At 69.3% G+C, this 56,922-nt stretch carries 50 protein-coding genes and 1 tRNA gene (2 of these 51 running past the window's edge); 24 read left to right on the forward strand and 27 right to left on the reverse strand.

The features are described from left to right. The 8 genes from WFM69_RS09140 to WFM69_RS09175 form a co-directional block, all read right to left on the reverse strand. On the reverse strand, positions 1-1,828 hold the 5' portion of the coding sequence (locus WFM69_RS09140) for a serine hydrolase (RefSeq protein ID WP_337003833.1). 1,508 nt of this gene lie to the left of the window's left edge; the window shows 1,828 of its 3,336 coding nt (coding positions 1-1,828); its start codon is at positions 1,826-1,828; its stop codon lies beyond the left edge, outside the window. Between the two features lie 19 nt (positions 1,829-1,847). Next, positions 1,848-2,888, reverse strand: a complete 1,041-nt coding sequence (locus WFM69_RS09145; protein ID WP_337003835.1) for an ABC transporter ATP-binding protein — start codon at positions 2,886-2,888, stop codon at positions 1,848-1,850. After that, on the reverse strand, positions 2,885-4,807 hold the full coding sequence (locus WFM69_RS09150) for a dipeptide/oligopeptide/nickel ABC transporter permease/ATP-binding protein (RefSeq protein WP_337003837.1): 1,923 nt from the start codon (positions 4,805-4,807) through the stop codon (positions 2,885-2,887). Before WFM69_RS09150 ends, WFM69_RS09145 begins: the two co-directional genes overlap by 4 nt. After that, complete coding sequence (locus WFM69_RS09155; RefSeq protein WP_337003839.1) at positions 4,804-5,805, reverse strand: ABC transporter permease; 1,002 nt, start codon at positions 5,803-5,805, stop codon at positions 4,804-4,806. Before WFM69_RS09155 ends, WFM69_RS09150 begins: the two co-directional genes overlap by 4 nt. A gap of 33 nt (positions 5,806-5,838) precedes the next feature. Next, a complete protein-coding gene (locus WFM69_RS09160) occupies positions 5,839-7,437 on the reverse strand; it encodes an ABC transporter substrate-binding protein (RefSeq protein ID WP_337003841.1) in 1,599 nt (532 codons plus the stop codon). Positions 7,438-7,542: 105 nt separating this feature from the next. After that, on the reverse strand, positions 7,543-8,466 hold the full coding sequence (locus WFM69_RS09165; RefSeq protein ID WP_337003843.1) for a serine hydrolase: 924 nt from the start codon (positions 8,464-8,466) through the stop codon (positions 7,543-7,545). Continuing rightward, positions 8,463-9,851 carry a serine hydrolase domain-containing protein gene (locus WFM69_RS09170; protein WP_337003845.1) on the reverse strand — a complete coding sequence of 463 codons (1,389 nt, stop codon included), beginning with the start codon at positions 9,849-9,851 and terminating at the stop codon, positions 8,463-8,465. The genes WFM69_RS09165 and WFM69_RS09170 overlap by 4 nt, the downstream gene beginning before the upstream one ends. A gap of 150 nt (positions 9,852-10,001) precedes the next feature. Next, entirely contained in the window at positions 10,002-11,486 is a 1,485-nt protein-coding gene (locus WFM69_RS09175; protein ID WP_337003847.1) for an amidohydrolase family protein, read from the reverse strand. A gap of 179 nt (positions 11,487-11,665) precedes the next feature. Here WFM69_RS09175 and WFM69_RS09180 point away from each other — a divergent pair, with 179 nt between their 5' ends. The 4 genes from WFM69_RS09180 (at position 11,666) to WFM69_RS09195 (ending at position 16,912) form a co-directional block, all read left to right on the forward strand. Then, a complete protein-coding gene (locus WFM69_RS09180) occupies positions 11,666-12,679 on the forward strand; it encodes a LacI family DNA-binding transcriptional regulator (RefSeq protein ID WP_337003849.1) in 1,014 nt (337 codons plus the stop codon). Between the two features lie 135 nt (positions 12,680-12,814). Next, positions 12,815-14,356 carry a multiple monosaccharide ABC transporter ATP-binding protein gene (mmsA, locus tag WFM69_RS09185; RefSeq protein WP_442928412.1) on the forward strand — a complete coding sequence of 514 codons (1,542 nt, stop codon included), beginning with the start codon at positions 12,815-12,817 and terminating at the stop codon, positions 14,354-14,356. Continuing rightward, positions 14,353-15,726 (forward strand): multiple monosaccharide ABC transporter permease, encoded by a 1,374-nt coding sequence (gene mmsB, locus WFM69_RS09190; RefSeq protein ID WP_337003851.1) that lies wholly within the window; start codon positions 14,353-14,355, stop codon positions 15,724-15,726. Before mmsA ends, mmsB begins: the two co-directional genes overlap by 4 nt. Before the next feature lie 70 nt (positions 15,727-15,796). Then, entirely contained in the window at positions 15,797-16,912 is a 1,116-nt protein-coding gene (locus WFM69_RS09195; protein WP_337003853.1) for a sugar-binding protein, read from the forward strand. A 168-nt stretch (positions 16,913-17,080) separates the two neighbouring features. Here WFM69_RS09195 and WFM69_RS09200 read toward each other — a convergent pair whose 3' ends face one another. The 3 genes from WFM69_RS09200 to WFM69_RS09210 form a co-directional block, all read right to left on the reverse strand. After that, complete coding sequence (locus tag WFM69_RS09200) at positions 17,081-18,442, reverse strand: HNH endonuclease signature motif containing protein (RefSeq protein WP_337003855.1); 1,362 nt, start codon at positions 18,440-18,442, stop codon at positions 17,081-17,083. Between the two features lie 113 nt (positions 18,443-18,555). Further along, on the reverse strand, positions 18,556-19,458 hold the full coding sequence (locus WFM69_RS09205) for a spermidine synthase (RefSeq protein WP_337003857.1): 903 nt from the start codon (positions 19,456-19,458) through the stop codon (positions 18,556-18,558). 106 nt (positions 19,459-19,564) lie between these two features. After that, positions 19,565-21,388: a DUF5979 domain-containing protein gene (locus WFM69_RS09210; protein ID WP_337003859.1), complete on the reverse strand. Its 1,824-nt coding sequence runs from the start codon at positions 21,386-21,388 to the stop codon at positions 19,565-19,567. 342 nt (positions 21,389-21,730) lie between these two features. Between WFM69_RS09210 and WFM69_RS09215 the strand changes: the two genes are divergently transcribed. From WFM69_RS09215 to WFM69_RS09235, 5 genes are all read left to right on the forward strand, one after another. Then, positions 21,731-23,554: an ABC-F family ATP-binding cassette domain-containing protein gene (locus tag WFM69_RS09215; RefSeq protein WP_337003861.1), complete on the forward strand. Its 1,824-nt coding sequence runs from the start codon at positions 21,731-21,733 to the stop codon at positions 23,552-23,554. A 40-nt stretch (positions 23,555-23,594) separates the two neighbouring features. Then, complete coding sequence (locus WFM69_RS09220) at positions 23,595-25,358, forward strand: Na+/H+ antiporter (RefSeq protein ID WP_337003864.1); 1,764 nt, start codon at positions 23,595-23,597, stop codon at positions 25,356-25,358. A gap of 102 nt (positions 25,359-25,460) precedes the next feature. Further along, the gene (locus WFM69_RS09225) at positions 25,461-26,372 is read left to right on the forward strand and encodes a MetQ/NlpA family ABC transporter substrate-binding protein (RefSeq protein WP_337003866.1); all 912 of its coding nucleotides are present in this window, start codon (positions 25,461-25,463) and stop codon (positions 26,370-26,372) included. A 24-nt stretch (positions 26,373-26,396) separates the two neighbouring features. After that, positions 26,397-27,440: a methionine ABC transporter ATP-binding protein gene (locus tag WFM69_RS09230; RefSeq protein WP_337003868.1), complete on the forward strand. Its 1,044-nt coding sequence runs from the start codon at positions 26,397-26,399 to the stop codon at positions 27,438-27,440. Continuing rightward, positions 27,440-28,099: a methionine ABC transporter permease gene (locus WFM69_RS09235; RefSeq protein ID WP_337003870.1), complete on the forward strand. Its 660-nt coding sequence runs from the start codon at positions 27,440-27,442 to the stop codon at positions 28,097-28,099. The genes WFM69_RS09230 and WFM69_RS09235 overlap by 1 nt, the downstream gene beginning before the upstream one ends. Position 28,100: 1 nt before the next feature. Here WFM69_RS09235 and WFM69_RS09240 read toward each other — a convergent pair whose 3' ends face one another. Genes WFM69_RS09240 through WFM69_RS09250 form a run of 3 tightly spaced genes read right to left on the reverse strand, consistent with a single transcriptional unit; the run spans position 28,101 to position 30,043 of the window. Beyond that, positions 28,101-29,024 carry a pseudouridine synthase gene (locus WFM69_RS09240; protein WP_337003872.1) on the reverse strand — a complete coding sequence of 308 codons (924 nt, stop codon included), beginning with the start codon at positions 29,022-29,024 and terminating at the stop codon, positions 28,101-28,103. 19 nt (positions 29,025-29,043) lie between these two features. Next, positions 29,044-29,538, reverse strand: a complete 495-nt coding sequence (locus WFM69_RS09245) for a MarR family winged helix-turn-helix transcriptional regulator (RefSeq protein ID WP_337003874.1) — start codon at positions 29,536-29,538, stop codon at positions 29,044-29,046. A gap of 7 nt (positions 29,539-29,545) precedes the next feature. Beyond that, positions 29,546-30,043, reverse strand: a complete 498-nt coding sequence (locus WFM69_RS09250; RefSeq protein ID WP_337003876.1) for a GNAT family N-acetyltransferase — start codon at positions 30,041-30,043, stop codon at positions 29,546-29,548. Between the two features lie 112 nt (positions 30,044-30,155). Between WFM69_RS09250 and WFM69_RS09255 the strand changes: the two genes are divergently transcribed. The 7 genes from WFM69_RS09255 to WFM69_RS09285 all read left to right on the forward strand — a co-directional run bounded on the left by WFM69_RS09255 (position 30,156) and on the right by WFM69_RS09285 (position 36,843). Further along, a tRNA-Gln gene (locus WFM69_RS09255) sits at positions 30,156-30,227 on the forward strand. Position 30,228: 1 nt separating this feature from the next. Continuing rightward, entirely contained in the window at positions 30,229-31,659 is a 1,431-nt protein-coding gene (gene glmU / locus WFM69_RS09260) for a bifunctional UDP-N-acetylglucosamine diphosphorylase/glucosamine-1-phosphate N-acetyltransferase GlmU (RefSeq protein ID WP_337003878.1), read from the forward strand. A 7-nt stretch (positions 31,660-31,666) separates the two neighbouring features. Continuing rightward, positions 31,667-32,701 (forward strand): ribose-phosphate diphosphokinase, encoded by a 1,035-nt coding sequence (locus tag WFM69_RS09265; protein WP_337003880.1) that lies wholly within the window; start codon positions 31,667-31,669, stop codon positions 32,699-32,701. Between the two features lie 93 nt (positions 32,702-32,794). Further along, a complete protein-coding gene (locus tag WFM69_RS09270) occupies positions 32,795-33,268 on the forward strand; it encodes an FMN-binding protein (RefSeq protein WP_337003882.1) in 474 nt (157 codons plus the stop codon). A gap of 14 nt (positions 33,269-33,282) precedes the next feature. Beyond that, a complete protein-coding gene (locus WFM69_RS09275; protein ID WP_337003884.1) occupies positions 33,283-34,164 on the forward strand; it encodes an FAD:protein FMN transferase in 882 nt (293 codons plus the stop codon). Between the two features lie 15 nt (positions 34,165-34,179). Then, positions 34,180-35,754 carry an FAD-dependent oxidoreductase gene (locus tag WFM69_RS09280; RefSeq protein ID WP_337003885.1) on the forward strand — a complete coding sequence of 525 codons (1,575 nt, stop codon included), beginning with the start codon at positions 34,180-34,182 and terminating at the stop codon, positions 35,752-35,754. Positions 35,755-36,009: 255 nt separating this feature from the next. Next, positions 36,010-36,843 carry a DUF559 domain-containing protein gene (locus WFM69_RS09285; RefSeq protein ID WP_337003887.1) on the forward strand — a complete coding sequence of 278 codons (834 nt, stop codon included), beginning with the start codon at positions 36,010-36,012 and terminating at the stop codon, positions 36,841-36,843. Positions 36,844-37,030: 187 nt separating this feature from the next. On the opposite strand, the gene WFM69_RS09290 is transcribed toward WFM69_RS09285, so the two are convergent. The 3 genes from WFM69_RS09290 to WFM69_RS09300 are packed head-to-tail and all read right to left on the reverse strand — an operon-like array spanning position 37,031 to position 40,309. Next, positions 37,031-38,527, reverse strand: coding sequence for a sensor histidine kinase (locus WFM69_RS09290; RefSeq protein WP_337003889.1), 1,497 nt, complete (start codon positions 38,525-38,527; stop codon positions 37,031-37,033). Positions 38,528-38,553: 26 nt separating this feature from the next. After that, positions 38,554-39,285 carry a response regulator transcription factor gene (locus WFM69_RS09295; protein WP_337003891.1) on the reverse strand — a complete coding sequence of 244 codons (732 nt, stop codon included), beginning with the start codon at positions 39,283-39,285 and terminating at the stop codon, positions 38,554-38,556. 4 nt (positions 39,286-39,289) lie between these two features. Beyond that, positions 39,290-40,309: an acetylxylan esterase gene (locus WFM69_RS09300; RefSeq protein WP_337003893.1), complete on the reverse strand. Its 1,020-nt coding sequence runs from the start codon at positions 40,307-40,309 to the stop codon at positions 39,290-39,292. A gap of 150 nt (positions 40,310-40,459) precedes the next feature. Between WFM69_RS09300 and WFM69_RS09305 the strand changes: the two genes are divergently transcribed. Both WFM69_RS09305 and WFM69_RS09310 read left to right on the forward strand, forming a co-directional pair. Further along, positions 40,460-41,932 (forward strand): ABC transporter permease, encoded by a 1,473-nt coding sequence (locus tag WFM69_RS09305; protein ID WP_337003895.1) that lies wholly within the window; start codon positions 40,460-40,462, stop codon positions 41,930-41,932. A 58-nt stretch (positions 41,933-41,990) separates the two neighbouring features. After that, positions 41,991-42,716: an ABC transporter ATP-binding protein gene (locus WFM69_RS09310; RefSeq protein WP_337003898.1), complete on the forward strand. Its 726-nt coding sequence runs from the start codon at positions 41,991-41,993 to the stop codon at positions 42,714-42,716. Between the two features lie 72 nt (positions 42,717-42,788). Here the strand turns inward: WFM69_RS09310 and gndA are convergent, their stop codons facing one another. Continuing rightward, complete coding sequence (gene gndA, locus WFM69_RS09315) at positions 42,789-44,237, reverse strand: NADP-dependent phosphogluconate dehydrogenase (protein WP_337003899.1); 1,449 nt, start codon at positions 44,235-44,237, stop codon at positions 42,789-42,791. A gap of 170 nt (positions 44,238-44,407) precedes the next feature. Here gndA and WFM69_RS09320 point away from each other — a divergent pair, with 170 nt between their 5' ends. Together WFM69_RS09320 and WFM69_RS09325 are read left to right on the forward strand one after the other, a co-directional pair. Continuing rightward, on the forward strand, positions 44,408-45,466 hold the full coding sequence (locus WFM69_RS09320; RefSeq protein WP_337003900.1) for a D-2-hydroxyacid dehydrogenase: 1,059 nt from the start codon (positions 44,408-44,410) through the stop codon (positions 45,464-45,466). A gap of 19 nt (positions 45,467-45,485) precedes the next feature. Next, positions 45,486-45,983 carry a gluconokinase gene (locus WFM69_RS09325; RefSeq protein ID WP_337003902.1) on the forward strand — a complete coding sequence of 166 codons (498 nt, stop codon included), beginning with the start codon at positions 45,486-45,488 and terminating at the stop codon, positions 45,981-45,983. A gap of 19 nt (positions 45,984-46,002) precedes the next feature. Here the strand turns inward: WFM69_RS09325 and WFM69_RS09330 are convergent, their stop codons facing one another. Beyond that, positions 46,003-46,128 (reverse strand): hypothetical protein, encoded by a 126-nt coding sequence (locus WFM69_RS09330; RefSeq protein WP_337003904.1) that lies wholly within the window; start codon positions 46,126-46,128, stop codon positions 46,003-46,005. A gap of 227 nt (positions 46,129-46,355) precedes the next feature. Here WFM69_RS09330 and WFM69_RS09335 point away from each other — a divergent pair, with 227 nt between their 5' ends. Both WFM69_RS09335 and pth read left to right on the forward strand, forming a co-directional pair. After that, positions 46,356-46,973 (forward strand): 50S ribosomal protein L25/general stress protein Ctc, encoded by a 618-nt coding sequence (locus tag WFM69_RS09335; protein WP_337003906.1) that lies wholly within the window; start codon positions 46,356-46,358, stop codon positions 46,971-46,973. A 102-nt stretch (positions 46,974-47,075) separates the two neighbouring features. Next, entirely contained in the window at positions 47,076-47,657 is a 582-nt protein-coding gene (gene pth, locus WFM69_RS09340; RefSeq protein WP_337003908.1) for an aminoacyl-tRNA hydrolase, read from the forward strand. 78 nt (positions 47,658-47,735) lie between these two features. On the opposite strand, the gene WFM69_RS09345 is transcribed toward pth, so the two are convergent. Continuing rightward, positions 47,736-48,473, reverse strand: a complete 738-nt coding sequence (locus WFM69_RS09345; protein ID WP_337003910.1) for a hypothetical protein — start codon at positions 48,471-48,473, stop codon at positions 47,736-47,738. Positions 48,474-48,494: 21 nt separating this feature from the next. Then, positions 48,495-49,499, reverse strand: coding sequence for a tryptophan--tRNA ligase (trpS, locus tag WFM69_RS09350; RefSeq protein ID WP_337003912.1), 1,005 nt, complete (start codon positions 49,497-49,499; stop codon positions 48,495-48,497). Between the two features lie 101 nt (positions 49,500-49,600). On the opposite strand from trpS, the gene WFM69_RS09355 reads away from it, so the two are divergent. Then, entirely contained in the window at positions 49,601-50,290 is a 690-nt protein-coding gene (locus WFM69_RS09355; RefSeq protein ID WP_337003914.1) for a DUF4166 domain-containing protein, read from the forward strand. Here WFM69_RS09355 and WFM69_RS09360 read toward each other — a convergent pair. The 6 genes from WFM69_RS09360 to sdhC form a co-directional block, all read right to left on the reverse strand. Then, complete coding sequence (locus WFM69_RS09360; protein WP_337003916.1) at positions 50,284-51,123, reverse strand: exodeoxyribonuclease III; 840 nt, start codon at positions 51,121-51,123, stop codon at positions 50,284-50,286. The genes WFM69_RS09355 and WFM69_RS09360 overlap by 7 nt on opposite strands. A 10-nt stretch (positions 51,124-51,133) precedes the next feature. Next, positions 51,134-52,345 (reverse strand): YhjD/YihY/BrkB family envelope integrity protein, encoded by a 1,212-nt coding sequence (locus WFM69_RS09365; protein ID WP_337003918.1) that lies wholly within the window; start codon positions 52,343-52,345, stop codon positions 51,134-51,136. A 119-nt stretch (positions 52,346-52,464) separates the two neighbouring features. Then, positions 52,465-53,232: a succinate dehydrogenase iron-sulfur subunit gene (locus WFM69_RS09370; protein WP_337003920.1), complete on the reverse strand. Its 768-nt coding sequence runs from the start codon at positions 53,230-53,232 to the stop codon at positions 52,465-52,467. Positions 53,233-53,234: 2 nt separating this feature from the next. Then, a complete protein-coding gene (gene sdhA / locus WFM69_RS09375) occupies positions 53,235-55,061 on the reverse strand; it encodes a succinate dehydrogenase flavoprotein subunit (RefSeq protein ID WP_337003922.1) in 1,827 nt (608 codons plus the stop codon). Between the two features lie 18 nt (positions 55,062-55,079). Continuing rightward, positions 55,080-55,529: a succinate dehydrogenase hydrophobic membrane anchor subunit gene (locus tag WFM69_RS09380; protein WP_337003924.1), complete on the reverse strand. Its 450-nt coding sequence runs from the start codon at positions 55,527-55,529 to the stop codon at positions 55,080-55,082. Beyond that, a complete protein-coding gene (sdhC, locus tag WFM69_RS09385) occupies positions 55,529-55,963 on the reverse strand; it encodes a succinate dehydrogenase, cytochrome b556 subunit (protein WP_072591539.1) in 435 nt (144 codons plus the stop codon). The genes WFM69_RS09380 and sdhC overlap by 1 nt, the downstream gene beginning before the upstream one ends. 180 nt (positions 55,964-56,143) lie before the next feature. On the opposite strand from sdhC, the gene WFM69_RS09390 reads away from it, so the two are divergent. Beyond that, positions 56,144-56,922: the 5' portion of a mannose-1-phosphate guanylyltransferase gene (locus WFM69_RS09390; RefSeq protein WP_337003926.1), read on the forward strand. The gene runs 337 nt beyond the window's last position; 779 of the gene's 1,116 nt are visible here — the first part of the coding sequence; the start codon lies at positions 56,144-56,146; the stop codon falls past the right edge of the window.

Genomic DNA, 56,922 nt, shown 5'->3' on the forward strand with positions numbered 1-56,922 from the left:
GCACCTCGCGTTCGCGCAGCGCCGCGAACCACTGCTCCGCCTGACCGACCGGGCAGCGGTCGTCGGCGGCGCCATGCAGGATCAGGGTCGGCGTGGTGACGCGGTCGACCTGCGTGAACGGCGACTGCGCGGCCAGGAGCTCCTGATCGCGCCAGGGCAGTCCGCCGTTCTCCGCGCCGGAGATGAAGTGGCCGAGGTCCGAGGTGCCGCCGACCGAGGAGAGATCCGAGACCACACCGCCCGCGACAGCCGCGGCGAAGCGGTCGTCGCGCGACGTCAGGTAGCAGGTCATGTAGCCGCCGTAGCTGTATCCGGTGACCGCGAGGCGGGCGGGATCCGCGATGCCTTCGGCCACGAGCTCGTCGATTGGCTCGAGGAAGTCGTTCCTGTCCTTGACACCCCAGCCGCCGGCGACCGCACGGAAGAACTCCTCGCCGTAGCCGTCGCTGCCCCGGGGGTTGAGCGTCAGGATCGCCCAGCCGCGATGCGCCAGCAGCTGGTGGTAGGGGTGGAACAGATCGGCGGCGCCGTTCCATGCGTTGTGCGGGCCGCCGTGCACGTCGAGCAGGAGGGGGAGCGGGCCCGCCGCGTCGGGGTCGCGGCGCAGCCACCCCGTGACGACCGTGCCGTCGGAGATCGTGAAGCGCCGCTCCACAGCCGGGATCAGGCCGAGGTCGGCGACCTCACCGAAGGAGGTGAGCACCCGCGTGGTGCCGTCGGCGATGTCGACGAGAGCCACGTCCCCGAACGAATCGGGGCTGGCGAGGATGATCGCGGCGGAAGAGCCGACGACCGAAAGGCCGGACACGTTCGCGGTGCCGGTCACGAGTGGTGTCGCGTCCGAGCCGTCGACAGCGATCCGGTGCACGTGCGAGTACCCGTTCTCGCGCAGGCAGAACACCAGGTTCCCTGCGCCGTCGAATTGCGGCATGCCGCCGGGGTAGCCGGGTCCGCCCGGCATCACGTTGCGGTCGAGCGCACCCGTGATGCGGCGCACCTCGCCGCCGTCGGGCGGGAAGAGCAGCAGGTCGGCGTTGCCGATCTCGGTGTCGGTGCGACCGGCGGCGATGAGGTGCGCGCCGTCCGGGGCCCATCCCACGACGGCCGCCTGCACGTCGGCGGGTCCGACCGGCACCGGCGCGCTGTTCGCGTCGGACGCGGAGACCGTGAACACCGTGATCCGCATCGTCAGGTCGGCATCGTCCGCCGCGGCCGAGGAGAAGGCGAGGCGGGTGCCGTCGGGCGACCAGAAGGGATCGGTCGCGTGGGAGCGCCCGCGGGTGAGCGCGGTGACCGTGCCCGATGCCACGTCGACCACGTGCAGCTGCTGCACGAGCGTGCCGAGGTTGCCGGCGCCGTCAGCCTTGTAGCCCAGGCGGTCGGTCGCGGCCGGTGCCGCGCGGCGGGCGAGGATCGTGTCGACCCCGTCGCCGGGCAGAGCCGCGCTGTCGACAGCGGCGGCGAACGCGATGCGCGTGCCGTCGGGGCTCCAGGTCGGCGTGCCGGCGCCCAGCGGGAGCGTCGTCAGCCGGCGGGCCTCGCCGCCGCCCGCAGGGAGCAGCCACACCTGCGCCGGACCGTCCTGCGCGCGCAGGAACGCGAGCTGCGTGCCGTCGGGGCTCCACACCGGGGTGGAGTCTGCCGTGCCCTGCGTGAGCCGAGCCGCCTCGCCGCCCGCGGTGGGCACGTGCCACAGCGCACGCGTGTCGCGGTCGCCGTCGCGGTCGGTCGTGCGCAGGGTGAAGACGACGCGGGTGCCGTCCGGGGAGAGGGCGGGCTGCTCCGGTGACCGGATGGCGAGCAGGTCGTCGACGGTGACGCTTTTCATGAGGGCTCCTATCGGGTGGTCAGTTCACTGTGTCCGCTGCGAGCGGTGAGGATGTTGTGGATGCGGCCGAAAGCAGGATGGTGCTTTGGGGCGTCGGCACAGTCCCGATCGCCGCGTCCGCACCGGTCCCTGCGAAGTGGCAGGCCGCCCCCACCCCGCCCGTCGGGCGCGCCGGCTCCGTCAGCACGCAGATCTGGCGGTCGGGGCGTGCGGCGGGGCCGATGGGGCAGCGCGGGTGGAAGCGGCAGCCGCTCGGCGGAGCGTGCGGGTCTGCGGGCTCCACGTCCACCGGGGCCAGGGGGTCGACCGCCAGCAGGTCGCCGTGCCGGGTGGGCGCCGCCTGCAGCAGATCGCGGGTGTACGGGTGCTGCGGGTCGGCGAGCACCTGCTCGGTGGGTCCGACCTCGACGATCCTGCCGAGGTACATCACGGCGATGTGATCGCTCAGGTATCGCACCACGGACAGGTTGTGCGAGATGAAGAGCATGGTCAGATCGAGCTCGCCACGCAGCTCGCGCACCAGGTTGAGCACGGAGCCCTGCACCGAGACGTCGAGGGCGGAGGTGATCTCGTCGGCCATGACCACCTCGGGGCGGGCGGCCAGGGCCCTTGCCAGGGCGATGCGCTGACGCTGGCCGCCGGAGAGCGCCGCCGGGAGCGACTGGGCGCGATCCGCGTCGAGGCTCACCAGGTCGAGCAGGCGGGCGACTTCGGCGCGCCGGGCGGCGCCGCGGACATCGCGAGGGAGGGCCTCCGCGATCGACTCGCCGATGGTCATGCGCGGGTCGAGCGACGAGAACGGGTCCTGGAACACCATCTGGATCGGACGGCGGCGGCGGAAGGTGCGCACGTCCACGCCGTCCAGCGTGATCGCGCCGTCGCTGATCGGCGCCAGACCGATCGCGGCTCTGGCCAGAGTCGATTTCCCGGACCCGGATTCACCGACGAGGCCGACGACCGAGCCGGAGGGGACCGTGAGGCTGACGTCGTCGACCGCGGTGAGTCCGGAGCGGTGCGAGCCGTAGCGCACGCTGACGTTCTGGAAGCGCAGTTCGCTCATCGCAGCACCTTCTCGTCCTCGTCGACCCCGACGGTCGAGTCCTCGATGACCGGGTTCCAGCAGGCGACCCGGTGCGCCGTTCCCACCGCGGCCAGCTCGGGGTCGCGCTCGCGGCAGACCGCGGTGGCGAACGCACAGCGGTCGGCGAATGCGCATCCGGTCGGGAACGCCCCGGGTGCGGGCGGGCGCCCGGGGATCATCTTCAGCGGCGCGTCACGGTCGGCGTCGAGCTCGGGGACGACCTCGAGCAGCGCGCGGGTGTAGGGGTGCTGCGCGCCGGTGTGCAGGTCCGACGCGGGAAGGTCCTCCACGATCCGCCCCGCGTACATCACCAGCACCCGGTCGCAGGTCTGGGCGACCACGGCGATGTCATGACTGATGAGCAGGATCGCGGCATCGGTGTCACGGCGCACCCCGGCCAGCAGCTGCAGCACCTGCCGCTGCACCGTGACATCGAGGGCGGTGGTCGGCTCGTCGGCGATGATGAGCCGCGGGTGGTTCATCAGACCCATCGCGATCATCGCCCGCTGCCGCATGCCGCCGGAGAACTCGTGCGGGTACTGGTGGGCACGGCGCGAGGCCGCGGGTACGCGCACGGATTGGAGCCGTTCGACCGCGCGCTCCATGGCCTGCTTCTTCGTGATGTCCTGGTGCTCGGAGGCGGCTTCGGCGAGCTGTGCCCCGATGCGCCTGGTCGGGTTGAAGGAGGTCATCGGATCCTGGAACACCATCGCGAGCGAGGTGCCGAGCAGGGGACGCAGGGTCCGCTCCGGCGTGGTCAGCAGCGGTGTGCCGCAGAACTCCAGGCGGGCGGCATCGGTGTGACCGGGCCGCTCGATGAGGCGGGCAGCCGCGAGCGCGGTGAGGCTCTTGCCGGAACCGGATTCGCCGACGACGCCGATCGCCTCGCCGCGTGCCACCGTGAACGAGACGCCGCGGACCGGGGTGACCCAGCCGGTCGGCGAGGGGAAGGAGACCCGCAGGTCGTCGACCCGGAGCACCACGTCGTCCACGGCCGGATCGGGCTCGATCTCCGGACGCGGAGCGGCCAGGGCGATCGAGGGCAGGCGGAAGCGCTTGCGGCCCGATCGTCCGCCGAGGGCGGCCGCGGCCGTCTCGCCGAGCAGGTTGAAGGCGAGCCCGGCGATGATCACCGCGATCGCGGGGCCGATGGCGGCGGCGGGGTTGAGGTAGATGCGATTCAGGCCCTCACCGAGCAGACGGCCCCAGTCGTACTCCGGCACCTGCACGCCCAGTCCGAGGAAGGACAGCCCGGCGAACGCGAGCAGTGCGGATCCGGCGGCGACGGTCGCGTTCACGATCAGGGGCTCGCCGATGTTCGGCAGGATGTGCCGGATCAGGATGCGGAACCGGGAGACGCCGGCCACCTGCGCGGCGGAGATGAAGTCGCGTCCGGCGATCGCCGCCGACAGCGTCTGCGTGAGGCGGGCGAACTGCGGTGCCATCGCGAATCCGATCGCGAGCACGGCACCGGTGGATCCGACGCCGAAGATGACCGCGAAGAACAGGGCGAGCAGCAGCCCGGGGAAGGCGACCGCGATGTTCACGAATCCGACGATCGGACGACCTGCCCAGCGCGGGAGCACGGACGGAGCGGTGCCGAGGAGCGTACCGGCGACGACGCCGATGACGACCGCCAGCACGGCCAGGACGATCGAGAGCCGGGTGGCGACCAGCACCCGTGCGAGCACGTCGCGGCCGAGGGTGTCGGTGCCGAGCAGGTGCGCGGCGCTCGGCCCCTGCGTGGTCGCGGTGGGATCCACCTGCTCTGCCTGCGCGCCCCAGATGATGGGAGCGAAGATCGCGGTGAGGGCGACGAGCACGACGAGAGCCACCGCTGTCGCGCCGAGTGGTGAGCGGACGATCGCCATCAGTTTCCTGCCGGTGCCGACCATCATGCCTCCCTGATCGTGGAGCGGGGGTCGAGGAGCGCGAGGACGACATCGATCACCAGGTTCACCAGCAGCACCCCGATGCCGTACACGAGCACGATGCCCTGCACGACGGAGTAGTCCTTGGTGAGGATCGACTGCACGATCATGGTGCCGAGCCCCGGCCACGCGAACACGTTCTCGACCAGCACGGTGCCGGCGACCATGCCCGTGAGCAGCAGGCCGGTGAGGGTCAGCGTCGCCGTCATCGCGTTCGGCAGCGCGTGGCGGGAGTAGATGCGGTGCGGGGCGAGGCGCTTGGCGCGGGCGGTGCGGATGAAGTCCTGGCCGAGCACGGACAGCACCTCGACGCGGATGATGCGCGAGAACACCGCGATGGGTCCGACGGCGAGCGCGATGACCGGGAGGACGAGGGCGAACGGCGCGGTGTTGCCCGCGACAGGGAACCAGCCGAGCGAGACGGCGAAGACGTACACGAGGCCGACGGCGAGCAGGAACTCGGGAATCGCTGCGAGGATCACCGTGACCGTGGCGAAGCCGAGCTCCAGGCCCCTCCGGCGCCCACCGCGCGTGGCGACCGCCATCGTGACGCCGACGGGCACGGACACGAGCAGGACCAGCAGCACGGCGAGGAGGGCGAGCTGCAGCGTCGCGGGGAGGCGGGACGAGATGATCTCGCCGACCGGCTGGCTGGTGATCATCGACGTGCCCATGTCGCCCGTGAAGAGTCCGCCGATGTAGCGGAAGTACTGCACGATGAGCGGCTGATCGAGACCGAGGGCCGCGCGCTTGGCCTCGACGAGTTCCGCGGGCGCGTTCATCCCGAGGGCTGCCCGCACCGGGTCACCCGGCACGAGGTGGATCATGAGGAAGGCAGCCGTGACCAGCACCCAGACCGAGAGGACGAACTGCCCTCCGCGACGGACCAGGAAGGACACCCAAGGGTTGTCCGACCGTGCGGATCTGATCAGTATCGCCTGTGTGGCGGTGGTGGTGCTGGCCATCGGCTGCCTCCGGCTCTGTTGTTCGACGTGCGCTTACTCGTACATGCGGATCGACGTCGGGTCGATCCCGTCGCCCGAGGTGAACGTCGCCTTGTTCGCGAACGTCGACTGGTTGAGGTTGGCGTACTGCATGACGCTGCTGGTCGCGTACAGAGCCTGCTCTGCCTTGCCCCAGTCGTCGCATCCTTCGCTGCTGGCCTTGGCGGAGGCGGCGGTGACGGCGTCGACGTAGTCCTGGTTCACGATCGAGGCGAAGTTGGTGCCATCGGGAGGTGTGGGACCGGAGAAGAACGGAACCAGCATGCTCGGCAGCGACACCGTGAGGCTGGCGGCCGAGATGTCCCAGTCGCCCGTGGAGAAGAGAGTCTCGCTCAGGGTGGGGGAGTCGACGGATACCACCGTGACGTCGACGCCGAGGCTCTTCCACGAGGTCTGCGCGAGCTCGGCGGTCGCGTTGCCGGCATCGCCGAGCGAGGACGAGTAGATCATCTTCAAGGTCAGCGGCTCGCCGTCCTTGCTGCGCGTACCGTCGGAGCCCACCTTCCAGCCGGCCTTGTCCAACTCGGCGGCCGCGGCCTTCGCGTCGAACGAGGGGATGTAGCCCTTGAGCACATCCGCGCGGCACGGGTTGGGCGACACCGTGACCATTCCGGTGGGCACGGTGGCGGTGCCGCCGCCGAGGACCTGGCGCATCTGCTCGAGGTCGAGCGCCTTCAGGAGCGCTTCACGGACGGCTTGGTCGGCCGTCGGGCGTCCGGTCGCCTGGTTGAAGGTGAACTGTCCGGCCGGCACCAGCATCTCGGTGCTGAAGAGACCGGCGTCGGACAGGCGGGTCCGGTCGGGCCCGATGACCAGCGCGGCGTTGACCTCGCCGGACAGCAGCAGGTTCGCCGCGGTGGTCTCGTTCGGGATGACCCGGAACACGACGGTGTCGGGGAGGCCCTTCTGCTTCGGATCCCAGTCGTCGGGACCCCAGGCGAAGTCGTCGCGGCGGGTCAGCGTGTACTCGCTGTTGGGGGCGATCTTCGTCATGGTGAACATGCCGGTGGATCCCTCTCCCTTCGCGAGTGCATCGGGGTCGTCGATCACGGAGCCGCACACGATCGAGATGCTGCCGATGTTCTCCAGCAGGAAGGAATCGGGGCGGCCGCTGGTGACCGTGACGGTGCCGTTCGCGTCGTCGCCGACGGCGCTGGTTCCCGGCTGCACCTGCAGGCCGATGAGGGGGGAGCCGTTGTCCGGGTCGCCGATGTGGGTGATGTTCGCGGCGACGTCCGTCGCCGTCAGCGGCGTGCCGTCTTCGCAGGTGAGGCCGTCGCGGAGCGTGAACGTGGCCGTCGTGGTGTCGGCCTCCCACGAGTCGGCGAGACCGGATGCGATGCTGCCGTCCTCCATCACCTCCACCAGACGGGCGTAGAGGAAGCGGTCGATCGATCGCGCGACCGACATCACGGTCACGAAGGGGTCGAGGTTGCCCGGGTCGGTGGAGATCACGGAGGTGAAGGTCTTGCCGTCGGCTAGCGTTCCCTCCGTGGGATCACCTCCGCCGCCGGATCCGGTTCCTGCCGCGCAGGATGTCAGGGCGAGCGCTGCCACGCCCACGAGGGCGATGAGCGGGGTACGAGAACGCATCAGAAGCCTCCAGCAGTGTTCGGGATGGTGCAGGGGTGGTGGTGCAGTGTTCGGGATGGGTGCAGGGGTGTTGGTGTGCGGGTGGTGGTGCAGGTGTGGTGCGCGTCAGTCGGCGCGGAGGTGTTCGACCGCGGCGAACGCGGCGCGGCCGATCGAGCCGTCCACGCGCGGTTGCCGGTCGACGAGCGATGCGGCGCGGGTGAACACGGCGACCGCGTACTGACGCCCGTCGGGGTAGGTCACGACGCCCGCCTCGTTGCGCCAGGTGGGCAGCGTGCCGGTCTTCGCCGCGATGCGGACGTCCGCGGGGAACCCCGAGGTGAGCCGATGCGGCCAGATCTGCTGCGCCATGATGTCGCGCGCCTGGCGGCAGGCGTCGGCGGGAGCGGCGGCGTCGGTCCACAGGGCGTTGAGGAGCGTGGTGACGTCGCGCGGCGTCGAGTGCGAGGTCTTCACCGGGTGCACGGCGTCGAGGGCGAGGATCTGCTCCGCCGTCGCGCCCGTGAACATCTCGTCGAGGTCGCTGTCGGGTGCTCCGCCGAGGTCGGCGATGACCGACGCGAACAGGTCTTCGCAGCACCCGATGAGCCGCGTCTGCCGCAGCCCCAGGTCGTTGATGACCCGGTTCACCGCGTCCGCGCCGAGGCGGTGGAAGATGACGTCCGTGGCGGCGTTGTCGCTCATCGACATCATGTTCAGCGCGAGGTCGCGCCAGCTCGCCTCGACGTCGTCCGAGAACCCCGCCGTGCCCACCCCGCCGATGCGGTAGCGCGCGGTCACGGTGGTGCGCTCGGTCGGGTCGAGCTCGCCCGCGGCGACGGCACGGACATACGCGGTGAGGACGAGGATCTTGAAGACCGAGGCCAGCACCACCGGCTCGTCGGCACCGAGACCCACGTCTGCGCCCGCGGCATCGCCGATCTCACGGGCGTGCAGGTAGCCCGAGGCTCCGGCCTCCGCGAAGATCCCCGCGAGCTCGGGTGCGAGGGCGGGCTCGGCCGACGACGAGACGGTGGTGCCGGCACTCATGCGTCGATCCGCCGATCGGCTCGTCCGGTGTGCAGGTAGAGCGCGCGGCCGTTGCCGTCGTCGCCGACGAACGCGTGCGGCATCCGCATCCCGTTCTGGGCCTCGCGGGGGAGCAGCGTGTCGCCCTCCCACCCGATGAGCTCGACAGGCTCGGGGGCCGGGCCGAGCTCCGCGAAGATGCCCTTCATGGTGCGTTCCAGCCAGATGCGGCCGTCGTCGTCGACGCGCACGGTGGAATCCGAGACGGAGGACGAGTAGGTGCCGAGGACGCGTTCCAGGTCGACGGCGACCGGGGACGCGGGGACTGTCGGCAGCGCGGGGACCGTGACATCGGCGAGGGCGGCGAGCACCTTCGAGACGATCGCGTGATAGAGGTCGACCGTGCGCCCGCCGTTGGTGAGCACGGCGACGGCGACGCCCTTCGACGGCACCATGCGCAGGAAGGCGTTCTGTCCGATCGTGCCGCCGTCGTGACCGATGACGGGACCGCCGTCCCAGTCGAAGATCTCCCAGCCCAGACCCCAGGCGTCGCCCATGAGCCCCAACTCGGGGAGTTCGACCTGGCGTTCCTGCATCGCCCGCACGCTCGCCTCGGAGAGCACGCGGGTGCCGTCGACTGCGACGCCGCCGTCCAGGTGCATCCGGGCGTACGTCAGCAGGTCGCGGGCGGTCATGGCCAGCATGGATCCGGCCGGCGCGTTCGACCGGACCAGGCTCCACACGGGGGCGGGAACCGGTTTGTCGGTGCCCTCGGTCGGGATGTGGCCGAGCGCGGCGCGGAACATGATCGCCTCGGCGGCCGAGGTCGCCACGTGGGTGAGGCCGAGCGGTGCGACGAGGTGCGTGCGCAGCGCCTGGTCGTACGACGTGCCGCGCAGTACCTCGACGATGCGGCCGAGCACCACGAACGCGGCGTTGTTGTACGAGAAGCGCTCGCCCGGGGCGAAGAGCTGGGGTGCGTCGGCAATGGTCGCCAGGTACTTCTCCACCGCGTCGTCGCCGACCCCGGTGTCGTTGAACAGGTCGCCCTCGAAGCCGCTCACATGGCTCAGCAGCTGGCGGGACGTGATGGCGCTCGCGGCGGCGTCGTCGGCGATCGCGAACGCGGGGACGATGTCGCGCACCGGGGCGTCGAGGTCGAGCAGTCCCTCGTCGACGAGCTGCATGATGAGCGTCGCGGTCCAGGTCTTCGTGATGGAGCCGATCTGGAAGACCGAGTCCTCGTCGGCGTCGACGCCGGTGTTGCGGTTCAGGATGCCGGCGGCGCAGGTGGCGATCTCGCCGTCGGACAGGATCGCGACGGATGCCGCGGGGATGTGCGCGTCGGCGAGCATCGCGGGAAGGTTCTCCCGCACCCAGCTGCCGATTTCGTTCAGGTCGGACACGTGCGCTCCTCTTCATCGAGTGGGCCGTCGTCGTCGTCCGGGTGACGGCGAGGGGGTGACGGCGATGGGCCGAGACTATTCGCGTGTTTCGTCGGTGCGTTGGTACCGCCCGACGAGACTTGCGCGCACGTTGGTTCGTCCGGACGAACCTCAGGCGTCTCCGCGCACGGCGCGTCCGGGGAGGGCGTCGATCACGATCTCCCCGGCGTGCACGACCGGGGTGCCGTGCACGTACAGCTGGCGCACGCCGCGGGAGGGGCGCGTGGGGTGGGTGTAGGTCGCGCGGTCGGTGAGCATGGCCGGGTCGATGACGACGATGTCCGCGTCTGCCCCCACGGTCAGGTGCCCCTTGGCACGCATGCCCGTCGACACCTCGTCCAGCACGCGGGCGGGCAGGTACGAGCACCGCCGGAAGGCCTCGGTCCAGCTCCACGTGCCGCTGTCGAGCACCATCAGGCGCAGGGACTTCGCGAACGTCCCCGCCGTGCGCGGGTGGGTGTGGCCGCCCGCGGGGAGCGGCCACTCGCGCTGTTCGTGCACCGTGGCGCCATCGGGGCCGGTCCACGACACGGGCATGGCGTCGCTCGCCACGATCGAGTCGGGGTAGGCCAGGGCACGGTGCAGGTGTGCGCGATCGAACGGGTCGGCCTCGTCGAGGAACGTCACGATGCAGGTGGCTCCGGGGTCGGTCGCGCGCACCTCGCGCAGCCGCGCCTCGTCGACGATGCGCTCGCCGGTTTCGACGAGCACGAGAGAGGAGGGGGTGATGCCGAGTCCCGGCAGCTTCTCGGAGGCGAGGAAGAACGCGCCGATCGCGGTGCTGCCCGCACCGTAGGGGTATGCCTCGACGGTGACGCGCGACCCCGCGGCGCGGCTGCGGTCGAGCAGGGCGAGCACCCGGTCGACGTGTCGCAGCGACGTGCTGTTCACATGGCAGTGGTGCATGGCTGCTCCGGTCTCGGCCGCCGCACGCACGAGTTCCTCCGAACCATCGATCGGGGTGCGCGGGTCGGCCTCGATCAGCTCGCGCACGTGCGTGAACGTCGGGGCGTGCGCGGCGGCGGCCAGGCGGGAGAGCTCGAGGTACTCGTCGGGGTCGGAGCGTGGCGCGTATCCCATCAGCACGCCGATGCCGAGCGCCCCGGCGCCGAGCTCGTCCTCCAGCAGCCCGAGCCAGCGGCGGCGCTCGGCGGGGGAGGAGGAGCGCTGCCAGTCGGGCTTGGCGAGCAGGTCCATGGAGGCGGTGAAGTCGGCGACGGGCACGCGGTCGAGGTGGGCGTAGGCCCTGGCCTGCGACCACGACGCCGAGAAGCCGTAGTTCAGCGGTCGCCCGTCCGCGGCGGCACGGGCGAGTGCCTCAGCGATCGGCATGAGTCCGGCTTCCAGGTCGAGCGCCGTCGTCACGCCGTCCATCGCCTGCAGCCGCTGACCGGCGATCGAGTGCACGTGGCTGTGCAGGTCGACGAAACCGGGGCCGACGATCAGGCCCGCCGCATCGACCACGTCGGCGTGGTCCGGGGCGGTGAGTCCGTCGCCGATCGCGGCGACCCGCCCGTCCGTGATGAGGAGGTCGGCGACCTGGTCGGTCTCGGTCTTCGGGTCGATGACGCGCCCGCCGCGCAGCAGAGTGTCCACGCGGCCACGATGCCATGCGCGGCGGGGCGGTTCCGGTGCCAGGGCACGAAAGCGCGAGGGTGTTCCGGTGCTCGCGCACAACCCGGGGAGAGGCGTTCCTGCGCGGGAGAGGTGCACGGAGGAGCCTGCGCGCCATAATATGGTGTCGATGTGACCGTGCACACGCAAGGAGGCAAGTGATGTCCAGCGCCTCCGAGCGTGCGCGGCTGCCCAGTATCCGCGACGTCGCGCGACTGGCGGGGGTGTCGCACCAGACCGTCTCGCGCGTGCTGAACGATCATCCCAGCATCCGCCCCGAGACGAAGGCCAAGGTCCTCGACGCGATCGCGGTGCTCGACTACCGCCCGAACTTCGCGGCCAGGGCGCTGGTCACCAGCAAGTCGAACATGCTCGGCATCCTGTCCGCCACGATCGGGGAGTTCGGTCCGACCTCGTCGATCGCCGGCATCGAGGATGCGGCGCGCGAGGAGGGGTACTCGGTCTCGACGCTCAACCTCGCGGACACGACGCCCGAGGCGATCGGCAACGCGGTGCGTCAGCTGTCGCGCGAGCAGGTCGACGGGATCGTGGTGCTCGCGCCGCAGGTGCGGGTGTTCCATGTCCTGCGCGGCATGTCGGTGGACATGCCGTTCGTGACGCTGCAGACGGCATCGGGCTCGGACGGGGTGAGCCTGTCCGCCGACCAGGTGGCCGGTGCCAGGGCGGCCACGGAGCACCTGATCTCCCTCGGGCACAGCGACATCCTGCATCTGGCGGGCCCACAGGACTGGATCGAGGCGGAGTCGCGCATGCGAGGCTACCTCGACGGTCTGCGCGAGGCCGACCTGCCCACGTTCCCGCCGATCCGCGGCGACTGGACGGCGGACTTCGGCTACTTCGCGGGCAAGGAGCTCTCGCTCCGCCGGGACTTCACGGCCGTGTTCGCCGCGAACGATCTGATGGCGATCGGGCTGTTGCACGGCTTCCGCGACTCCGGTGTGCGGGTGCCGCACGACGTGAGCGTGATCGGTTTCGATGACATTCCCGTCGCGGCACATGTCGCCCCGACGCTCAGCACCGTGCATCAGGACTTCCCTGAGCTCGGACGTCGTGCCGTGCGCATCCTCCTCGCGCAGATCCGCGGGGAGCAGGTGCCGGAGTTCGGGCCGCTGCAGACGATCCTGCGCGCGCGCGAATCCGCTGCATCACGGTAGCGACACGAAATCCCGACGCGGACTTGACAGCGGTTCGTCGTACGTGGACGATGTAATCCAATGTGAACGGTCACATCGAAGGTGACCGCACGTCGCAAGGAAAGATCCGTGAGCACCACAGCAACGTTGCCTACCGTGTCAGGCCCGATCCTGGAGATGCGCAGCATCACCAAGGAGTTCCCGGGCGTCAAGGCGCTCGCCGACGTCTCCATCACCGTCCGGGCCGGCGAGATCCACGCGATCTGCGGCGAGAACGGCGCCGGGAAGTCGACGCTCATGAAGGTCCTCTCCGGGGTGTACCCGTACGGGACCTACGAGGGCGAGATCCTCCTCTACGGCGAGGAGCAGCGCTTCAAGGACATCGTCGCCAGCGAGCAGGCCGGCATCGCGATCATCCACCAGGAGCTCGCGCTGATCCCCGAGCTGTCCGTGACGGAGAACATCTTCCTCGGCAACGAGATCTCCCACGGCGGCCGCATCGACTGGCAGGCGCAGAAGGAGCGCACGATCGAGCTGCTCGCCCGCGTGGGTCTGAGCGAAGACCCCGACGTGCAGATCAAGACCCTCGGCGTCGGCAAGCAGCAGCTGATCGAGATCGCGAAGGCGCTCAACAAGGACGTCAAGCTGCTGATCCTGGACGAGCCCACCGCCGCGCTCAACGAGAACGACTCGCAGCACCTGCTCGACCTGATCCTGGGGCTGAAGGCCAAGGGCATCGCGTCGATCATGATCAGCCACAAGCTCAACGAGATCGAGCAGATCGCCGACGAGATCACGATCATCCGCGACGGCCGCACGGTCGAGACGCTCGACATCTCGCGCGGCGAGATCAACGAGGACCGCATCATCCGCGGCATGGTCGGCCGCTCGCTCGAGAGCCGCTACCCGGACCGCACGCCCGAGATCGGCGAGGTGTTCTTCGAGGTCAAGGACTGGTGGGTGCAGCACCCGACCGTCCCGGAGCGCATGGTCGTGAAGGGCTCGAGCATCAACGTCCGCAAGGGCGAGGTGGTCGGCATCGCCGGGCTCATGGGCGCGGGGCGCACCGAGTTCGCGATGAGCATCTTCGGACGCTCCTACGGCACCTTCCTCTCCGGCACGCTCATCAAGGACGGCCAGGAGGTCGCCCTGCACGACGTGTCGGCGGCGATCAAGCACGGCCTCGCCTATGTGAGCGAGGACCGCAAGGTGCTGGGGCTCAACCTCCTCGACACCATCAAGCGGTCGATCGTCGCGGCCAAGCTCTCCAAGATCGCCACGCGCGGCGTCGTCGACTCCCGCGAGGAGTTCGCGGTCGCGGAGGAGTACCGCAAGGCGCTGCGCATCAAGACACCCTCGGTGGAGGAGGGCGTCGGCAAGCTCTCGGGCGGCAACCAGCAGAAGGTCGTCCTGGCGAAGTGGATGTTCACCGACCCCGACCTGCTGATCCTCGATGAGCCCACGCGCGGCATCGACGTGGGTGCCAAGTACGAGATCTACGCGATCATCAACCAGCTCGCGGCGCAGGGGAAGGGCGTGATCGTCATCTCGAGCGAGCTGCCCGAGCTGCTCGGCATCTCCGACCGCATCTACACCGTCTTCGAAGGTCGGGTCACCGACTGCATCCCGGCCGATCAGGCGACACCTGAGGACCTCATGCGCAGCATGACCTCCGCGACCCAGAAAGCATCCGCATGACCACCGACACCACCGCAACGAAGCGCGGCTTCCACTTCAAGGACATCACGAAGATGTTCGGCGGTGGGCAGTCGACCCTCCGTCAGTTCGGCATCCTCGGCAGCCTCGTCGTGATCCTCGTCGTGTTCCAGGTGCTCACCTGGATCTTCAAGGGTGCGGGTCTGACGCTGTCCTCGGGCAACCTGATCAACGTCGTCAACCAGTACTCGTACATTCTGATCCTCGCGATCGGCATGGTGATGGTCATCATCATGGGCCACATCGACCTGTCGGTCGGTTCGGTGGCCGCGTTCACGGGCATCGTGGTGGCGAAGGCGATGGCCGACTGGAACCTCCCCTGGCCGCTGGGCATCCTGCTCGGGCTCGGCGTGGGTGTGCTGGTGGGAGCCTGGCAGGGATTCTGGGTCGCGTACGTCGGGGTTCCCGCGTTCATCGTGACCCTGGCCGGCATGCTGTTCTTCCGCGGTGCCAACCAGTGGGTCGGCGACTCGCAGTCGGTGCCGGTTCCCGAAGGCTTCAAGGTGATCGGTGCCGGCTACCTGCCCGAGCTGCCGTTCATCCCGGTGCCGTTCAACGTGTTCACCATGCTGCTCGCGCTCCTCGGTGCGCTGTGGATCGTGTTCTGGGAGATCCGCACGCGTCGCATCCAGCACAAGATGGGTGCCGACATGGCACCGCTCTGGGTCAGCGTCACCAAGGTCGTGCTCATCTCGGCCGTCATCCTCATCGCGGGCTGGCTGTTCGCCACCGGCCGTGAGGGCACGAGCTTCCCGATCTCGGGCGTGATCCTGCTCGCGCTCGTCATCCTCTACTCGTTCATCACGAACAACACGGTGTTCGGCCGTCACATCTACGCGGTCGGCGGCAACCGCCAGGCCGCGCGCCTGTCGGGTGTGAAGGACCGCTGGGTCGACTTCTTCGTGATGATGAACATGTCCGTCCTCGCCTCGCTGGCCGGCATGATCTACGTCGCCAGGGCCACGGCCTCTGGTCCCCAGGACGGCAACGGCTGGGAGCTGGACGCGATCGCCTCGGTGTTCATCGGTGGTGCGGCCGTCTCGGGCGGTATCGGAACTGTGATCGGGTCGATCATCGGTGGTCTCGTGATGGCGTTCCTCAACAACGGTCTGGCTCTGCTCGGCGCCGGCGCCGACGTGGTGTCGATGATCAAGGGCCTCGTGCTCCTGTTCGCCGTCGGTGTCGACGTCTGGAACAAGCAGCAGGGCCGCCCGTCGATCATCGGCTTCCTCACCCGCCGGTTCGGTCGCAAGCAGGATCCGATGACCGACACGTTCGACCCCACCAAGGCGAACTACCCCACCAGCCAGAAGTACGAAGCCCCCGCCGTCGAAGAGACGCGCGGAAAGTAGGGGTCGAGCCGCGTACCGCACACGCGACGAGACCTTCACACACCAGAGAAACACCAGAGAAAGAGATCACATGAAGAAGATTCTTCTGTCGGCGACAGCGCTTGTCGTCGCGGGCGCCTTCGCCCTCACCGGCTGCTCCTCGGAGCGCGGTGGCACCGGATCGGGAGCGGGGGAGGAGACCGCCAAGGGCTTCGCCGCCGACGCCACGATCGGTGTCGCTCTCCCGGACAAGACCTCGGAGAACTGGGTCCTCGCCGGTCAGCTGTTCACCGACGGCCTCACCAAGGCCGGGTTCAAACCGGACGTGCAGTACGCACCGGCCAGCAACACGGTCGCCGAGCAGCAGAACCAGATCCAGGCGATGGTCACCGGTGGCGCCAAGGTCATCATCATCGGTGCCAAGGACGGCAAGCAGCTCAGCACGCAGGTCGAGGCCGCGCACGACGCCGGCGTCGCCGTCATCGCGTACGACCGTCTGATCGAGAACACGAAGGCTGTCGACTACTACGTCGCGTTCGACAACTTCGAGGTCGGCAAGCTCCAGGGCCAGGCTCTCCTCGACGGTCTCGCCGAGCGTGCCGGTCACGACGCCCCGTACAACATCGAGCTGTTCTCGGGTTCGCCCGATGACGCGAACTCCGCGGTGTTCTTCAACGGCGCCATGGAGGTCCTGCAGCCGAAGATCGACGACGGCACGCTGAAGGTCCTCTCGGGCCAGACCGAGATCGCCCAGACGGCGACCGAGGGCTGGAAGGCCGAGAACGCTCAGCGTCGTATGGACTCGATCCTCACCTCGACGTACAGCTCGGAGACGCTGGACGGCGTCCTGTCCCCGAACGACACGCTCGCCCGCGCCATCATCACCTCGGTGCAGGGTGCCGGAAAGCCGGTCCCGGTCGTCACGGGTCAGGACTCCGAGGTCGAGTCGGTCAAGTCGATCATGGAGGGCATCCAGTACTCCACGATCAACAAGGACACCACGCTCCTCGTCGAGCAGGCCATCAAGATGGTCGGCCAGCTCCAGAAGGGCGAGAAGGTCGACGTCAACGACACCGAGCAGTACGACAACGGCGTGAAGGTCGTTCCCGCGTACCTGCTGCCTCCGGTGATCGTCACGAAGGAGAACGCGGCCGAGGCGTACAAGAACGTCCCGAGCCTCCTCGAGATCGTGAAGTCGTACCAGTAACACGCGCGAGCAACATCGCATCATCGTGATCCCGTAGCTTTCGTGGCTGCGGATCCACGGGCCGTCCGGACCTTCGGGTTCGGGCGGCCCGTGCTTGTTTCTGGCCGTATGTGTTCCCGGTGCGTGCCTGTTTCTGGTGCTGTTCCCCGTATCGGGCACGCGTCTTCCTCAGAAAGGCGCGAGTCCTACGTCGGCGTCTGCTCCGGCGCTTGTGAACACGACCGAGTTCTGGGGCGGCGGTCGGTCGATGTAGGTGCGTCCGGTCGGGCTCGTCCACTCCAGCACGCCACCCGATCGCTGTGCGACCTGCCATGGCGAGTGGTGTTTGAGCATGTGATGTCGTCGGCAGAACGCGGCGAGATTCACGTCGGACGTCGCGCCGCCGGCCGACGCCGCATGAGTGTGGTCGAGGTCGCATTTCCGCGCCGCGATGCCGCACCCGGGGAACCGACACCGCTGATCCCGCGCACGGAGGTGCCGTCGCAGCTGCTCGCTCGGACGGTAGCGGTCGACGGCGAGCAGAGCGCCCGAGATCGGATGCGTGAGCACGCGATCCCATCCGGAAGCGAGGCCGGCGAGCGTGCGCGCGGTCGCGTGATCGATCGGGGCCGTGCCGTCGAGTTCGGCCGGCGAGCTCGAGTGGTCGGCCTCGCCGGTGCCCATCAACGTCAGCACGGGAACCGTGATCTCCACCCGCGCGCGGATCTCGCCCAGCAGTCCGTCCGCCGTGTCATGTCCCGTGGGGGTGCCCGTGAGCACAAGGTCGGCCAGCAGATCCGCTCGCAGCTGGTCGATGGTGCGGGTATCGACAGTGCGGTCATCCGCGGTGCGGGCATCGGAAGGCTCGCCGTTCGTCGACCGAGCATCCTTCGCCACCCGCGCGTGCTCTTCCTTCAGCGCGTGTGCCATCTGCGACAACCGGTCGAACACCCCGTGCACGAGCGTGGCGGGTCCGTTCATGCCGAGTTCAGCCATCCCGTCGTCGAGGTCCTTCACCCACACGCGCCGCAGCTCACGCGCATCGCGATGCCGCTCGACGATGCTGCGCTCCTGGAATCGTTCGGCGAGCCGTCGCACGAGCCGTCGCAGCCGGTTCGGCGACTCGGCCTCGGCCAGCGCCACCGCCTCCGCAGCGAAGGCCGCCCGGTCGGAAGCATCGTCAAGGTGCGCACCCGCGTCGACGATCGCCCGCGAGTGTGCCGCGGTGATGCGCCCCTCGCCCTGCGCTGCCCAGACCGCAGGGAACCGCTCCACGAGCCAGGACGCCTCGGCCATGCGTCGTTCGATCGTGCGGTCGCTGAGATGCTGCGCGGCGCCGATCTCGGCGGCCACCGTGCGGATCGCCATGTCGCCGTGATCGGGGTGCGCAGCCTCACGGGCGATGTCGATCGCCAGCCGTCCCGCGAGCGCGAGCATGCCGTCTCGGGCAGCCTGCATGCGGTTCAGCGTCGTCTCGGCCGCCTCGATCGATGCGACCAGGTCGGCGAGCATCGCCATCTGGGAGTCGGTCGCGTCGAGCAGTGCTGTCATGACGTCAGTCCATCACCGACCACCGACATTCGAACAAATGTTCACCAGGATTCTGGCATCCGATCCGCGCTGTCGCGCCCGACCGTCACGCGGCTGCGGCGAAGCGCGGAGACCTAGTCCCAGACCGGATCGTCGGGGTCAGGGGAGTCCGTGCCGTCGGCGTCGGTCATGATGCGCGCGTCACCGATCCACGACGTCAGGGCACCGCCGTGGAGGAGGTGCGGGCGCGGTACGCCGAGCATCTCGGGGTTCGTCACGATGGCCAGCGGCGCATCGCTGGCGAAGACGACCACGTTGCCGAGCGGTCCTTCGTCGTCGTGCGGTTCGGCATCGAGCACGACGGCAATGTGCGCGAACACGCGGCGCAGGGTCGCAGCCTGCCGACGTGAGTACTCGAACGGGTGCCCGTCGAGCAGGTTCACCGCCACCACACCGTCCGCGGACGAGCGGGCGGCCACGCGGCGGTAGAACTCCAGGCTGGCCACACGGTGCCGGATGACCGCAGCATCCCAGAGGTCGACGACGGTGAAGTCCGCGTCCACCCACTCGGCGTCGACCGCGGAGTTGCCGGTCGCGACGTCGGCGAGGGCGGGGGACGATGGTGCGGACGATCGCGCCTCGTCCGGAAGCTCCGCGTCGGCGACCGCGCGCGCGTCGCCGAAGATGACGCGCAGATCGGTGCCGGGGGCGAGTGGCAGTGCGTCGATCATCGCCGCATAGAGGTCCGGCTCGAACTCGACCGCGAGCTGCGGGGATCCAGGACGTGTGGCTTCCACATAGCGCGCGAGTGTGAGTGCCCCGGCACCCAGATGCACGGTGAACAGGGGCGTGCCGGGTGCGGCTGCCGCATCCATGGCTCGGGCGATGTGCTGGATGTAGGCGTACTCGAGTGCGGTGGGCTCGATCATCGAGACGACGGACTGCGGGATTCCATCGACGCTGAGCTCGTAGCGACCGGGTCGCCGCTTGGACTTCATCAGCTTCGCCGTCCGATCGCCCAGCGAGATCGAGAACACTCGTCGATTCTTTAGCACCCGTCGATCCTAGGTCGCGTGATGTTCGGTACAGATGCACGGAGGGGCGACGCTCGCGCGCCGCCCCTCCGTGGAACCGCCGTCCGTCCTATGCCGCGTCGGACGTCCGACGCGTGCGGATCAGGAGTGTCGTGGCTCCGGCCAGCAGTAGCAGTCCGCCGAGGACGATGCCGGCGAGGCCGAGTTCGCCGCCCGTGATCGCGAGGGTGCCGGTGGTGGTGCCCGGTGTGCGGGGCGTGGCCGGCACGACCGGGGTGACCGGGTTCTTCAGGGCGACCGCGACCGTGGTCGCGTCGCCGATCGTGAGGGTCGCGCCCGTCGTGGTCGCGGTGACGCCGGTGCCACTGAATTCCGGGGTGCCGTAGCTCAGGCCGGTCTGGCTCGCAGGGGTGGCCTCGGAGAGCGTGACGATCGTGCCGGCCGGGAGCCCGTCGAGTCCGTCGGTCTGGCCCGCTCCGATGTCGAAGGAGCCCGTGACCGGGGTCCCCGCGGCGGTGTAGGAGTAGTCGATCGTGTAGGTGGTGCCGGCCGGAACCAATGCCGCACCCGTTCCGGTCAACGACTTCGTGACGGTGAATCCGCCGACCTGCTGGGCGACCGGGTTCTCCAGCGACACGGCGACCGTGGTGCCGTTGCCGATCGTCACGGTGGCGCCGGTCGCCGTGGTCGTCACGCCTTCACCGCTGAACACCGGTGTGCCGTAGGTGAGCCCGTCCTGGGCGGCCGGGGCGGCCTCGGACAGCGAGACGACCGTGCCCGTGGGGAGGTTCGACAGTCCATCGGTCTGTCCGGCGCCGATCGCGAACGAGCCCGAGACCGGGGTGCCCGCGGCGGTGTAGGAGTAGTCGACCGTGTAGGTCGTGCCGGCGTCGACCAGGGCTGCGCCCGTGCCGCTCAGCGACTTCGTGACGCTGAGGCCACCGGTCTTGAGATCGCCGCCGCCGTCGCCGCCTGCCGCGACGTAGCGCACGCGGAACGACGACGCGTCCTTGCCTGCGACCTGCACCTTGTTCCCGAAGCGGGTGCCATCCACGGCACCCGCGGGGATCTTCGTCTTGTAGGTGAACTCGTACAGGCGCGTCCCGTCGGTCACCGGGCCGTGGAAGACCACCTGGAAGGAGTTCGTCTCCGGCGAGTTCACGAAGCTGTACGTGTTCGCTGCCGTGCCCTGGGCGAGCACGTTGTACTGGAAGGTCGGCCACGCCGAGGTCGGCGACCAGGCCGCCTGGAACGTGGAGGGATCGAACTGCAATCCGGCGTCGTAGATGTCGGTGAAGACGACGTCCTGACCGTTGACGGGCATGAGTGCGCTCGCCGGCACGTACACACGCCAGCTGATCGTCTGCCCGTCGGAGTCGAACCAGCCCGACTTGTCGACACCGGTCGGGAAGGGGTACTCGATTCCCGGTCCGATCGGACCGCCGGGGATGTCGGCACTGATCTGCACCTGGTTGCCCGTCTCGAAGATCAGCGAGCCGGTGTCGGTGACCTCGCTCGCCTTCGCGTGGAACCACAGGTTCCCGTGCACGTTCTGGTGGGTGTCGACGTAGTCGTTCAGCGTGCACAGGAACGAGCTCGCCCCGACATCGCAGCTGCCGACGACGGCTCCGGTGTCGTCCTTCAGGTCGAAGTGCGACGCGTAGGCCTCCACCGGGCTGGGGAAGCTGAGCGAGAAGGTGTCGCCCGCGGTCGCCCCGGTCGGGGCTGCCCAGGTTGCGGTGACGTCGAACGTCGAGTCGACGTGGAGCGAGTCCATCGAGGAGACAATCTGGACGCCGGTGACGGCGTCGAGTTCGGCGGCGCTCGCGGCCATCGGCACGACCACCGCTGCGCCGAGTCCTGCGGTCAGTGCGACGACGCCCGCGAGGAGCGCGCGCAGACCGCGTCGTGATCGTTGGGAGGTGTTCTTCATGGATGCTGCCGGCTTTCTGAGAGTGGGTCAGGAGTCGCCCTCGGTGCAGCGGTCCGCCTCCGGTGGACGGAGGAGACCGCTCTCGCACCGGTGCGGAGCATCCGCGGTCGGATCGCGGATGGGTGCGGCGTCCTCCTCGCCGTGGCCGAGGTGCGTCGCTTCATCGATGGTCGCGCGACCGAGGGCGCCGTAGCGGGTAGCGTGTTACGACGACGTGGTGTGAATGATCTATGTCAGAACCGTCGGGGCGGAGTACGTAGTGATCCCCGCGGCGTACGTAGTGCTCGCGCACAGGTGCCGAGGTCGCCGGGGCGGGCATGCCGCGACTACCCTGGACAGGACATGGCACATCTTCTCGGGGCCGAAGGCCTCCACCTCGAATACCCGACCAGGGTCGTCTTCGACTCCGTGACCCTCGGCATCGAGGAGGGGGATCGGATCGGCATCGTCGGCCGCAACGGCGACGGCAAGTCCAGCCTCCTCGGGATGCTGGCGGGCATCAAGCAGCCGAGCTCGGGGCGCGTCACCGTGCGCGGCGGCACCCGGATCGGCGTGCTCGATCAGGCGGACACCCTCCCGGACGACCTCACGATCAGCGCCGCGGTCGTCGGCGACACCCCGGAGTACGAGTGGGCGGGCGATGCCCGCATCCGCGACGTGATCGACGGACTGCTCGCCGACCTGCCCTGGGATGCGGAGATCGGCTCGCTCAGCGGTGGCCAGCGCCGGCGGGTCTCGCTCGCGAAGCTCCTCACAGGCGACTGGGATGTCATCGCCCTCGACGAGCCCACCAACCACCTCGACGTCGAGGCCATCACCTGGCTCGCCGGCCACCTGAAGAAGCGCTGGTCGGCGAACTCCGGCGCGCTCCTGGTCGTCACCCACGACCGCTGGTTCCTCGACGAGGTCTGCACCGAGACCTGGGAGGTGCACGACCGCATCGTCGAGCCCTTCGAGGGCGGGTACGCGGCGTACATCCTGCAGCGCGTCGAGCGCGACCGGATGGCGGCGACGATCGAGGCGAAGCGGCAGAACCTCGCCAAGAAGGAGCTCGCCTGGCTCCGCCGCGGTGCCCCCGCGCGCACCAGCAAGCCGAAGTTCCGCATCGAGGCCGCCAACGAGCTCATCGCCGACGTCCCCGAGATCCGCGACAAGGTCTCCCTGCAGTCGCTTGCCGTCTCGCGCCTCGGCAAGGACGTGGTCGATCTGCTCGACGTCGGCGTGACGTATCCCACGGCCGACGGCGGCGAGAAGGTCGTGCTGCGCGACATCGAGTGGCGCATCGCGCCGGGGGAGCGCACCGGCATCCTCGGTGTGAACGGCGCGGGCAAGTCGACCCTGCTCGGACTCATCTCGGGCACGGTCGAACCGACCTCGGGTCGCGTCAAGCGCGGCACGACCGTCAAGGTGCAGACGCTCACCCAGCGTCTCGACGAGCTCACGCAGCACTGGAACGACCCGGTGCGCGTGATCATCTCGGGTCTGCGCACCTCATACACGATGGGGGCGGGCTCCAAGGCGCAGGACCTCACTCCGGGCCAGCTCCTCGAACGACTCGGTTTCGACTCCGCGCAGCTCTCCACTCCGGTCAAGGACCTCTCGGGTGGTCAGCAGCGTCGACTGCAGCTGCTGCTCGTGCTGCTCGACCAGCCGAACGTGCTGATCCTCGACGAGCCCACCAACGACCTCGACACCGACATGCTCGCCGCGATCGAGGATCTGCTCGACTCCTGGTCGGGCACGCTGCTGGTGGTCAGCCACGACCGGTACTTCCTGGAGCGCGTGACGGATCAGCAGTACGCGATCCTCGACGGCCACCTGCGGCACCTGCCCGGCGGGGTCGACGAGTATCTGCGCCTGCGCACCCTGCAGGCGGCCTCCGGGGCGAAGCAGTCCGCCACGGCTGCGGCGACCACGACCGCCGCGACGACGGCGAAGGGCCTCGACGGGGCGGCGCTGCGCACCGCCCAGAAGGAGGTGTCGGCCCTCGAACGGCGCATCCAGAAGCTCACGCAGCAGGTGGATGCCGCGAAGACCGCGATGGCCGACCACGACCAGTCCGACTACGCAGGTCTCGGTGAGCGCATGAAGAAGATCAGCGACCAGCAGGCCGAGATCGAGGAGCTGGAGCTGCGCTGGTTCGAACTGACCGAGGAGATCGGCTGACCGAGGAATATCCTTCTCTCAACGCTGTTGGGAGGTAGAGATGGAAGGCCTCGAAGTAACCGTCCTGCTGGGACTCACGATCCTCGTCGGAACCCTGATAGCCCCGCGCCTGCGCCTCGCGCTGCCGCTCGTCCTCGTCGTGTTCGGGCTGCTGCTCGGATTCGTGCCGCCGCTGCGCGAGGTGCAACTGCCGCCCGAGACCGTGCTGCTGCTGTTCCTGCCGGTGATGCTGTTCTGGGAGAGTCTGACGACCTCGCTGCGCTCGATCCGCCGCGACTTCCGGTACATCCTGCCCATGAGCACGGTGCTCGTGGTCGCGTCCGCTTTCGCGGTCGCCGGGATCGGTGTGCTGTTCGGGATGCCGTGGGAGATCGCGCTCATCCTGGGTGCCGCGGTCGCCCCGCCCGATGCCACGGCCGTCGCCGCCCTGGGGCGCCTGCTGCCGCGTCGCATGTTCATGAAGCTGAAAGCCGAGAGTCTCACGAACGACGGCACCGCGCTGGTGCTGTACGCGATCGCGGTGTCGCTCGCCCTCGGCGGTCAGATCACGCCCCTGTCGGTCACGCTCGATGTGCTCGTCTCCTACGTCGGCGGCATCGCGGCCGGTGTCATGATCGCCGGGCTGGGATACCTGCTGCTGCGTCGCACGTCGTCGACCATCGTGATCAACGTCGCCCTGCTGCTGATCCCGTTCACGGCGTTCCTCGCGGCCGAGATGGTGCACGCCTCGGGGGTGCTCGCGGTCGTGGTCGCCGGCCTCATCGTCGCGTACGTGTCCCCGAGGGTGACGACCGCGTCGTCGCGTCGTCAGGCCGATGCGGCGTGGCCGTTCGGGGTCTTCCTGCTCAACGGCGCCCTGTTCGTGCTGATCGGCCTCGAGGTGCAGTACGTGGTGCACGAGATCTCGGCGGCGGCGATCGGCCGGCTCGTGCTGATCACGCTCGCCGTGTGGGCGACGCTGCTGGTCGTGCGCTACCTGTTCCAGCTGCTCAACGTGCCCTTCCAGCGTCAGCAGACACCGCGTCCGGCGCCCGGCGCCCGAGCGAGAGCGCGGGCCGTGTCGACCGTCGCTGGCATGCGCGGGGCGGTGTCGCTGGCGATCGCGCTGTCTGTGCCCACCACGGTCACCGCGGGAGGGGCGATCAACGGACGCGATGAGATCGTGTTCGTCACGGCCGGCGTCATCCTGTTGAGCCTGCTCGTGCAGGGCATGCTCCTGCCCGCGATGGTGCGGTGGGCGCGGTTCCCCGTCGACCACGTCGAGGACGAGGAGTACGAGCTCGCGGAGCGCGCGATCTCCGGTGCGGCCCTGGCGGCGCTCGATGAACTGGCCGCCGAGCACGGCATCGGGCAGGAGGTCCGCGACCGCGTACGTGCCGAGGGCTATCAGATGCTGGAGTTCGCGAACGCGCGCACGCTGGCCCGCGAGCAGGCGCTCGTGGATGCCGAGGCCGAAGCGCTCGACGAGATGCTCGGAGAGCCCGACCCCTATGGTGCGAACGGCTCGGACGGCGCGGACCCCCTCGGGTCCCCGGTGCCGCCGACGCCGGCGTCGACCGAGGCCACCGACGGGACGGTCCTGCAGATCATCGCGACCTCGACCGACGTCGACCTCGCGCAGCGCTCGCCGCTGATCCGTCACGAGGAGCACTCGCGGCTCAAGCTCGCGCTGATCGACCGCAAGCGCGAGGTGCTGCTGGGCCTGCGCGGTGCGGGCACGGTGGACGACATGATCGTGCGGCGGATCTCCGCGCGGCTCGACCTGGAACAGGTGCGACTGCAGGGCATCGAGGAGTTCGACTGACCGGTCCGTCGGCCGGCTGTGACGTCGTGTGACACACGATTCCGGGTGCGCGCTCCGGGCTGCCTAACGTAGTCGAGTCCCGCCAGGAAGGAACTCCCACTCATGTCACGCCGCACCACCTCCGTTCTCACCGCGCTCGCCGCGGTTCCGCTGCTCGTCGCGCTCGCAGGCTGCGCGACGGCATCCTCCGACGCCGGATCCGGCAGCGAGGGATCGACGGGCGACGAGGTCGTCAAGATCGGCGTGGTCGGCAAGGCCGACGCCCAGTGGCCCGCGTTCGTCGATGCCGCCGCCGAGGAGGGCATCACCGTCGAACTGGTCGACTTCGGCTCCTACGAGCAGGTCAACCCGGCGCTGACGGAGGGCGAGATCGACCTGAACCAGTTCCAGCACATCATCTACCTCGCCGAGTACAACAACGCCTCCGGCTCGGACCTCACCCCGATCGGGTCGACCGCGATCTACCCGCTCGGCCTGTACTCGAAGAAGTACGACGATGTCGACAGCATCCCCGAGGGCGAGACGGTCGCCGTGCCGGATGACGCGTCCAACCAGGCGCGCGGGCTGAACGTGCTCCAGCAGGCCGGCCTCATCGAGCTCAAGAGCGGCGGCACGCCATACTCCGACCTCGCCGACGTCGACACCGAGAAGTCGAAGGTCAAGGTCACCGCGCTCGAGGCCGCCCTCATCCCGACCTCGCTGCCCGATGTGGCGGCCGCGATCATCAACAACGACTTCGTGGAGGACTCCGGTCTCACGTTCGACGACGCGATCGCGCAGGACGACCCCGAGGACCCCAGCGCCCTGCCGTACGTGAACATCTTCGCGGCTCGCGCGGAAGACGCCGACAACAAGACGTACCAGAAGCTCGTGGAGATCTTCCAGACGAACGAGGCCGTGCAGAAGGGCCTCTTGGAGTCGTCCGGTGACACCGCGGTGCCGCTGCAGACGCCGGTGAAGGACCTGGTCGCCTCGCTCGCGAAGGTCCAGAAGGACTCCGCGGCGAAGAAGTAGGCGAGGGAGAGACCGGAGCAGCACATGCCGATCGTCACCCTGACCAACGTCTCCAAGTCGTACCCGCCCCGCACAGCGGGCGAGTCCGAGATCGTCGCCGTCGACGACGTCACCCTCTCGATCGAGAAGGGTGACGTCGTCGGCATCATCGGCTACTCCGGCGCGGGCAAGTCCACGCTGGTGCGGCTGATCAACGCGCTGGAGCCCGCCACCGGCGGCACCATCACGGTCGACGGCGTCGACATCACCGCGCTCACCGAACGCGAGCTGCGCCGGGTGCGCGGCGGCATCGGGATGATCTTCCAGCAGTTCAACCTGTTCTCGTCGCGGACCGTGAAGGCCAACATCGCCTACCCCCTCACGCTTGCGGGCTGGTCGAAGGCCGACATCGAGGCGCGGGTCGCCGAGCTGCTCTCGTTCGTGGGGCTGTCCGACAAGGCGAAGGCCTACCCGGAGCAGCTCTCCGGGGGGCAGAAGCAGCGCGTCGGCATCGCCCGCGCCCTCGCCACCGGACCGGCGATCCTGCTGGCCGACGAGGCCACGAGCGCCCTCGATCCGCAGACCACACGCGAGGTGCTCGACCTCCTCGCGCGCGTGAACCGGGAGCAGGGCGTCACGATCGTCGTCATCACGCACGAGATGGATGTGATCCAGACCATCGCGACGAAGGTCGCCGTGATGGAGAACGGGCGCGTCGTCGAGCAGGGCGACGTGTTCGACGTGTTCTCGGCACCGCAGAACCCCGCATCGCAGCGCTTCGTGGGGACGGTCGTGAAGGGTGTGCCGTCGCCGGCCGAGTCGGCGGTGCTGCGCGAGCGCCACCGCGGACGTCTCGTCACGTTCTCGTTCCGCGACGGCGACTCCTCGCAGGCGCAGGTGTTCCTCGACCTCGCCACGGCCGGGCTCGACTTCGAACTCGTCTACGGCGGCATCAACGACATCCGCGGACGCGCGTTCGGGCACCTCACGCTCGCGATCCGCGGGGAGGACACCGCGATCGACGACGCCCTCGCCCGCATCGCGGAGCGCGTCGAGGTCACCGAGCTCGCCGAAGAGGAGGCGCGCTGATGGATCGTCTGAACGAACTGTGGCCCGAGCTGTGGAAGGCCGCGCTCGAGACCCTGTACATGACGACGTTCGCCCTCGTGCTCGGCGGCATCCTCGGACTCGCGATCGGTGTCATCCTCTATGTCACGCGCCCGGGCGGGCTCGCGCAGAACAAGCCCGTCGCCTTCATCGCGAATCTGGGCGTGAACTTCTTCCGCCCGATCCCGTTCGTGCTGTTCGTGGCCGTCGCACAGCCGCTCGCGCGCGTCGTGGTCGGCACGGGCATCGGCACGACGGCGGGTGCGTTCATGATCGCCCTCGCCGCCGCCTTCGCGATCGGCCGCATCGTCGAGCAGCACCTGGTGTCGGTGCCACCGGGGGTGATCGAGGCGGCCCGGTCGATGGGCGCCGGTCCCTGGCGAATCCTGTTCACGGTCGCCATCCCCGAGTCGCTCGGACCGCTCATCCTCGGCTACACGTTCATCGTCGTGGCCCTCATCGACATGACCGCGATGGCCGGTCTGATCGGCGGTGGCGGTCTCGGCGCCTTCGCGCAGATCTACGGCTTCCGGCAGTTCGAGCCCGTGGTCATGTGGGTGGCGATCGTGCTGATCGTGGTGTTCGTGCATCTCGTGCAGATGCTCGGCACGCGCCTGGCCCGCAGGATCATGCGCCGCTGACTCAGGATTCGCCGACGGGCGCTTCCTGCAGCGTGCGCCGGGTGGTGAAGACCCGGTCGGCGCCGCTCAGCGGATCGACGAAGCGGAGTTCGCGCGCGAGCAGCTGCAGCGGGCGGGTGAAGTCGTCGGGCCCGTCCGCGAGCAGCTCGGGGTAGAAGCGGTCGTTCAGGATGCCGATGCCGAGGCCGGCGAGATGCACGCGCAGCTGGTGCATCTTGCCGCTGTGCGGCCGGAGCAGGGTGTGCACGACGCGGTCGTCGCGGCCGATCAGCTCGACCAGGGTCTCCGAGTTCGGCTCCGCGGTGTCGTCGACCTGCACCCGCACCTGGGCGCGCAGCTTCACGATGTTGGTGCGGTAGACGACGGGGAATGCCGGGAGGGCGCCGTCTTCGGGCATGGCCGACACCGCCTCGTAGGTCTTCTGCACCTGCCGCTTCTCGAACATCAGCTGGTAGGCGCCGCGCGTCGCCGGGCGGGTCGAGAACATCAGCAGACCGGCGGTCGCCCGGTCGAGGCGATGGATCGGTGCGAGCTCGGGGATGTCGAGCAGGTTGCGCAACCGCACCAGCGCGGAGTTCTGCAGGAACTTGCCGCCTGGGGTGGTGGGCAGGAAGTGCGGCTTGTCGACGACGACCAGGTGATCGTCCTGGTGCAGGATCTCGATCTCGAACGGGATCCGCGTCTCGGCCGGTGGCTCGCGGTAGTACCAGACGAACTCGACGCTGCCGAGCGGAGCGTCGCGGGGGACCGCGGATCCGTCGCTCGTGACGATGTCGCCGCGGTCGAAGCGCTCGAGCAGACGTTCGGGCTCGAGGTGGAAGAAGCGCTCCACCATGAACGAGGAGACGGTCGGCCACGGCCCGGCGAGCGGCACGTGCAGTCGTGTCGCTCCCACACCGTCCCGCATCGGGAGGGGAGAGGGCATGCCCATCAGGCGAGACTCATCAGGTGTCGAAGCTCAGGCTGAGCTTGCGCAGCAGGCCCGCCAGGCGGTCGCGGTCCGAGCGGGTGAGGGCGCGCAGCAGCTCCGCCTCGACGTCGACGAGCCGCGTGATGGCGGCGTCCACGCGCATGCGGCCGTCGTCGGTGAGCGTCACCAGCACGCTGCGGCCGTCCCCGGGGTCGGCCTCGCGGCGCACGAAGCGGCGGCCGACGAGCCGGTCGATGCGGTTGGTCATGGTGCCGCTCGACACCAGCGTCTGCTGCAGCAGCTGCTTGGGGGAGAGCTGGAACGGCGACCCCGCCCGGCGCAGCGCCGACAGCACGTCCCACTCCCAGTGCTCCAGGTCGCTGCGGCGGAACACGTCACGGCGGGCGCGGTCGAGGTGCCGCGAGAGGCGGTCCATCCGCGACAGCACCTCGAGGGGGGAGAAGTCGAGGTCGGGTCGCTGCGTGTTCCACGCGCCGACGATCCGGTCGACCTCATCCACCTCGCTCATCCGCTCATTATCGCGTGCCGGAGGCCACCGCGACGGACGCCGCGGGCAGATCGAGCGTCATGAACGTGCTGTGCGGGTCCGCGGGGTAGCTGCCGAAGGGACCGCACTCGCGGAAACCCGCACCGGCGTACAGGGCGCGTGCCGGGACGAAGAACTCCGCGCTCCCGGTCTCGAGCGAGATGCGGCGCACATCGCGTGCCTGCGCATCGGCGAGGAGGAAGGTGAGCATCGCCCGTCCGAGGCCTCGTCCCCGCTGCGCCGGGTCGGTGCGCATGGACTTGAGCTCTTCGTGGCCGTCCTCGACGCCCACCAGGGCGCCGGTGGCGACAGGTCGGCCGTCGAGGTACCCCGCGAACAGGCGGATCTCGGGGGCGAGCAGGCGCTCGAAGTCCAGAGCGTGTCTGCTCTCGGCGGGCGCGGTCGGCTCCAACTCCGCGTGATGCGCGGACAGGAACGCGGCCACGGCGGGGTCGGCCGTCTCGACGCGGGTGATCAGGATGCTCATCACGCCAGCATCGCAGGGTCGTGTTTCGGACGGATGACGGACGGCGGGGTCAGCGGATCAGGGGGCGGGACATGGCAGACTTGATCACTGCGGCCCCTCGTGGGGGTCGCGGTCCGCCGTGGTGTAATGGCAGCACGACAGCCTTTGGAGCTGTGAGGTCTAGGTTCGAGTCCTGGCGGCGGAGCATGACTGGGAACAATCTCGCCATCATCGTCCTTGCCGCAGGGCAGGGAACCCGCATGAAGTCGCGGCTGCCGAAGGTGCTGCACCCCATCGGCGGTCGCCCACTGGTGGGGCACGTGCTGACCACGGCGGGGCGCCTGCACGCGGCGCACGTCGAGGTGGTCGTTCGGCACGAGCGCGACCAGGTCGTCGCCGCACTCACCGAGGACTATCCGGACGCGGTGTTCGTCGATCAGGACGACATCCCCGGAACCGGTCGTGCGGTGCAGGTGGCCGTCGACGCGCTCCCCGCCGACTTTGACGGCGACGTGCTCGTGCTCTCGGGTGACTGCCCGCTGGCCGACGTGGACACCCTCTCCGCCTTCCTCGCCGAGCATCGGGCCTCCGGTGCTCCGGCGACCCTCATGACGGCTCTCGTCGACGACCCGAACGGCTACGGGCGCGTGCTGCGCGATGCCGACGGCGGCGTCGACCGCATCGTGGAGCAGAAGGACGCCACCCCCGAGGAGGCGGCCGTCCGCGAGATCAACGCCGGGATGTACGTGTTCCGCGCCTCCACCCTGCGCGCCTACCTGCCCCGCGTCGGCGTCGACAACGCGCAGGGCGAGATGTACCTGACCGATGTCCCCGGGCTGCTCCGTCGCGACGGCGACCGGGTGGCGGCATCCATCGTCTCCGACGTCTCGGTGACCTTCGGAGTGAACGACCGCGCCCAGCTGGCGGAGGTTGGTCGACTGCTCAACCAGCGCATCGTGCGCCGGTGGCAGCTGGCGGGCGTCACGGTGATCGACCCGGCCACGACCTGGATCGACGACGATGCCGTGCTCTCGCCGGATGTGACGATCCTGCCGAACACGCAGATCCTGCGCGCCACGGTCATCGCCTCCGGCGCCCTGATCGGTCCCGACACGACACTGGTCGACTGCGAGGTGGGGGAGGACGCCGTCGTGCGTCGGACCGACGCCACACTCGCCGTGATCGGCGCGGAGGCCACCGTCGGTCCGTTCTCGTACCTGCGCGCCGGCACGGTGCTGGGGACCAAGGGAAAGATCGGCGCCTACGTCGAGACGAAGAACGCGGAGATCGGCGAGGGCAGCAAGGTCCCGCACCTGTCGTACGTCGGCGACGCCACGATCGGTCGTGGCGTGAACCTCGGTGCGAGCACCATCACCGCGAACTACGACGACGTGAACAAGCACCGCACGGAGATCGGCGACGAGGTGCACACCGGGTCGCACACGGTGCTCGTCGCGCCCGTTAGGCTGGGAGCCGGTGCGAAGACCGGTGCAGGCGCCGTCGTCCGCAAGGACGTCCCCGCCGGCGCTCTGGCCATGAGCGTCGCCCCCCAGCGCAACATCGAAGGCTGGGTCGAGAAGAACAGAGCAGGCACGGGCGCGGCGGATGCTGCGTCCCGCGAGAATTCGGCGGAATAGGCGGAGCATGGCGCGCAAGAAGAAGACGGTCGATCTGGATCGCGACAACGGTGTGGCGCCCGGGATCATCGCGAAGACCAAGAAGCGGCTCGTCGTCGCCGGCGGTCGCTCGCACCCGGAGCTGACCGCGGCCGTCGCCGCGGCCCTCGGCACCGAGATCGCTCCGGTCGAGCACCGCACGTTCGCGTCCGGAGAGATCTACGCGCGCTTCGAGGTCTCGATCCGCGGTGTCGACCTCTTCCTCATCCAGACGTTCGGCGAGCCGGTCAACGAGTGGCTCATGGAGACGCTCATCATGATCGACGCCGCCAAGCGCGCGTCGGCCAAGCGCATCACCGTCGTCGCGCCGTACTATCCCTATTCGCGCCAGGACAAGAAGGGCCGCGGCCGCGAGCCGATCAGCGCCCGTCTCGTCGCCGACCTGCTGAAGACCGCCGGCGCCGATCGCGTCATGAGCGTCGACCTGCACGCGGCGCAGATCCAGGGTTTCTTCGACGGTCCGGTCGACCACCTGTTCGCCAAGCCGGTGCTCCTCGACTACTTCGAGCGCACGCTCTCCCCGGAGGACCGCGAGATCCTCACCGTCGTCTCGCCGGACATGGGTCGCGTCCGCGTCGCCGACACGTGGTCCGACAGCCTCGGCGCCCCGCTCGCGATCATCCACAAGCGCCGCGACCCGAAGGTGGCCAACCAGGTCTCGGTGCACGAGATCGTCGGCGCGGTCGACGGTCGCACCTGCCTCCTCGTCGACGACATGATCGACACGGGCGGCACGATCGTCAAGGCCGCGCAGGCGCTCAAGGCCAACGGGGCGCACCGCGTCATCGTCGCCGCGACCCATGCGATCTTCAGCGACCCGGCATCGGAGCGGCTGCAGGACTCGTCGATCGACGAGGTCGTCATCACCGACACGATCCCGCTCACGGAGTCGCGTCGCTGGGACAAGCTCACGATCCTCCCGATCGCGCCGCTGCTCGCCCGTGCCATCCACGAGGTCTTCGAAGACGGCTCCGTCACGAGCATGTTCGGCGGCGACGCGTAACGCATCGACACGGCACAGGTGGCGCATAGCCGTGCCTCTTACGGTCGAAGAGTCGGCGAGCACGTCGACAGACACCGAGCCGGGAGGACCAGCATGATCCGCACGACCGTACCGACCTCTGTCCGTAAAGGCTCCGCGCTCCTCGGGATCGCGGGACTCTTCGTGCTCGCCGGGTGCTCCGGCACGGCCGACGCCGAGACCCCGGCCGACGGAGGCAGCACGCCGAGCACCGGTTCCTCGTCCGAGTCCTCGGGCGGCGACGCCACCGGCACCTATGCCGACGGCACCTACACCGCCGAGGGCTCGTACCAGACGCCCGAGACGGTCGAGAAGATCTCCGTGACCCTCACCCTCGCCGACGGCATCGTGACCGACGTCGAGGTCACGGGCGACCCGCAGGCTCCCGAGAGCAAGCAGTACCAGGGCCAGTTCATCGAGGGCATCGCCGACGAGGTCGACGGCAAGGCGATCGACGATCTGAACGTCAGCCGTGTGGCGGGCTCGTCGCTCACCAGCGGCGGGTTCAACCAGGCCGTCGAGGCCATCAAGGAGCAGGCCGCCTCCTAGGCGCCTGAGGCCGTATGGCGAGCTGGCGCTTCGAGGCCATCGGAACGCACTGGGAGATCGAGACCACCGAGCCGCTGACAGATGCCGCGCGGCGCGCTGTCGATGCCGAGATCGAGCGGTTCGATCGGGAATGGTCGCGCTTCCGGGCGGATTCCGACGTCACCCGTCTCGGTCATATAGGCGGATCGTTCGCCTCGCGGGATGCCGGGGCGATGCTCGATGCGTACCGGGAGCTCTCCGTGGCGACGGACGGCGCGGTGAATCCGTTGGTGGCCGACAGCCTCGCCGCGCTCGGCTATGACGCCGACTACTCGCTTGCGGCGGGCGATCCGGTGCCGACGCTCGCCACGTGGGAGCAGACCGTGTCGTGGTCGTCGAGCGAGGTCGCGGTATCCGCGCCGGCGCTGCTCGACGTAGGGGCGCTCGGCAAGGGACGCCTGGTCGATCGGGTGACGGATATCCTCGCGGAGGTGCCAGGAGATCTCGTCGTGGACGCCGGTGGTGACATCCGGGTGCGCGGTGCCGGCGTGCGCATCGGTCTGGAGCATCCGTATGATCCGCGGAAAGCGATCGGCGTCGTCGAGGTGCGGGATCAGGCGCTGTGCGCCTCGGCGATCAACCGGCGGGCCTGGGGGAGTGGACTGCACCACGTTCTGGATGCCCGCACCGGGCTCCCCGTGCGCACGTGGGCGGCGACCTGGGCGCTCGCGCCGGAGGCCATGACGGCTGATGCGATCGCCACCGCGCTGTTCTTCGACGGCGGCCCCGCGCTGGCCGATGCGTGGGGTGTGGAATGGGTGCGTATGAGCACCGACGGACGGGTGCAGCGCTCACCCGAATGCCCGGCCGGGCTGTTCCTCGCGGGCGGAAAGCCGCGCCCCGCCGCACAGAACTAGGGAAGAGTGGAGACCGTGATCACCTCATTCGCCGCCGCACGCCAACGGGTCCTCGCGGTCCTGGGCTCACTGTCGATGTATCGCCTGGTGCTGTTCGCGCTCATCGCCCTGGCGGCCATCGCCTTCGTGCTGTCGCTGTTCGGCGTGATCGTCTCGCCGACACCGCTCGAGCTCGTCGTCTCGTTCCTCGTGCTGGCGATCGTCATCTCGGCGGTCGACGCCGTGGCGCAGCGCATCCTGCGGCTGCCGTGGCGCATCGAGTCGTCGCTCGTGACGGCGCTGATCCTGCTGTTCGTGCTGCGTCCCGGTGTCGAGCCGGCCGCGCTGCTCGGACTCGCGATCGCCGGTGCCGTGGCGAGCGTGTCGAAGTACCTGATCGCCTGGCGTGGCCGGCACATCTTCAACCCGGCCGCGTTCGGTGCGGCCGTGGTCTCGATCCTCGGCGCATTCGGCGCCTTCGACTGGCTGGGCACCTCGTCGTCCTGGTGGGTCGGCACGCCGGTGCTGACGATCCCGGTGGCACTCCTCGGGCTCGCGGTGCTGTGGCGCACCGAGAAGGTGCGCGTGGTGCTGGTGTTCCTCGTCATCGCGGTCGCCACCTCCGTGGTGCGGCAGGCCGTGCAGGCCGCGCAGTTCGACATCGCCTTCGACGTCGTCACGGCCCTGCAGTTCGCCGTGCTGCAGTCGCCGTTCCTGTTCCTCGGCGCTTTCATGCTCTCCGAGCCGCTCACGCTCCCGCCGCGTCGCCGGCAGCAGCTGGTCGTCGCGGCCGTCGTGGGTGTGCTGGCCGGATGGCCGATCTCGGTGGCGGGGCTGTTCACGCTCGGCCAGGAGCGCGCGCTGCTGATCGGGAACCTGGTGGCGTTCGCCTTCGCGCTGCGCGGATCGGTGCGCCTCGTGCTGGAACGGCGCGCGTTCGTCACCCCGACCGCTCAGGAGCTCACCTTCCGTGCCAAGGGGCGGGTGCGGTTCCTGCCCGGCCAGTACCTCGAACTCGACGTACCGCACCACCGCCCCGATGCGCGCGGCACCCGTCGGGAGTTCAGCATCGTGTCGGCCCCGGCCGACCTGCCGACCCTGCGCATCGCGTACAAGAACGGCGACCAGAAGCATCCGTCCAGCTACAAGCGCGCCCTCGCGGCTGCGGAGCCGGGCGCCACGTTCGCGGTCACCGGCACCTGGGGAGACTTCATCCTGCCCCGCGGCGAGCAGCCCGTGCTGATGGTCGCCGCCGGCATCGGTGTGACGCCGTTCGTGTCCCAGTTGCGACAACTGCAGGCGACAGGTGAGCAGCGCGACGTCGTGCTCGTCTACGTGGCATCCGAGGCCGCCGAGCTGGCGTTCCGCGACGAGCTCGCGGCGACGGGGGTGCGCACGATCGTGTTCACCCGTGACGAGCCGGTCGACCTTCCTCCGTACTGGAGCTGGGCGCAGGGTGCGCGTCTGGATGCGCAGACCCTCGAGCGCACGGTTGCCGACCTCGCCGCGCGGCATGCCTTCGTCTCGGGCCCGCCGCGGCTGATCGCCGACCTCGCCCCCGCGCTGCAGAAGGCCCGCACGCTCACGACCGACGCCTTCGCCGGCTACTGACCCCGCCCCCGCCCCGCCCCGCGGTCCGCCCCGCCCGCCCCCGCCCGCTCGACCCCGCCCGCCCCCACCCGCGTGCACTTGTCGGGAGCTCGGGCGGATGTCGGGTGTTCTGGCGGCGATTCGCCCGACAGCCGGCCGAACTCCCGACGAATGCACGGCTGGACCGCTCCTGCACACTGGCCTGGCAAATCGAGTTGGCCACCGCGTCCGGTCCCTTGGTCCCGGAGACTCGCGTCGAAGGCGCAGGATCGACGGATGCTCAGTGCTGCTTTCCTCACCGCCCAGCATGGCGGAGTCGTTCGGGGCACCCTGCTCCAGAAGTACGGCGTCACCCGTCGGATGCGGGCGGACGCGGTGCGCGCCGGCGCACTTCATCGGGTGAGGACGGGGGTGTTCGCCGTGCCCGGCGTGGATGCCGGCCTGATCGAGGCCGCGGCGCACGGGGGTGCGCTCACCTGTCGTCACGCACTGCGATTGCACGGCGTGTGGTGTCTCGAAGAAGAGGGGCCTGTTCACGTGTGGCTCGGGGGGAAGGGGCGAGCACACCACACCGAATGCACGTGTGTGGTGCACCACGACGCGGGGCGTGCCGGCGTCGGACTCGCGCCGCTCGAAGAGGTGCTGGTCCACGTGTACCGGTGCGCCGGCGACGAGACGTTCTTCGCCGCGCCTGAATCCGCTCTCACGCAGCGCAGCATCACGGCCGCCGCCCGTCGCCGCATTCGTGGCCGGTTGCCGATGCGCGCCCACTGGCTCGTCGATCTGGCGAGGTCCGATGCTGACAGCGGGTTGGAATCGCTGCTCAGGCTGCGTCTGCATCTGCGCGGTATCACGCTGGACTGTCAGGTGCGCATCCCGACCGTCGGGCGAGTCGACTTCGTGCTCGATGGGCGACTCATCCTCGAAGCGGACGGGAAGGCCAACCACGCGGGCCCTTCGCAGCGTCATCGGGACCTGGTGCGCGACGCCGCCGCCTCGGTGCTCGGTTACGAGACGCTGCGCTTCGACTACGCGCAGATCGTGCACGCCTGGCCCACGGTCGAAGCAGCAGTGGTCGCGGCTATCGTCCGCCTGCGCGGACGCGGTTGACCGCCTCACGTACCCCATCGCACGGACGCGGCACTGCCGTCGATCGGCCCGCCGATGATGCACGCCCGTGGACGTGGCCACCTGTCGGGAGTGCGAACGGTTGTCGGGAGGAACCGGCCCACGACGCCCGCTCCGCGTGCATCCTCCCGACACCTGTGCGGGTGCGGCTGCGGGGGCGGGAGCGGGGTCAGGCGTCGTCGGCGTTCGCGTCGGCCGTCGGGTTGACCGGGAGCCGCACCGTGAACGTCGTGTCGCCGGGCTGGCTCGACGCCGTGATGAAACCGTGGTGGCCCTCGACGATGGCCTTCACGATCGCCAGGCCGAGACCGGTACCGCCGGTCTGACGGGCACGGGAGCTGTCGCCGCGGGCGAACCGGGCGAACAGTTCGTCGCGGATCGCGGGGTCGATGCCGGGGCCGTCGTCGTGCACCCGCAGCACGGCGTCGTCGCCCTCGCGAGCCACGCTCAGCGTGATGGTCGTGCCGGCGGGGGTGTGCGTGCGCGCGTTCGCGAGCAGGTTCGCGACCACCTGGTGCATCCGCCCCGCGTCGCCGATGATCGTGACGGGCTCCTCGGGCACCTCGATGTTCCAGTGGTGGTCGACCGCCGTCGGGCGGGCGTCCGAGAGTCCTTCCAGTGCGAGCTGCGTGAGATCGACCGTGCCGTACACGAGCTCGCGGCCCTCGTCGAGCCGCGCCAGCAGGAGCAGGTCCTCGACGAGGCGGGTCATCCGCAGCGATTGCGCCTGGATGCGCTCCAGCGACGTGGTCGTGCTCTCGATGACCTCGGGACGTTGATCCTGGGCACTCGTCTGGTGGAGCGCGCGCAGCGACAGCTCGGAGTAGCCGCGGATGGAGGCGAGAGGCGTGCGCAGCTCATGGCTGGCGTCGGCGACGAACCGCCGCATCCGCTCCTCGTTCTTCTGGCGCGACGCGAGCGAGGTGTTGACGTGGTCGAGGAGCTTGTTGAGCGACGCTCCCACGAGTCCGGTCTCGGTGCGGGGATCGGCCTCGGACGCCGGTACCCGCTCGGTGATGGTCACCTCGCCCCGGTCGAGCTGCTGGTTCGCGACCCTGGTCGCCGTCGTCGCGACCGCCCGGAGCGGGCGCAGGCTCACGCGGATGGTGATCGCCGTGGTGAGGGCGAGCAGGATCAGACCGCCGAGTGTGGCCAACACGATCACGGTGAGCAGCTGTGTGAGCTGATTCTGGATCTCATCGCGGGGGAGCCCGGTCACGACGACGACACCGTTTCCGGTGGACAGGGCCATGAGGCGGTACGAACCCAGGTCGGTCAGGGTGACCGTGGCGGTGGAGACGCCGTTGAGCGCGATGCCCACCTCGGCCATCTGTGCGGAGGTGAGCGCCCGCAGGGATCCGGTGAGCTCGTCGCCGGAGTTGTCGGTGACGAGCACTCCGCTCGCACCCGATACCGGGTTCGCCACCGCGAACAGCAGTCCTGCGGGTGCTCCAGACGGTCCCGCCAGTACGTTCTGCGCGGTGGCCGACGAGGGAGCGAACTGCTCGGTGCGCCCCGCGAGAGCGTGCGCGAGGTTGCCGAGCTTCTGGTCGAGCTGATCCTCGAGCGTCCGTCCCAGTGTCGCGCTGGTGATCACGGCGACGATGATGAGGATCAGCGATACGAAGCCGATCACGGCGGTCATCAGCCGTGTCTGCAGGCTCATCGGCCGTCTCATCATCGTCGGGGAGGTCACTGCTGGGGGGCCTTGATCATGTAGCCCACGCCGCGCACGGTGTGCAGCAGCGGCGTGCGCCCCGCGTCGATCTTCTTGCGGAGGTACGAGATGTACAACTCGACGACGGACGACTTGCCGCCGAAGTCGTAGCTCCACACGCGGTCGAGGATCTGCGCCTTCGACAGCACGCGTCGCTCGTTGCGCATGAGGTAGCGCAGCAGCTCGAACTCCGTCGCGGTGAGCTCGATCTCGATGCCGTCGCGGACGACCTCGTGGCTGTCCTCGTTGAGGGTGAGGTCGGCGACGCGCAGGATCGACTGGCCGTCGTCGGCGGTGGCGTGCCCGGTGCGGCGGATGATCGCACGCAGCCGCGCGATCACCTCCTCCAGGCTGAAGGGTTTGGTGACGTAGTCGTCGCCGCCCGCGGTGAGACCGGCGACGCGGTCGCCCACCGCATCCTTGGCGGTGAGGAACAGCACGGGCACGAGGTTCCCGGACTCGCGGAGCCGCTTGAGCACGGACATGCCGTCGAGGTCGGGCATCATGATGTCGAGCACGAGGGCATCGGGCTCGAACTCGCGCGCGACTTGGAGCGCCTCCATGCCGGAGGAGGCCGTGCGGACCTCCCAGCCCTCCATGCGCAGCGCCATGGCGAGCAGGTCGGTGAGCATCTGCTCGTCGTCGACGGCGAGGATGCGCAGGGGGGAGCCGTCGGGGCGGCGCAGTTCGGGCAGGTCGCTGGTCATGCGTCTATTCTGCGGAATCTCCTATGCGATTTCTATGGAGATCGCTATGCGTTGTCTGGGAGCTCAGTCGTTCTTCGGGGAGGGCGAGGAAGTCGATGTCGGCCTGCACGGCGAGGCGGTCCGCTTCCTCGCCGGTCGGTGCGCCGAGGTGACCGTTCGCGCGCACGGTCAGACGCCGAGGGCCGGCGAGTGCGTGATAGACCGCGAACTGTCCGCGCGGATCGACCGCGGGATCGAGCACAGCGGCGCTGACGTGCACGGGGAGGCGGAGGCGACGGGCGGCCGACGCGGCGTCGAAGTAGCCGAGCACGCGCCGGTGCTCCGGGTGGCTTTGCAGGTGCGCGCGCACCGCCTCACCGCTGCCCGTGCAGCGCCGGCTGAGACGCACGTCGTGGTTCCCGAAGCTCGGCACGTCCAGCGATGCCCGCCGGAACCGCACGTCCCAGGCGAGCGCCATCGCGCCGATGCCCCCGCCGAAGCTGGATCCGCTGTAGTCGAGCGCTCGCGCGGCCGCCGGAGCCGCGTCGAGAAGCACGGTCGCCGCGCGCCAGAGGTCGGCCGCGCTGAAGCGATGCGCGTAGGTCGCGGGGTGCGCGATCCCCGCCAGCACATGTTCGTCGGGGGATGCCGGGAACCGACTGGCCACGCCAGGGCCGATTCCCGGCGCGCAGGGGAAGATCGCCGCCGTGTCGGGCGGGACGCGGTCGAGGTCCGGTCCGGTGCGGCCGCCGTAGCCGTGCCCGACGACGAGTCCGCGGCGCACGGCATCCGGGTCATGCGGCAGCATCATCCACGCCGCCGCGGGTTCGCCGGCCGAGGAGTCGAAGCGGAGTTCGGTCACGCGGTGCGTCGCCGTCGGCGGCTCCTCGCGCATCGACGCCCACTCGACCGGACCGCTGCCGAACTCCCGGAACGTCCCGCGCCAGAAGTCGTCGAAGTCGTGCGGCTCCGCGGGGGCGGCGGGAGCGACGAGGAGCGCGCTGAGCGGATACTCGGTCATCTCCTCGGGCAGCTCGTGGGTCATGGCGGGCGTCCTCTCGAGTGGGGGCACGGCACCCTCGACGCTACTCGCGTCGTCATCCATAGGGTTCTCATCAACCGTCCCTCGAACCCGCAAATGTGCGATTCCTACCGTCGTCATCAGCCCCGCGATGGCCGCGGCGGAAGGAGAGACATGTACGGACGATATCTGCGGCGCGAGCTCGCCGGACGGAAGAAGCAGACCACGATCGTGGCGATCGGCCTGGCGATCGCGATCGGGCTCGTGATCGTCGTGAACGCCCTCACTGCCGGGGTGCGGGATGCGCAGGCGCAGGCTCTCGAATCCGTGTACGGCGTCGGCACCGACCTCACGGTCACGGGTGCGATCGCCGAGCCGGGCTCCGGCGGCGGACCGCGGTTCGACTTCGATGCGGATGCCGGAACGACCGACGGTGACACGACGACCCTCAGTCAGTCGATGCTGCGGACCGACTTCATGCGCGGCACGCTCGACGCGTCGGTGCTCGACACGGTCGCGTCGACGAAGGGTGTCGCCGCCGCATCCGGGGCGCTGAGCCTGACCAACTCCACCTTCTCCGGCGAGCTGCCCAGCGGCGGACTCTCTCAGGGCGGCGGTCAGGGCGACACGCAGGGCGCGGCTCCCGAGGAGGGGCAGGTGCCGCCGGACGGCGGGCAGGGTGGCGGCTCCTTCGGGGTCGACTCGTTCTCGGTGCTGGGCATCGACCCGGCTGCCGACGCGATCGGTCCCCTCGCCTCGGCCGAGGTCAGCGACGGGCGCGGCTTCGACGCCGACGACAGCGGGGCCCTCGTCGCGCTGGTCGACAGCACCTACGCCACGACGAACGACATCGCCGTGGGTGACACGATCGACGTCGCCGGCTCCGATGTCGAGGTGGTCGGCATCCTCGCGTCCACCTCGGACGCGGCCGACACCGCGGCGAACGTCTACCTCCCCCTGGACACGGCGCAGACGCTCGCGGGTGTGGACGACGTGATCTCCACGGTCTACGTGCAGGCGGACTCCGCCGCATCCATCGACTCCGTGCAGGCGGCGCTCGCCGACGCCCTGCCGGACGCCACGGTCACCTCGCAGTCGGAGCTCGCCTCGACCGTCTCGGGCTCGCTCTCCAGTGCGACCTCCCTCATCACGAACCTCGGCACGTGGCTGTCGATCATCGTGCTCGCTGTCGCCGTCCTGCTCGCGGTGCTGTTGACGCTCTCGGGCGTGGGACGCCGCACCCGGGAGTTCGGGACGCTGAAGGCACTCGGATGGTCGAACGGCCGAGTGGTGCGTCAGGTCGCGGGCGAATCGATGGTGCAGGGGCTGATCGGCGGCGCGGTGGGTCTCGTGCTCGGGATCGGCGGCATCGTGCTGATCAACATCCTGAAGCCGACGGTCTCCGCCGCGGCGTCCGGCCGGCCGGAGGGGCCCGGTGGCATGGGCGCGGGGCCGACCGGTGGCGGCGGGGGTGGGATGTTCTCCACGCAGACCGCGGCCGACATCGTGCTGCAGGCGCCGTTCACCCCGTGGGTGCTCGTCGCGGCCGTCGGGCTCGCAGTCCTCGGCGGGCTCATCGCCGGTGCGTTCGGCGGATGGCGTGCCGCACGCCTGAGCCCGGCGGAAGCGCTGCGGTCGGTGGCGTGATCGCCATGACCTCGATCCGCTGCACACAACACCTCACCTCGACGACAAGGAGAACGACATGACCATCGCAGACCTCGCACCGACGGCGCCGCAGCGCGATGAGAGCGCGCCGATCTACCGCGCAACGGGCATCACCCGCACCTATACGCAGAAGGGGCGCATCGTGAAGGCGCTCACTGGCGTGGATCTGGAGATCATGCCCGGGGAGTTCGTCACCATCCAGGGGCCGACGGGGGGAGGGAAATCGACTCTGCTGCAGCTGCTCGGCGCCCTGGACTCGCCGTCGTCGGGTTCGCTGCTCCTCGACGGCAGGGAGTTGTCGTCGGCCTCGCCGCAGGAGCTCGGTCGCATCCGTGCGCAGGAGATCGGCTTCGTCTTCCAGGGCTTCAACCTGATCCCCACGCTCACGGCCTCGGAGAACATCGACATGGCGTTGGAACCCCTGGGCCTCGACGCGGCGGAGCGGCGCACGCGGGTCGCGGGAGCGCTCGCCCACGTCGGTCTCGACGATCGCGGCAACCACCTGCCCACGGAGCTGTCCGGAGGACAGCAGCAGCGCGTCGCGATCGCGCGGGCCATCGTCAAGCGGCCGCGGGTGCTCCTCGCGGACGAGCCCACCGGCAACCTCGACGAGAGCATGCGCGACGAGATCCTCGATCTGCTCCAGTCGCTGTGCGCGGAGGGGATCACGATGATCGTCGTGACCCACGATTCCGCGGTGGCACGGCGCGCGACCCGTCGCCTGCGCCTCGCGAAGGGCACCGTGCAGGACATCACGAAGTAGGGGAATGACGAAAGGGCCCGGCAGGATGCCGGGCCCTTTCGTCGTTGCACGACGTTGCGTCTCAGGACGCGATCAGTGCGTGTCCTCGGCCTCGATCTCGGTGCGGTCGCCCGACCACAGCGTGTGGAAGGTGCCTTCCTTGTCGATGCGCTTGTAGGTGTGCGCGCCGAAGAAGTCGCGCTGGCCCTGCACGAGGGCGGCCGGCAGACGGTCGGCGCGGATGCCGTCGTAGTACGACAGCGACGACGAGAACGCCGGGGCCGGGATGCCGGTCTGGGCGGCCGTGACCACGACACGGCGCCACGAGGCCTGGCCGCGGGTGAGCGCCTCCGCGAAGTACGGGGCGGTCATCAGCACGGGCAGATCGGGCGTCTCGGCGTAGGCGTCGGCGATGCGGTTCAGGAACTGCGCGCGGATGATGCAGCCGCCGCGCCAGATCTTCGAGATCGCACCCAGGTCGATGTTCCAGCCGTACTCGGCCGCACCGGCGCGGATCTCGTCGAAGCCCTGCGAGTAGGCGACGATCTTCGAGGCGTACAGCGCGAGGCGCACGTCTTCGATGAACGCGGCCTCATCCGAGACCACGAACTCCTCGTCGGGGCCCGGGAGGGCCGCGGCGACCGCGCGCTGCTCGGGGTGCGAGGAGAGCGAACGGGCGAACGTGGCCTCCGCGATGCCCGAGACCGGCACACCCAACGACAGGGCGGTCTGCACGGTCCAGGCGCCGGTGCCCTTGGCCCCGGCCTGGTCGAGGATCACGTCGACGAGCGGCTTGCCGGTCTCGGCATCCACCTGGCGGAGCACCTCGGCGGTGATCTCGATGAGGTACGACTCCAGCTCGCCCTTGTTCCACTCGGCGAAGATCTCGGCGATCTCGGCGGGGGACTTGCCAGTGCCGCGACGGATCAGGTCGTAGGCCTCGGCGATCAGCTGCATGTCGGCGTACTCGATGCCGTTGTGCACCATCTTCACGAAGTGCCCGGCGCCGTCGTGGCCCACGTGGGTCACGCAGGGCTCGCCCTCGGCGACCGCGGCGATGGACTTCAGGATCGGGCCGAGCGTGACCCACGACTCGTCCGATCCGCCGGGCATGATCGAGGGGCCGGTGAGGGCGCCCTCCTCGCCACCGGAGATCCCGGCGCCGACGAAGTTGATGCCCGTCTCCCGGACCGCCTTCTCGCGGCGGATGGTGTCGGGGAAGTAGGCGTTGCCGCCGTCGACGATGATGTCGCCGGGCTCGAAGACCTCGACCAGCGAGTCGATCACGGCATCGGTCGGGCCGCCGGCCTTCACCATGATGATCGCGGTGCGCGGCTTCTGCAGGCTGTCCGCGAACTCCTGGTACGTGTGGGCCGGCACGAACCCGGCCTCGGGGTGCTCGTCGAGGAGCGTCTGGGTCTTCTCGTAGCTGCGGTTGAAGATCGCCACCGTGTTGCCCTCGCGGCTGGCGAGGTTGCGGGCGAGGTTCGACCCCATGACGGCGAGTCCGACGACTCCGATGTTCGCTGATGCTTCGGGCACGGAAGGCTCCTCGATCGTGAAGAAGGGATGCGTTCAGAGTATCGCTGTGCGGCGGGTCGGCGCGCATCCGTGACAGGGAATGCCGTGGGCGGCGGTTCCGTGCGCGGTGGGCGGGCGGGACGTGTCCTCTACGCTGGTCGGGTCGGGTGTTGTGCGCGGAGGAGGCCGGTGTGACCAGGACCGAGAGCAGGATGCGGGCGGTCGTGACCGTGCCGCTCTCCGAGGAGCACTGTCGGCTCATCGAAGAGCGGGAACCTCGGCTGGAGGTCGTCCGCGATCATGCGCTCGTGCCGCCGATGCGCGGTCCCGCCGACTGGTCGGGCGACCCCGAATTCGTGCGCACCCCGCAGCAGCAGGCCGCGTTCGATGAGATGGTCGACTCCGCCGATGCGCTGTTCGGCATCCCGGATGTGGATGCGGCGGCACTCGCCCGCACGGTCAGGGCGAATCCCCGGCTGCGCTGGGTGATGACGACGGCGGCCGGCGGCGGCAGCACGATCAAGGCCGCAGACCTCGATCGGTCCGACCTCGATCGGATCGTCTTCACGACCAGCGCCGGCGTGCACGGCGGGACGCTCGCGGAGTTCGCCGTGTTCGGCGTGCTCGCGGGGGCCAAGGGGCTGCCGCGCCTCCTCGCCGACCAGCGGGGCCGGGTCTGGCCGGATCGCTGGGAGATGCGCCAGGTCGACGAGATGACCGTGCTGATCGTCGGGCTCGGCGGCATCGGCACGGAGTGCGCCCGGCGCTTCCACGCGCTCGGCGCCCGCGTGTGGGGGACGACGCGTTCGGGTCAGCCGGTCGACGGCGTGGATCGTCTGGTGCCGCTCGACGAGCTGACGGATGCCGTGCGCGAGGTCGACGCGATCGTGATCACGCTTCCCGGAACCGCGCAGACGCACCATCTGTTCGGTGCCGATGTGCTGGCTGCGGTGCGCCCTGGTGCGATCCTCGCCAATGTGGGTCGAGGCACTGTGATCGACGAGGAGGCGCTTCTGGCTGCCCTCGACGACGGAAGGATCGCCTTCGCCGCCCTCGACGTCTTCGAGCAGGAGCCGCTCGATGCCGCGTCCCCGCTGTGGGCGCACCCGAACGTGCTGGTCAGTCCGCACACGGCGGCGCTCAGTTCGAAGGAGGAGGAGCGCATCGCCCTCCGCTTCGCCGAGAACGCGACCAGGCTGCTCGACGGGCGAGAGCTGCGAGCCGTGGTCGACACCGTCGAGTTCTACTGATGTCAGGGGGTACCGGACGATGAGTCTGCGCATCGTGGTGATGGGTCCGAGCGGCTGCGGCAAGTCCACCGTGGGCGGTGCGCTGGCCGAGGCGCTCGGCGCACGTTTCGTCGACGGTGACGATCTGCACCCTGCTGCCAACGTCGAGAAGATGTCGGCGGGCATCCCCCTCGACGACGAGGACCGGGCGCCGTGGCTCCGTACGGTCGGCGAGACCCTGCAGGGGGAGGAGCGGATCGTGCTCGCGTGCTCCGCACTCCGCCGCGCCTATCGGGATGCGATCAGGGCGGAGGCGCCCGAGGCCTTCTTCGCCGAGCTCGTCGTGGACCGTGATCTGCTGGCGGAGCGCCTGAGTTCTCGCCCCGGCCATTTCATGCCGGTATCACTGCTCGACTCGCAGCTGCAGACGCTGGAGCCCCTCGGCGACGATGAGACCGGGGTCAGGGTGCAGGCATCCCTGGGGCTGGATCAGGAGATCCGCCTGATCGGCGATGCCGTGCGGGCGATCGCCGAATGAATTCCAGGAGGCGCGGGCCTCAGTCCTTGCGGTAGCCCGAACGTCCCAGAGCGAACAGCGCGATGAACGACGTGACCGCCGCGCACACCGTCATGGCGCCGATCAGCCAGAGGAGTGCGTGCGAGAGGAAGGCGCCGTCGAGCATGGGGATTCTCCGTGTTCTGCAGAAAAGGACCGGTGTCCTCAGCCTATCGGGTGATCCGGTACCATTGAGCCTGTACCTCGGCGAGGGATGCTTCTGCGCGTGCGCGAGCATCCGTTATCGACGCGGCGAAGCAAGCCCGGTGGCTTTCCTCACGCGTGAGCGCTCGAGTTCGAGAATTCCAAGACCACCGCGCGGCTCATTCGCTGCGTGCCCCGAAGGAGAACCCCATGTCTGAAGACACCAAGGTCCACGCCGAGCTCCGCGAGAGCTTCGGCAAGGGCTTCGCCCGTCGCCTCCGCGCCGCCGGCAAGATCCCCGCCGTCATCTACGGCCACGGCACCGAGCCCGTGCACGTCGCGCTGCCGGGCCACCAGGTCTCGCTCATCATCCGTCGCGCCAACGCACTGCTCGAGCTCGACATCGAGGGCAAGGCGCAGCTCGCCCTGGTCAAGGACGTGCAGAAGGACCCGGTGCACCAGATCATCGAGCACATCGACCTGCTCGTCGTGAAGAAGGGCGAGAAGGTCGCCATCGACGTCCCGATCGTCGTCACGGGCGAGTCGGCCGCCGGCACCATCGTCAACCTCGACGCGACCACGCTGTCGATCGAGGCCGAGGCCACGCACATCCCGCAGAACATCGAGGTCTCGGTCGAGGGTCTGGAAGAGGGCGCGCACATCACCGCCGCCGACGTGGCACTGCCCAAGGGCTCCACGCTGCTCTCCGAACCCGAGGTGCTCGTCGTCGCGATCTCCGTCCCCGCCGCTCCCTCCGAGGATGACGCCGAGGCTGAGGGCGAAGCCGCTGAGGCCACCGAGGCTGCCGAAGAGGCCGCCGCGGAGTGATCTCCGACTGATACACCGATGGAGGGGACGCGATCGGATCGCGTCCCCTCTGTCGTATCCTGACCCGGGGTCACGACCCCCGCGCACTGAGAGGACGAGGACATGGCATCGACCTGGCTCGTCGTGGGACTCGGCAACCCCGGTCCGCGATACGAGACGACCCGGCACAACATCGGCCAGATGGTCGTCGACGAACTCGCCGCCCGTCGCAGCGAGTCGTTCCGCGAGCACAAGGGCGGTGCGCGGATCGTCGAGACCTGGTTGCGTCCCGGTGCCGACAAGCTGGTGCTCGCCAAGCCGAACACCTTCATGAACGTCTCGGGCACGCCGGTGGCAGCCCTGGCGCGGTTCTACTCGGTGCCGGCAGAGCAGGTCGTCGTCGTGCACGACGAGCTCGACATCCCGTTCGACACCGTCAAGCTCAAGACGGGGGGCGGACACGGCGGACACAACGGGGTGCGTGATGTGGCCCGTGCTCTCGGCACCGCCGACTTCCCGCGGGTCCGTGTGGGGATCGGTCGACCGGTCGGTCGGCAGGATCCCGCCGATTGGGTTCTCGCACCGTTCGGCAAGGACGAGCGGCCGAATCTTCCGATCCTCATCGCCGATGCGGCCGACGCGGTCGAACTGCTCGTCGGCGAAGGGCTGCTCGCGGCGCAGCAGAAGCATCACGCACCGCGCTGACGCGACCACTGCACTGACGCGACCGACCCGCGCTGTCGCCGGACGGTGATCAGACCTCGGCGACCGGGTCGTCGGCGATCAGGCGGTGTACGAGGTGATGCCGGCGGTGGCACCGGCACCGAGGGCGGTGACCAGCACGACCGAGAAGATCACCGCGCCGAGCACGGCCACGATCAGCGCCGCGATCCCGGCGCCGCGTCCCTGCTTCTTCCGGATGGCGATGATCCCGATCACGATCGCGGCGATGCCGAAGACGGTGCCGGTCCAGAAGGAGAGCTCCGTCCAGAGCACCTGGGTGCGCGCGGGCGACAGTGCGCTCAGGTCTCCCGCGCTGCCGGAGAAGTTCTGCGGCAGCACGCGGCCGATCACGAAGGCGTTGATTCCCGCGATGACCGGCGCCACGATCGCGGCGATGAGCGCGAGCACGAGAGCCAGCAGGCCGAGAACGCCGGAGCGGCGCGGGGTGGTGTCGGGAACCGCATAGGCGCCCGCCGGGGCGGCGTAACCGCCGACCGGCACCTGGTAGGCACCGGGAGGTGCCGCCGGGGAGCCGGGGGCCGCGGGCAGGTTCTGGTTCGGCGGATACACGGGGGCGCCCGGATATGCCGGCGGTGCCGGGTATCCGGCCGGTGCAGCGTATGCCGGGGGTGCGGGGTATGCCGGGGGCGCCTGCGGCGCCGGTGCTGCGGGAGAAGTCGGCGGGGCCGGAGGCGCAGCGGAGTACGCCGGCGGCATCGGAGGAATCGAGGCCGCAGGCGGAACCGGTGCCTCGGGGGTCTCGGCGCCGGACGGGGGAGGCAGCTGCGGATCAGTCACGACCCCATCCTAGGGCGACGGTCAGACGCGCCGGAGCAGTCCCACCCGGTCGTACACGTCCGACAGGGTGGCGTCGGCCACGGCATCCGCCCGCCCGGCGTTCTCGGCCAGGATGCGGTCGAGCTCGGCGGGGTCGTCGAGCAACTCGAGGGCTCGCGCACGCACCGGCTCGAACTCGTTCACGACGACTTCGGCGAGGCCCTTCTTGAAGTCTCCGTAGCCGCGTCCCGCGTACTCGTCCTCGATCGCCGCGACCTGACGCCCGGTGAGGGCGGCGTAGATGGTGAGCAGGTTCGAGACACCGGGCTTGTTCTCGCGGTCGAACCGCACCGAGCCCTCGTTGTCGGTCACCGCACGCATGACCTTCTTCGCGGACTTCGCGGGGTCGTCGAGCATCCACAGCACACCGGCGTCGCTCTCGGCCGACTTCGACATCTTGGCGGTCGGGTTCTGCAGGTCGTAGATGCGCGCGGTCTCCTTCTGGATGACCGGCATCGGCACGGTGAAGGTCTCGCCGAAGCGGGTGTTGAAGCGCTCGGCGAGGTCGCGGGTGAGCTCGACGTGCTGCTTCTGGTCGTCGCCCACCGGCACCACGTCGGTCTGGTAGAGCAGGATGTCTGCGGCCATGAGCACCGGGTAGGTGAACAGGCCGACGCTCGTCGAGTCCGCCCCGTAGCGGGTGGACTTGTCTTTGAACTGCGTCATCCGGCCGGCTTCGCCGAAACCCGTGATCGTGCTGAGGATCCATGCCAGTTCGGCGTGCGCCCGCACGTGCGACTGCACGTAGAGCGTCGACAGCGACGGCTCGATGCCCGCCGCGATGTACTGCGCCGCCGTGCGGCGCGTCTTCTCGCGGAGCTCCGCCGGATCCTGGGCGACGGTGATCGCGTGCAGGTCGACGACCGAGAAGAACGCGTCGTAGGACGTCTGCAGGTCCCGCCACTGGAGCAGCGCACCGATGTAGTTGCCGATCTGGAGAGAGTCGGCGGAGGGCTGCATTCCGGAGTAAAGGCGAGGTTTCGTCACGGTCTCAATCCTATGGGGTGCGGGAGCGGCGCCTACGATGAGCGGATGACGCCCTCACGCGCGCGGTGCCTCGCTCTTCGGCGGTGTCTTGCTCTTCGGCGGTGTCGGTGATCGCGCGCGGGGCCGTGTTCCTCGATGCGCTCAGCGACGCGGCGGAGAGCCTGCATCCGGTCGTGCTCGCGCAGATGCGGGTGCCGGTCGCCGAGGGCGCGGAGGATGTCGCCGAGGGCGTCTTCGACGTGGCCGGCAGCCGCTGGCGTCGCCTCGCCGCGCTCGCGGTGCCGGTCGTCGGTCGGGGACTCCTGACGACCCGCTTCGCCCGCGACGTTCCCTTCCGGCTCCGCACCAGGGGGGAACGGTCGCGAGGTGGGCCGGCGGGAAGCCTTCCGGCGGGGGACAGGGCAGGAGACGGACGACCGGTCCTGGTCGCCACGCGCGAGTTCCGGTTTCCCGGCGCGACGCAGCGCATCACCGATCGTCTCTCCGCGACCGGGCGAGGTGGGATCGTGCACAACGTCCTGGGCGATAGCGGCCGCGTCGAGACTCTGGAGCAGTGCACGGTCACCCCGGACGGTGCGCTGCGGATGCGGTCGCGCGCGGTCGCCCTGCGGGTGCTGGGCCGACGGATCGCCCTGCGCGGCATCCTGCGCATCGACGTCGAGCTCAAAGACGGATGGGATGAGGCACGACAGCGGCGCACGGTGGCCATGCGCGCCACCAACCCGCTCCTCGGCACGGTGCTCGAGTACCGGGGGTGGTACCGGTACTCGGACGCGCCTGCGGCTCAGTAGCGGTAGTCGACGACAACCGGTGCGTGGTCGCTCCAGCGCTCGTCGTACGCCGCCGCGCGGGCGACGTGGTACGTCTCCACACGCTCCGCCAGCGCAGGTGTCGCCAGGTGGTAGTCGATACGCCATCCGGAGTCGTTGTCGAACGCCTGGCCGCGCATGGACCACCAGGTGTACGGGCCGTCGGTGTCGCCGTGGAACCGCCGGCCCACGTCGACCCAACCGAGTCCGGTGCCCACAGACCCGTCGACGCCCGTCACCTCGGCGCCGGCCTCGCCGAGGAAGCGGTCGAAGTAGGCGCGCTCGCGAGGGAGGAATCCGGCCTTCTTGCGGTTTCCTCGCCAGTTCTTGATGTCGAGCTCGCGGTGCCCGACATTCAGGTCGCCGGTCACCAGGGCCAGTGCGCCGTCTTCTCCGAGCTCGCCGAGACGGGTTCCGAACGCGTCGAGGAACTTCCACTTCTCGTCCTGTTTGGGAGTGTCGGCCTCGCCGGAGTGCACGTAGGCGCTCACGACCGTCAGCGGGCGGTCGCCGATCAGGTAGTCGGCCTCGATCCAGCGTCCCTTCGAGTCGAAGTCCTCCGGGCCGAAGTCGGTGCGCGTGCCGAGGGCGGGCGTGCGGCTGGCGATGGCGACCCCGGCGCGCCCCTTGGCCGTGGCCTCGTCGTGGACGAACGTCCACCCGGGAAGGGCGGCCTCGAGGTGCTCGTCCTGTCCGCGGACCTCCTGCAGGGTGAGGATGTCGACGTCGGCGGCATCGAGCCACGAGCTCATCCCGTTGCGAGCCGCCGCTCGGATCCCGTTGACATTGACCGTGGCGATACGCAGATGAGGCATACCCCCAAGCCTAACGAGAGCCGCCGACATCCCGACCGGGGCGGTGGTTGATCTCCGCCAGAAGACGCTGCGCGAGCGGTGACGTCGTCTCGATCGGCGGGGGAGGGGAGGCCTCGAGATCGGCGAGCTCGTCCTCCGCGTCTCGCAATGCCCTGCCTGTGGCCCACGCGCGGTGCCACGGCGCGTTCTCGCGCGCGGCGCGGGCGTCCCGTACGCGGATGCGTGCCGCCGCGAGGAGCGCCTGGTACTCGGCCAGGCGTCGCTCGGCCTCGGTCTGCTGCATGAGCGGGAGGTCCTTGTCCTGCGCCGCGACGGCGATCCACGACGACGCCACCAGCATCACCACACCGTTGATGCGGAACCACAGCAGCAGACCGATGAAGATCGCGAAGGTCGCCAACAGGGGATTGGAGGGCGTGTAGCTGAGCAGGAATCCTGCTCCGTACTGCAGCACGGTCATCGCCCCGCCGCCGAGGAGGGCGCCGGGCCAGATCGTGCGCCAGTGCAGCGACGTCCCGGTGAGGAATCGCACCATCGCCGCGAGTGCCGACGAGAGCAGCGCGAACGAGACCACGACGGTCGCCAGGCGGATGCCGAGATTCAGGCCATCCGATCCCGCGTCCCAGCCGAACTGCGCCAGGACCCAGCTCAGCACGGCCGCGCTCGCGGAACTGAGGAGCGAGCCGACGATCAGGGAGACGCCGAAGATGAGCGCCGCGAAGAGGTCGCGGGCCTTCAGCAGGATGTAGCTGCGCCGATCGGGCGGGAGGCCGAAGATGTCCCGGGTCGCGCGGCGGGAGAAGGTGACCCACCCGATGGCCGTCCAGATCACGGTGCCGAGCGCGATCAGACCGGTGATGCTGAGCACGCCGGTGGTGCCGGAGGCGATGTCCTGCACCTGCTCGGGCGTGACCACACCGCCTTCGGGCAGGATGAGGTTCGGAATGTAGCTGTTGATGATCGCGATCAGCCCGTCGACGGCCTCCTCGCTGCCGCCGAGCCAGAGTCCGGTGATCGCGAAGGCGAGATAGATGGCCGCGAAGATCGCGAACAGGGCCTGGTAGCTCACGCCCGCGGCGAGCAGGAAGCCGTTGTGCTGCAGGAAGTGACGCCAGACACGCACGGGGAAGAGCCCCAGGGTCTTCTGCGTCAACGCGGTGGCGCGCTCCACGGCGGCGTCGAGGCGACCGGGCTCGGAGGCAGCGCCATCGGGTTCAGACACGTCCCCACCTTATCCAAGCGGCAGGTCGCGGGAGCGCAGGCGGATACACGAGAACAGGCGGCCCCGGAAGGGAACCGCCTGTTCTCGTGTGATCGCCTGAGACGGCGTCGGAGTGGGCGTCAGGGACGGCCGCGCAGGACCGCCTGCTTGACCTCGGCGATGGCCTTCGTGACCTCGATGCCACGGGGGCAGGCCTCGGAGCAGTTGAAGGTCGTGCGGCAGCGCCACACGCCCTCCTTGTCGTTCAGGATGTCGAGGCGGACCGCGGCGTTGTCGTCGCGCGAGTCGAAGATGAAGCGGTGCGCGTTGACGATCGCTGCCGGTCCGAAGTACTGGCCGTCGGTCCAGAACACGGGGCAGGACGACGTGCACGCGGCGCACAGGATGCACTTGGTGGTGTCGTCGAAGATCTCGCGGTCCGCGATCGACTGGACGCGCTCCTTGCCCTTCTCCGGGACGGAGCTGGCGACGAGGAACGGCTGCACCTCGCGGTAGGAGGCGAAGAACGGCTCCATGTCGACCACGAGGTCCTTCTCGAGAGGGAGACCCTTGATGGCCTCGACGTAGATCGGCTTCGAGATGTCGAGGTCCTTGATCAGCGTCTTGCAGGCGAGGCGGTTGCGGCCGTTGATGCGCATGGCGTCGGAGCCGCAGATGCCGTGGGCGCAGGAGCGGCGGAAGGTCAGCGAGCCGTCGACCTCCCACTTGATCTTGTGCAGCGCGTCGAGCACGCGGTCGGTGGAGTACAGCTCCACGTCGTAGTCGACCCAGTGCGGCTCGGCGTCGACCTCGGGGTCGAACCGGCGGATGTTGAACGTGACGATGAAGGACTGGATGCCGGTCTCTTCGGTCGTGTCGGCGGGGGCCTCTGCGATGGCGGTGGACATGCTCAGTACTTCCTCTCCATCGGCGGGTAGTTGAACTCGCCCTTGTCGTTCTTCGTGAACACGACGGGCTTCCAGTCGAGCTTGATGTGGTCGCTCGGGGTCGACGAGTGCGGGTCGCCGGTGAGGTAGGCCATGGTGTGCTGCATGTACTTCTCGTCGTCGCGCTTCGGGAAGTCGTCGCGCATGTGACCGCCGCGGCTCTCCTCGCGGTTCTGTGCGGCGTAGACGACGACCTCGGCGATGTCGAGCAGGAAGCCCAGCTCGACGGCCTCGAGGAGATCGGTGTTGAAGCGGTGGCCCTTGTCGTCGACGTGCACGTTCTTGTAGCGCTCGCGCAGCTCGGCGATGACGCCCAGCACGTGCTGGAGCGAGTCGTGCGTGCGGAACACCTGCGCACCCTTGTCCATCTCGTCCTGCAGCGTCTTGCGCAGCACGGCGATGCGCTCGGTGCCCTGGTTGTTGCGCAGCCCCTCGAGCATGTCGGAGACGAAGGCGGCCGGGTTCTCGGGAAGCGGCACGAACTCGGCGGTCTTGACGTACTCCACCGCGTTGCGACCGGCGCGCTTGCCGAACACGTTGATGTCGAGCAGCGAGTTGGTGCCGAGGCGGTTGGCGCCGTGCACCGAGACGCACGCGCACTCGCCGGCGGCGTACAGGCCCGGAACCACGGTCGTGTTGTCCGCGAGGACCTCGCCGTCGTTGTTGGTCGGGATGCCGCCCATGGCGTAGTGGGCGGTGGGCATCACCGGTACCGGCTCGACGACCGGGTCGACGCCCAGGTAGGTACGGGCGAACTCGGTGATGTCGGGGAGCTTGGTCTCGAGCACCTCGGCGCCCAGATGCGTGCAGTCCAGCAGCACGTAGTCCTTGTGGGGACCGGCGCCGCGCCCCTCGGCGACCTCCTGGACCATGCAGCGCGCGACGATGTCACGCGGAGCCAGGTCCTTGATGGTGGGCGCGTACCGCTCCATGAACCGCTCGCCCGAGGCGTTGCGCAGGATCGCGCCCTCGCCTCGTGCACCTTCGGTGAGGAGGATGCCGAGACCGGCGAGTCCGGTCGGGTGGAACTGGAAGAACTCGAGGTCCTCGAGGGGGAGTCCCTTGCGCCAGACGATGCCCACGCCGTCGCCCGTGAGGGTGTGCGCGTTCGAGGTCGTCTTGAAGATCTTGCCGAAGCCGCCGGTCGCGAAGATCACGGCCTTCGACTGGAACACGTGCAGCTCGCCGGTCGACAGGTCGTACGCGACGACGCCGGCGATCTGGGTCTTGCCGTCGGCATCCTTCACCGTCAGCAGATCGAGCACGTAGAACTCGTTGAAGAAGTTGATGCCGAGCTTGACGCAGTTCTGGAACAGCGTCTGCAGGATCATGTGCCCGGTGCGGTCGGCGGCGTAGCACGCGCGGCGGACCGGGGTCTTGCCGTGCTCGGCCGTGTGACCGCCGAAGCGGCGCTGGTCGATCTTGCCCTCGGGCGTGCGGTTGAAGGGGAGACCCATGTTCTCGAGGTCGATGACCGCGTCGATGGCCTCCTTCGCGAGGATCTCCGCCGCGTCCTGGTCGACGAGGTAGTCGCCTCCCTTGACCGTGTCGAAGGTGTGCCACTCCCAGCTGTCCTCTTCGACGTTCGCGAGGGCTGCCGCCATGCCGCCCTGCGCCGCACCCGTGTGGGAGCGGGTCGGGTACAGCTTGGAGATCACCGCGGTCTTCGCCCCGGGGCCGGCTTCGATGGCGGCGCGCATTCCCGCACCGCCGGCGCCCACGATGACGATGTCGAACTGGTGGTAGTGCACGCCGTCACGGACGACGGAATCCTGCGTCTCGGTAGTCACTTCTCGTATGCCTTCTTCTCAGTTCCCGACGATCGCGGCGCATTCGGACCACAGGACGCTGTCCTCGGTCACGCCCAGGCACGGGTCGAACGTGAAGACGACCAGCGTGCCGAGGATGATGAGCAGGCCGGCGGCCAGACCCAGCGCCCAGATCAGTGCCTTGCGGGCCGTGCTGTTCGTGACGTAGTCGTTCACGATCGTGCGCATGCCGTTGGCGCCGTGGATGAGTGCGAGCCACAGCATCAGCACGTCCCACCACTGCCAGAACGGCGTGGCGAACTTGCCGGCGATGAATGCGAAGTCGAGGGCGTGGATGCCTTCGCCGACCATGAGGTTGACGAACAGGTGGCCGAAGATCAGCACGACGAGCACGACGCCCGACGCGCGCATGAAGACCCAGCCCCACTTCTCGAGGTTGACTCCGCGGCGGCGGCGCACCGGGGCGGCGGCGATGATCTGTGCAGACATCAGTGTCCCCCTCCGAATCCGGCGAACGCGAGCATCAGGTGGCGGGGCACGAAGCCGGCCATGATGATGCCCCACACCAGCAGGACGCCCCAGAACAGCTGACGCTGGTACTTGGCACCCTTCGACCAGAAGTCGACGGCGATGATGCGCAGACCGTTCATCGCGTGGAACACGATGCCGGCCACGAGCACGACCTCGCCGAGCGCCATGATGGGGTTCTTGTACGTGCCGATGACGGCGTTGTACGCCTCCGGCGACACCCTGATCAGCGCCGTGTCGAGCACGTGCACCAACAGGAAGAAGAAGATGGCGACTCCGGTGATGCGGTGAAGCACCCACGACCACATGCCTTCGCGACCCCGATAGAGGGTGCCGCGGGGGGTCTTGGACGTGGTTTCCGAAATCGACGGTGTCAAGCGGGCGCTTGTGGACACGGTCGTCCTCCCTGGATCGATGTGACTCGGTCGCGTGCGCTGCTTGTCCAAGTGTGAGCCTGTCGAAGTGTCAGGCACGCCCGATCGGTGTCCATCCTATTCCTGTCAGATCACTGGGAGCGACGAAGGGGAGCCTAAGTGTCTCGATGTCGAGACGACCCCTGCGGCTACCCTGGCAGGGTGAGCGCACCCATCAAGGATTTCTATGCAGTGATTCCCGCCGGCGGCATCGGCAGCCGGCTGTGGCCGCTCTCCCGGGCGGATGCGCCGAAGTTCCTGCACGATCTCACCGGATCCGGTCACTCCCTGCTGCGCGACACCTGGGATCGACTGGTGCCGCTCTCCGGTGCGGATCGGATCGCCGTGGTCACCGGGCGCGCGCACCGGGCCGCCGTCGAGGCGGAGCTTCCCGGGATCGCCGACCTCAACGTCTTCCTGGAGTCCGAGCCGCGCGAGTCGGCCGCCGCGATCGGGCTGGCGGCGGCGATCCTGCACCGCCGAGACCCCGACGTCATCATCGGCTCCTTCAGCGCGGATCACGTGATTCGCAGCACCCGCGTGTTCGAGTTCGCCGTCCGCGACGCCGTTGAGGTGGCGCGCGAGGGGTACATCTGCACGATCGGCATCACCCCCACGGAGCCGGCGATCGGCTTCGGCTACATCAAGATGGGGCCGGAGCTCGTGGTCGAGGGCGCGCGCGAGGCGGCCCTCGTGGAGACCTTCGTCGAGAAGCCGGACCTGGAGACCGCGCAGTCGTACCTCGCCGACCGCGGCTATCTCTGGAATGCGGGCATGTTCATCGCGAAGGCGAGCGTGCTGCTGGACGAGCTCGCCGTGAACGAGCCCGAGCTGCACGCCGGGCTGATCGAGCTCGCCGAGGCGTGGGACGACCGCGACCGCCGAGGCCCCGCGGTGGACCGCATCTGGCCGCGGCTGAAGAAGATCGCGATCGACTACGC

Source organism: Microbacterium sp. LB12, from assembly GCF_037150835.1.
In the GTDB taxonomy this organism is placed as follows: Bacteria; Actinomycetota; Actinomycetes; order Actinomycetales; family Microbacteriaceae; genus Microbacterium.

Excerpts from the sequence above, each read along its gene's own strand:
- WFM69_RS09145 (WP_337003835.1), bottom strand. The coding sequence starts at position 2,888 with ATGAGCGAACTGCGCTTCCAGAACGTCAGCGTGCGCTACGGCTCGCAC.
- WFM69_RS09150 (WP_337003837.1), bottom strand. The coding sequence starts at position 4,807 with ATGATGGTCGGCACCGGCAGGAAACTGATGGCGATCGTCCGCTCACCA.
- WFM69_RS09155 (WP_337003839.1), bottom strand. The coding sequence starts at position 5,805 with ATGGCCAGCACCACCACCGCCACACAGGCGATACTGATCAGATCCGCA.
- WFM69_RS09160 (WP_337003841.1), bottom strand. The coding sequence starts at position 7,437 with ATGCGTTCTCGTACCCCGCTCATCGCCCTCGTGGGCGTGGCAGCGCTC.
- WFM69_RS09165 (WP_337003843.1), bottom strand. The coding sequence starts at position 8,466 with ATGAGTGCCGGCACCACCGTCTCGTCGTCGGCCGAGCCCGCCCTCGCA.
- WFM69_RS09180 (WP_337003849.1), top strand. The coding sequence starts at position 11,666 with ATGTCCAGCGCCTCCGAGCGTGCGCGGCTGCCCAGTATCCGCGACGTC.
- mmsB (WP_337003851.1), top strand. The coding sequence starts at position 14,353 with ATGACCACCGACACCACCGCAACGAAGCGCGGCTTCCACTTCAAGGAC.
- WFM69_RS09195 (WP_337003853.1), top strand. The coding sequence starts at position 15,797 with ATGAAGAAGATTCTTCTGTCGGCGACAGCGCTTGTCGTCGCGGGCGCC.
- WFM69_RS09200 (WP_337003855.1), bottom strand. The coding sequence starts at position 18,442 with ATGACAGCACTGCTCGACGCGACCGACTCCCAGATGGCGATGCTCGCC.
- WFM69_RS09210 (WP_337003859.1), bottom strand. The coding sequence starts at position 21,388 with ATGAAGAACACCTCCCAACGATCACGACGCGGTCTGCGCGCGCTCCTC.
- WFM69_RS09215 (WP_337003861.1), top strand. The coding sequence starts at position 21,731 with ATGGCACATCTTCTCGGGGCCGAAGGCCTCCACCTCGAATACCCGACC.
- WFM69_RS09220 (WP_337003864.1), top strand. The coding sequence starts at position 23,595 with ATGGAAGGCCTCGAAGTAACCGTCCTGCTGGGACTCACGATCCTCGTC.
- WFM69_RS09225 (WP_337003866.1), top strand. The coding sequence starts at position 25,461 with ATGTCACGCCGCACCACCTCCGTTCTCACCGCGCTCGCCGCGGTTCCG.
- WFM69_RS09230 (WP_337003868.1), top strand. The coding sequence starts at position 26,397 with ATGCCGATCGTCACCCTGACCAACGTCTCCAAGTCGTACCCGCCCCGC.
- WFM69_RS09235 (WP_337003870.1), top strand. The coding sequence starts at position 27,440 with ATGGATCGTCTGAACGAACTGTGGCCCGAGCTGTGGAAGGCCGCGCTC.
- WFM69_RS09240 (WP_337003872.1), bottom strand. The coding sequence starts at position 29,024 with ATGCCCTCTCCCCTCCCGATGCGGGACGGTGTGGGAGCGACACGACTG.
- WFM69_RS09245 (WP_337003874.1), bottom strand. The coding sequence starts at position 29,538 with ATGAGCGAGGTGGATGAGGTCGACCGGATCGTCGGCGCGTGGAACACG.
- WFM69_RS09250 (WP_337003876.1), bottom strand. The coding sequence starts at position 30,043 with ATGAGCATCCTGATCACCCGCGTCGAGACGGCCGACCCCGCCGTGGCC.
- glmU (WP_337003878.1), top strand. The coding sequence starts at position 30,229 with ATGACTGGGAACAATCTCGCCATCATCGTCCTTGCCGCAGGGCAGGGA.
- WFM69_RS09265 (WP_337003880.1), top strand. The coding sequence starts at position 31,667 with ATGGCGCGCAAGAAGAAGACGGTCGATCTGGATCGCGACAACGGTGTG.
- WFM69_RS09270 (WP_337003882.1), top strand. The coding sequence starts at position 32,795 with ATGATCCGCACGACCGTACCGACCTCTGTCCGTAAAGGCTCCGCGCTC.
- WFM69_RS09275 (WP_337003884.1), top strand. The coding sequence starts at position 33,283 with ATGGCGAGCTGGCGCTTCGAGGCCATCGGAACGCACTGGGAGATCGAG.
- WFM69_RS09285 (WP_337003887.1), top strand. The coding sequence starts at position 36,010 with ATGCTCAGTGCTGCTTTCCTCACCGCCCAGCATGGCGGAGTCGTTCGG.
- WFM69_RS09290 (WP_337003889.1), bottom strand. The coding sequence starts at position 38,527 with ATGAGCCTGCAGACACGGCTGATGACCGCCGTGATCGGCTTCGTATCG.
- WFM69_RS09295 (WP_337003891.1), bottom strand. The coding sequence starts at position 39,285 with ATGACCAGCGACCTGCCCGAACTGCGCCGCCCCGACGGCTCCCCCCTG.
- WFM69_RS09300 (WP_337003893.1), bottom strand. The coding sequence starts at position 40,309 with ATGACCCACGAGCTGCCCGAGGAGATGACCGAGTATCCGCTCAGCGCG.
- WFM69_RS09305 (WP_337003895.1), top strand. The coding sequence starts at position 40,460 with ATGTACGGACGATATCTGCGGCGCGAGCTCGCCGGACGGAAGAAGCAG.
- WFM69_RS09310 (WP_337003898.1), top strand. The coding sequence starts at position 41,991 with ATGACCATCGCAGACCTCGCACCGACGGCGCCGCAGCGCGATGAGAGC.
- WFM69_RS09325 (WP_337003902.1), top strand. The coding sequence starts at position 45,486 with ATGAGTCTGCGCATCGTGGTGATGGGTCCGAGCGGCTGCGGCAAGTCC.
- WFM69_RS09330 (WP_337003904.1), bottom strand. The coding sequence starts at position 46,128 with ATGCTCGACGGCGCCTTCCTCTCGCACGCACTCCTCTGGCTGATCGGC.
- WFM69_RS09335 (WP_337003906.1), top strand. The coding sequence starts at position 46,356 with ATGTCTGAAGACACCAAGGTCCACGCCGAGCTCCGCGAGAGCTTCGGC.
- pth (WP_337003908.1), top strand. The coding sequence starts at position 47,076 with ATGGCATCGACCTGGCTCGTCGTGGGACTCGGCAACCCCGGTCCGCGA.
- WFM69_RS09360 (WP_337003916.1), bottom strand. The coding sequence starts at position 51,123 with ATGCCTCATCTGCGTATCGCCACGGTCAATGTCAACGGGATCCGAGCG.
- WFM69_RS09370 (WP_337003920.1), bottom strand. The coding sequence starts at position 53,232 with ATGTCCACCGCCATCGCAGAGGCCCCCGCCGACACGACCGAAGAGACC.
- WFM69_RS09380 (WP_337003924.1), bottom strand. The coding sequence starts at position 55,529 with ATGTCTGCACAGATCATCGCCGCCGCCCCGGTGCGCCGCCGCCGCGGA.